Below are 56,355 nucleotides of genomic sequence, written 5' to 3'. Positions count from 1 at the left end.
TTTCCGGCGAGACCGCGAGACCGCGAGGCCGTGGCCTCAGCGGCTGGGGGTCGCCGGAGCGGTCTGTGCCGCGAGGCGTTCGAGATGGGTGGCGGCGGTGTGCTGGCCGCCGCCTGCCCGCAGAGTGCGCCCGATCGCGGCCGCGGCCGTGCGGTGTCCTTCGGCGTCGTCGAGCACGGTGGTCAGGGCCTCCGCGATGTGTGGTGCCCCGACTCGGCCGACGTGCAGCCGGATGCCCGCGCCGGCCGCCACCACCTGGGCGGCGACCACGGGCTGGTCGTCACGGATGGGCGCCAGGACCAGGGGCAGCCCGTGCCACAGCGATTCGGCGACGGTGTTGTGGCCGGAGTCGCTGATCACGGCCTTCGCCCGGCTGAGCAGATCCAGTCGAGGCACATGCGACCGGACCAGCATGCCCGCCGGAAGCCCGCCGAGCTGCCCGCCGGGATCGGCGAACACGCCCTGCACCCGGTCCTCGAGCCGGACCAGTGCCCGGACGGTCTCGGTGAGGAAGCGGCGGCCGGCATCGGTGTTCGCCGTGCCGAGCGACACGAACACCAGGGCACGGTCCGGGTCGAGGTCGTCCCAGGGGAAGTCGGGGTCCTCGGGCCGTTCGGCGATCACGGGGCCGACCAAGTGCACGCGTTCCCAAGGCAGTTCGGCGTCGCCGAGCAGCTCACGGCTGGTGAACGCGAGGATGCCGTACGGCGAGAAGCGCGGGTCGTGCGTGCTGCGGGGGTCGCCGATGCGCCCGCGCAGTTCGTCGAGCCGGTCCGTGAGCCAGGCCGACATCTCGGGCAACTCGGCCGGTGGGTCGACGAGTTCGGCGGACGTACTGGCCGAGGTCGCACAGGGGACGCCGAGTCGCTCGGCGACCAGCGCGCCGGCCAGTGCGTGCTGGTCGCTGACGACGAGATCCGGCGCGAAGGCGCGTACCGCCTGCTCCACACGGGGAGCCATAGACTCGGCGAGCGGCAGGTGGAACTGCTCCCACCGGAACCGGAACGCGGCGGGCCCGGTGAGCGTGGGCGGCCGTGAGGGACCGCCGCCCGCCCGCGGCGGACAGTCGTGGATCTCCGGGTCGGTGTCCGTGAGCGCGCGGATCTGCTCGGCGGGACCGCACCAGGCCACCTGGTGTCCGCGCCGTTCCAGTTCGGCGGCCACTCCGGCGAGCGGGTTGATGTGCTCGGCCGGCGGCGGTACGACGAGCAGGAAGCGGCTCACCGTACTGCTCCCGCCGCGGCCGGACATCCGCGGTGCACCCGCACGCCGAACGGGCGGCGGCCGGCGCACAATTCGGCCGTACGCGGGAGGATCAGATCTGTCCGTGATTCTGGGGACCCGTGTGAGGTATGCGCCCGCATGGGACTCTCCGAGGTGGGGGGTGGTGCGGTGGGGGGCGTGCGTGGCGTAGTCAACTGACGGCGGCGCACCCGGTCAACGGGTAACCCTGCGTAGCGAACGCCCATCCTCTACGCGCGTCATCCCATGCGGCCGACCCGACGCTCACAACTGCGAAATCGGACCCTCGTCACCCACGGATTACCGCCGTACCCGCCGGGGATGCGCCCCTGCGGAAGCGAACGCGTCAAGCGCCGGTGACGCGCCATCCCCGTCGAGCGACCGCGCGTGTGTCGCAAATCACAGCCATGCGCGGTGCGATGGGACGCCCACGCCGCCGCTGCTCTCCCCTCCGGACCGCCGCGGCGGCGGCCGTCACCAGGTGACCGGCAGTGACTCCGGACCACGGATCAGAGCATGGCGCCGCCACGGCACCTGCTCGGGCGGGACGGCGAGCCGCAGTCCCGGCAGCCGGTCGACGAGCACATCGACGACGAGGTCGATCTGCATACGGGCCAGCGGACCGCCGGTGCAGTAGTGCGTGCCGTGTCCGAACGCCACGTGGGCGGCGGGCTCTTCGCGGTCGAAGTCGATCCGGTCGGGCTCGGGGAACACATGCGGATCGCGGTTCGCGGACAGGTACGACACATAGACGGGGTCGCCCGCCCTGATGCGGACGCCGCACAGGTCGACGTCTTCGGTGGCGATGCGGGCGAGACCGACCGAATTGCGGTGCGGGATATAGCGCAGGAGCTCATCGACGGCGCGCGGCCGCACGGCCGGGTCCGCACGCAGCCGTTCGAGGAGCCCGGGTCGGGTGAGCAGCAGGAAGAACATCTGGCCGGTGTTGTTGGTGACCGCTTCGCCGCCGATCTGCAGCGGCCCGGCCACCCCGATCGCCTCGTCCTCGCCGAGGTCGCCGCGGTCCACCCCCGCTGCGAGCAGGGAGAGGATCTCGTCGTCCGCGCCCGGGCCCCCCGCACCGGCCGGTCCCGTACGGCCTCTGCGTGAGCCGATCTCCCGCTCGATCCAGCCGTACAGCTCGTCCTTGGCGCGTCCGGTGGCACGGGTGTCCCGCGAGGGGAACACGATCTGCTGGGTCAGGTCGTGCAGTCGCGGCCGGTCCGCCTCGGGCACGCCCATCAGGTCGCAGTGCACCTCGATGGGGAACGGCTCGAGCACCCTTGCCGTGAGGTCCGCGGGCGGGCCGTCCCGCAGCAGTCCGTCCACGAGTCCCTCGAGCACCGCCTGTGCCCGGTCGCGTCGCCGGGCGACGCCGCGGGCGGTGAAGGCAGGTGCGACGACGCGCCGCAGCCGATTGTGGTCGGGCGGATCGGCGAACGCGAGCGATCCTGGCTTCGGCTTGAAGTGCGGTGCCAGCCGGGTGACTTGCCGCTCGGTGACCGGGCGGCGGACGAAGCGCGGGTCGTTGGTCACCGCCCGCACGTCGTCGTACCGCGTCACCAGCCAGGCCCAGCCGTCGCCGTACGGAAGGGAGATCCGGGTGATCGGCCCCTCCCGCATCAGCTCGGCGAGCACCGGGTCGAAGTCGGTGCCGCCGATGTCGTCGGCCGGCCAGTGCCGCACCGGCGGTGCGGTGGTCAAGGGGTCGCGGGCTGCGGTGTCCTCGGTCACGCGTCCGTCTCCGTCCGGCGAGGTGCGGCAGCGGCGACTCGGTGCGCCGCCGGGTGCGGAGGGCCGGCGGGCCGGCTTCCTCCTCGTCCCACCGTCCGTCCGCTCGCGGGTGATCTCACACCGGAGTACTCCAGATGGGCCTCGATCGCACGGTGCTCCCCGGTCGGTGAGGGTCGCCCGGACTGCGCGGCGGACGGTCGCTGCCTAGCGTGAGCCCATGAACACCCCCACCGCGCGCACCGCCGCCGCCGAGGCGGTCGATCCGCGCAGCTGGAAGGCGCTCGGCGTCTGCCTGACGGCCGGCTTCATGACACTCCTCGACACCTCGATCGTGAATGTGGCGCTGCCGTCGGTCGAGCGCAGCCTGCACGCCACGGGCGCCGACCTGTCATGGGTGGTGTCGGGGTACGCACTCGGCTTCGGTCTGGCCCTGGTGCCCGGGGGCCGGCTGGGCGATCTGCACGGCCGGCGCACCATGTTCCTGATCGGCCTCTCGCTCTTCACGCTCGCCTCGGCAGCCTGTGGCCTGGCGCCCGGGGCGGGCTGGCTCGTGGTGTTCCGGCTGCTGCAGGGGGTCGCCGCCGGGATGGTCTCGCCCCAGGTGTCCGGACTGATCCAGCAGATGTTCCAAGGCCCCTTGCGGGCCCGGGCGTTCGGCATGCTCGGCAGCGTGGTCGCGGTGTCCACCGCGGCGGGCCCACTGGCCGGTGGGCTGATCATCGCGGCGGCCGGACCGGAGCACGGCTGGCGGTGGGTGTTCTTCGTCAATCTGCCCATCGGCATCGCCGCACTCGCCGCCGGACGCCGCCTGCTGCCCCGCGCGCTGCCCAGCGCGTCACGCCGGCCCGGATTCGATCCCGCGGGCCTGATCCTGCTCGGCACCGGAGTCGTCGCGGTCCTGCTGCCGCTGTTGCAGGAACAGCGTTGGACCGGCCGCGGCAAGTGGCTCCTGATCGGCGCGGGAGTGCTGCTGCTCGTCGCGTTCTGGCGCTGGGAGCGCCGGCAGGACGCGCGCGGCGCCACGCCGCTGGTCGCACCGGGACTGTTCGCCCTGCGTTCCTTCTCGCTCGGCGCGCTGCTCGGCCTGATCTACTTCGCGGGCTTCACCACCCTGTTCTTCGTGTACACCCTCTTCCTGCAGAACGGGCACGGCTACAGCGCGCTGCAGGCGGGACTCGCGGCCACTCCGGTCGCCGCCGGATCCGCGGTCGCCGCGGCCGTGGGGGGACGTCTGGTCGTACGGCACGGGCGGCGCCTCGTCGCCCGGGGGCTGGCCACCGTGGCGGTGGGCCTGGTGGGGACGATCGCCGTGGTGCAGTTGGTGCCCGGACGCTCGGTGGCCTGGGTCGCCGCCGTGCCGCTGCTGCTCGCCGGCGTCGGATCGGGTCTGGTGATCTCGCCGAACACCACGCTGACGCTCTCCAAGGTGCCGGTGGCTCTGGGCAGTTCGGCCAGCGGCGTCCTGCAGACGGGGCAGCGGATCGGCTCGGCGGCGGGCATCGCCGCGGTGGGTGCGGTGTTCTTCGCCCATGTCACCCACCACGACGACTGGGCGGGCGCCCTGCAACTCGGCCTGCTCACCTCCCTCACCCTCGTCCTGACCGCCCTGGCGGTCGCGGTGGTGGATGTTCGTAGTACGGATTCGGACTAGTTGGCTGGACCGAGTACAGCGGATGTTCGTGGGCCGCGAAGATCCGCCGGACACGGCCCGGGGCTTCTGACAGGCTTGGCGCATGGGCGACGCGTGGGCTCTGCAGTCCGGGTACGGCGTGCGGTTCGAGTGGGGTGCTGCGGGTGCGGCGCAGCTCGGCCGGGACGTCGACTGCACGGTCGTGGTGGACGTGTTGTTGTTCACCACCGCGGTGACGGTCGCGGCCGACCTCGGTACGCGGATCGTGCCGTGTCGATGGCGGGACGCCACTGCCGCGGAGTTCGCCGCCGGTCTCGGGGCCGAGTTGGCCGTGGGGCGTCGCGCAGTCACCACCGCCTCGCCGTGGTCGCTGTCGCCGGCGGCACTGCGCGAGGCGCCCGCCGTCCCGCTGTTGGTGCTCCCCTCCCCCAACGGATCCACGCTCGCGGCATCCGCCGGCACACCGGACGTGGTGGCCGGAGCGCTGCGCAACGCGTCGGCAGTCGCCGACTGGCTCGTGCGGCAGGGGTACGGCACGGTCGACCGCCCGGTGGCCGTCGTCGCGGCCGGTGAGCGCCGGCCGGACTCCGGCCTGCGTCCGGCCCTGGAGGATCTGCTCGGAGCGGGTGCGGTCATCCGCGGAATCCAGGAACGCCTCGACGCCGCCCTGTCGCCCGAGGCGACCTCTGCGGCCGCCGTCCACACGGCGACGGCGGACGTCGCCGGGACCGTGGCCGCGAGTTCCTCCGGCCGCCAGCTGATCACCGGCGGTTTCGCCGACGACGTCGCGGTGGCGACCGAGGCGGACGCGTCGCCGCACGTCCCGGTGTTGCGGGACGGGGTCTTCGTACCGGAGCGGTGATCGCCGGCGGGGCGGCGCTCATGCGGCGAACGCGGTCACCTTGAGGGTGTTCGCGAGGACCGCCCACAGCGGCCAGGCCAGCGCCTTGCCGGACTCCCTGCGCAGCCGGGTCGGCCGATCGCGCTCCGGGCTGTTCTGCCAGGCCCGCACGGTCAGCATGTGCAGACCGGCCTTGCGCGAGAAGGTGAACCGGATGTGCAGATTGCTGCCGAGCAGGTGCCCCGCGCGGGTCGCGATCTGCAGATGGTCCGCACCGACCAGCTCCACGGTCACCGGATTCCCGCCGAGCAGCTCGCAGTCGCGGCCCTCGTACATGTCGCCGCGGTACCGCCCGCTGACCGGGAACAGCCAGAAGTGGTCGGTCAGTTGGGACCGCACGGCGCGCGCGCTGGTGAAGGGGTGGAAGCCGAGTGTGAAGCTGTACTCGTAGAGCCGTACGGCCGCCGGGCAGTCGTCGAGACGGGTGACACAGGGATCGTCGGCCGGTGCGGGAGCGGCCGTCGTTCGCGCGCCACCGGCGGTCGCGTACGAGGCCGGGACGAGGGCGGACATCAGGGACGAGCCGAGCAGCAGGGCGCACAGCAGGCTCCACACCGACGCCCGGGCCCACCGCAGCGCGCGGCATGCACCCAGGTCCGGCCTGTCCGGTGAGCCGTGGTCCATCGACTCTCCCGGGGACGGCTGCGTCGACGGGTCGACGCTAGGTCACCTGGTGGGAGCTGTCCTGTTCGCGCACCGGGCACGGGCCGCGGGTGAGGCCGCCCGACCAGGCATCACGGCAGGTCGCACCGGGTGAGTGCATCGGCGACAGGTGCGTCGTTGCGACGGGCCCACCTGAGCCGTTGGCGTACCTCCCGCAGGTTCCGTGGGCGGTATCCGGGGCCGTCGCAGCAGCTCTTGTGGAAGGCCACGCCCGCGTGCAGCAGCACCGCCAGCGTGCGCCAAGCGGCGACGTCACGGCGCGGCGGGGCCTCGAAGGCGGACCCCGCGTGGATCAGCGGCCGCGTGCAGCGCGGACAGACCCGAGCCCGCCGAGGGTCGTGCCCCTGCTTGTACGAGACCCGGCAGTCGAGGCACACGTAGTGGGTTCTGGCGACGGCGGCGAACATGCGCCGAGGCTAGGGCGTTTCCGCCTCCTTGGACCACCGGATTTCGGTGACCAGAGGTGCCGTGGCCCGCTCTTGACGATCACGGCACGGGGAGGGTCGGATGGCCTGCCATGAGCTCAAGCAGGCGGCACACCGGTGACGGCGGCATCGACGAGGCACTCGTACGGCGTCTGGTGGCCGGGCAGTTCCCGCAGTGGTCGGCGCTCGACGTACGGCGGCAGCCGTCCGGCGGGACGGTGAACGCGATGTTCCGCCTCGGCCCGGAGCTGGTCGTACGGCTGCCCCTCGATTCCGGCGGTGCCGAGGACGTGACCCTGGAGCAGAACTGGCTGCCACGCCTGGCGCCACAGCTGCCGGTGCCCGTGCCCACGGTGCTCGGCCATGGCCGGCCCGTCGAAGGCTTCCCCTGGCCGTGGTCGGTGTACCGCTGGCTGCCGGGCGAGCTCCCGGATCCGGATGCGCTGAGCGAACCCGTGCTGCTCGCCGAGGACTTGGCGGGTTTCGTACGGGCGATGCGGGAGGTCGGACTGCCGGCGGCACCGGATGCCTATCGCGGCGGACCGCTCGCGACGCTCGACTCGGCGACCCGGGCGGCGATCGAGGCACTGCGCGAGATCCCCGAGGAGGGCATCGACTGCGATGCGGTGACCGCGGTCTGGGCGGACGCGCTGTCGGCCCCCGGCCATGACGGTCCGCCGGTCTGGCTGCACGCGGATCTGATGCCCGGCAATCTGCTGATCGCCGAGGGCCGCCTCGCCGCGGTGATCGACTTCGGCTGCATGGGGACGGGGGACCCCGCGTGCGACCTGTTCCCCGCGTGGAATCTGCTCCCTGCCGAGGGCCGGGAGGCCTTCCGTACGGCGCTCGGCGTGGACGCCGCGACCTGGCGGTGCGGCCGCGGCCGCACCCTGTCCCAGGCCCTGATCGCACTGCCGTACCACCGGAGCAGGAACGCCGCGATGGCCACGAACGCGCGCCATGTGATCCGGGAAGTACTGGCGGAGGCCTGAACCCGTCCCGGCGAAGCCGGACAGGGGACGCGGGCCGATCCGGTCAGGGGGCGCAGTCCGGGCACACGCCCCGATAGGTGAGCTCCACCTCGGACACCGTGAAGCCGAAGCGCTCCGACTCCGGCAGATCGGCCAGCGGATCGCCGGCCGGTCGTACGTCACGGATCGTGCCGCAGCCGGCGCACAGCAGGTGGTGGTGCGGGCGGTGCGCATTGGGGTCGTACCGCTTGGCGCGGCGGTCCGTCGACACCTCGAGGACCTCGCCGATGTTCACCAGTTCGCCCAGGGTGTTGTAGACCGTCGCCCGGGAGATCTCCGGCAGCCTCTGCACCGCTCGCGCATGCACCTCGTCCGCGGTCAGATGGACGTGGTCGCCGTCGAGGACCTCGGCCACCACACGCCGCTGAGCGGTCAGGCGCCAGCCACGCGTCCGCAGTCTCCCCAGGAGGTCACTCATACGGGGCACCGTAGCAGCGGTGCGGCCAACTTCGAGAACAAGTACGTGGCTGGAGTTCAGCTTGACTTGGATATTGTCCAAGGTAGGATCGGCATCGATCCAGCCAAGGGACAGACTGCGCGAACCAAGGGCGCGACCGGCCAGGAGCCGGGCCTTGAACGCACGCGGACGTACCACTCACCGAGGAGCGAGCTTTGCCCGAGAACAACCAGAAGCCGTTGACCACGGTCGCCGGCGCACCGGTTCCCGACAACCAGAACTCCGTGACCGCCGGTCCGCGCGGCCCGATGCTCCTGCAGGACGTCTGGTTCCTGGAGAAGCTCGCTCACTTCGACCGCGAGGTCATCCCCGAGCGACGGATGCACGCCAAGGGCTCCGGCGCCTTCGGCACCTTCACGGTGACGGGCGACATCACGCAGTACACCAGCGCGAAGATCTTCTCCGAGATCGGCAAGAAGACGGAGATGTTCGCCCGCTTCTCCACCGTCGCCGGTGAGCGCGGCGCGGCCGACGCCGAGCGCGACATCCGCGGCTTCGCCCTGAAGTTCTACACGGACGAGGGGAACTGGGACATCGTCGGGAACAACACCCCGGTGTTCTTCTTCCGCGACCCGCTGAAGTTCCCCGACCTGAACCACGCGGTGAAGCGCGACCCGCGCACCAACCTGCGCAACGCGGAGAACAACTGGGACTTCTGGACCAACCTGCCCGAGGCCCTGCACCAGGTCACGATCGTCATGTCGGACCGCGGCATCCCCGCCTCGTACCGGCACATGCACGGCTTCGGCTCGCACACGTACAGCTTCATCAATGCCGAGGGCGAGCGCTTCTGGGTCAAGTTCCACCACCGCACCCAGCAGGGCATCAAGAACCTGACCGACGCCGAGGCCGAGGCCCTGGTCGGCAAGGACCGCGAGTCGCACCAGCGTGACCTCTTCGACGCGATCGAGGCGGGCGACTTCCCGAAGTGGAAGCTGTACGTCCAGGTCATGCCGGAGGCGGACGCGGACAACTACCGCTTCCACCCCTTCGACCTCACCAAGGTCTGGTCGAAGAAGGACTACCCGCTGATCGAGGTCGGCGAGTGGGAGCTCAACCGCAACCCCGACAACTACTTCGCCGACGTGGAGCAGGCCGCCTTCACCCCGGCCAACGTGGTGCCGGGCATCAGCTACTCCCCCGACAAGATGCTGCAGGGCCGGCTCTTCTCCTACGGCGACGCCCAGCGCTACCGGCTCGGCGTGAACCACCACCAGATCCCGGTCAACGCCCCGAAGAACCCGGTGAACTCCTACCACCGCGACGGCGCCATGCGCATCGACGGCAACCAGGGCGCCACCCCGGGCATCGAGCCCAACTCGTACGGCCGCTGGCAGGAGCAGCCGGCCTACCGCGAGCCGGCCCAGGCCGTGGGTGCCGTCGCCGACCGGTTCAACTACCGCGAGGACGACGACAATTACTTCGAGCAGCCCCGCAACCTCTTCCGGCAGATGAGCCCGGAGCAGCAGCAGGTGCTCTTCGAGAACACGGCGCGCGCGATCGACGGCGCGTCCGAGGCCACCGTCGAGCGGCACATCGCCAACTGCACGCAGGCCGACCCGGCCTACGGCGAGGGCGTCCGCAAGGCGATCGAGGCCCTGGCGGCCGGCGAGCTCTGAGCCCGCCCGCCCAGGTGAGTGCGGGCCCGGCCCGCACACCGCATCCGGCGTGCGCACCGCATGTGCGCACGCCGGATGTCGGCACGGAACACGACCCTGGCCCTGTACGGGTATCTGTCCCTGTACGGGTACCGACCCCGGGCCCGCGGGACCCGTACGACCGCACGAAGCAGGAGGAGGCGCACATGAGCAGTGGTGGACTGACTCCTGAGCAGACGGACCGCGTGGTGGCCATCGCGATGGATCTGGCCCGCGAAGGAAGCACCGAGCAGCTGGTCGAGTTCGTCGAGCACGGGCTTCCGGTGGATGTCACGGACGAGGGTGCCAACAGCCTGCTGATGCTCGCCGCCTACCACGGTCATGCCGACACCGTGCGGGCGCTGCTGCGCCACGGCGCCGATCCGGATCTGCGCAATGCGCGCGATCAGTCCCCCATCGCCGGCGCCCTGTTCAAGGGCGCGGACGACGTGGTCGCCGTGCTCCGCGAGGCGGGCGCCGATCTCGACTCCGGAACGCCGACGGCACGGGCCGCGGCCACCCTGTTCGGCAGGGAGCATCTGCTGTCGGGCTGAACTCCCCGACTCGCCCCGGCCCACGGCTCGTACGTCGGTCAGGATCCGGTGCCGCTGAGGACGGGCGCTCGTCCGCTCACCGCGTCGGCGTCCACCGGGGCGGCGATCACCACTCGCTGCGGGCCCGCGCCGGGCACTCCGCAGGATGCGCCGGCGACCGGCTGCGGCGTCCGGCGGGCCAGGGTCTCGCGGTCCGCGACACCGACCCGGTAGGCGAACCAGATAATCCGGCCCATCGGAGTCGCACAGCGGCCACAGCTGTCGCTGAGCTCCGCGATGCGGCTCAGGCAGTCGTCCGCCGCGGGGCGGCCGCGGGAGGCGGCATCGGTGCCGTCGGAGACCGCCGCGATCAGGTACTCGCCGTTCCAGGACATCTCGATGGCGGTCGCGCCGCCCATGTCGCCTGCCTGTGCCCTGCGTTCGGCGATCGTGTGCAGCAGGACGGTGATGCATCGGTCGACGGGGCGGGCGAGGTTCTCCAGCCGCCAGTGGCGCAGATGGGCCGTCAGGATCCGGGCGACCTGCCCGACCCGTTCCGGCGTCACCTGTACATCGAGGTGGTACTGGCAGGGTGCTGCGTGGTTCATCGTGCTTGCTCCTCACCGCGGGACGTGCGCTCCGCCCCCGGCCGGAGCTCTGCACACGGAGCGTGAGCAGATATGTCTCGTATGTCACCATCAGGGTCGGGGCATTGGGCCATCCGTGCAACACGGGCCGTAAACCGCTGGTCCGCGCCGTTCAACAGGACGGATCGTGACCCCGCCCGCACCATGAGTGAGGGAGCCGGGCCGGCGCACCGGACTCGACCGGTCTCCCGCGTGCAGGCCCCAGAGCCCGCCCGCCGGGCTCGCCGGCACGGCCGACGGGAAGGGACACGGTTCGATGCGGCTACGGGAAGCCACCCACGAATTGACACGTCAACTCGAGCAGTACCGCACCTGGGAGCTGAGATTCCTCGCATCCCCCGTGGACTCCGCGATCCGCGCCCAGTTCGAGCGCACGGCACGGGAGTTGTGCGCACTGACCGGTGCACGCTGCGGCCGGGAGGCCGTGCTGGCGGCCGAGCGCTATCTGCGCGCCACCGCCGATGGGCGCTCCGCCCGCCATCCAGGGGCCTGAGGCCTCCGGTCGCGTCCCCTGTGCGGCGTCACCGCCCCGCGCCCCCGCACAATGGTCGGATCACCCGCACACCGACGGAGGCACGATGGGCAGCACGGTCCCCGCGTACGAACTCCTCGACGGCACTTCCGCGCCGGCGGTCGGCCTGGGCACGTACCCGATGGACGACGACCAGGCGCAGCAGGCGGTCACCGAGGCGCTGCGCCTCGGCTATCGGCTGATCGACACCGCCGCCAACTACCGCAACGAGACCGGTACAGGACGCGGCATCGCGGAGAGCGGCGTGCCGCGTTCGGAGGTCGTCGTGACGACGAAGCTCCCCGGCCGCCACCACGGCCACGAGGAGACGCTCGCCTCCTTCGAGGAGTCGCGCCGGCGGCTCGGCCTGGAGCAGGTCGATCTGTATCTGATCCACTGGCCGCTGCCGCGGATCGACCGCTACGTGGACTCGTGGAAGGCGATGATCGAGCTGCGCGAGCGCGGGCTCGTGCGCTCGATCGGGGTCTCCAACTTCACTCCGGCGCACATCGAACGCCTTGAGCGGGAGACCGGTGTGCTGCCGGTGGTGAACCAGATCGAACTTCATCCGGCCTTTCCGCAGGACGAGTTGCGGGCCTTCCACGCGGACAAGGGCATTCTCACGGAGAGCTGGAGCCCGCTGGGGCGGCGCAGCCCGCTCCTGGACGACCCGGCGATCGGCGAGATCGCGCGGTCGCACGGAGTGACGCCCGGTCAGGTCGTACTGCGCTGGCATCTCCAGCTGGGCGCGCTGCCCATCCCCAAGTCGGGCGACCCGCAGCGGCAGGCGGAGAACCTGGACGTGTTCGGCTTCGAGCTCACCGAGGTCGAGCTCGCTGCGGTCGCCGATCGCCCGCACCGGCGGCAGGGCGGGGATCCGGACACCCACGAGGAGTTCTGAGCGGCGACGGGCACCTCAGACCGGGCCACCGGGCGCCGACGACCGTCATCCGTCCGTCGAACCGCCTTGCTGCGCACGGTACTTGGCGACCGCGTCCCGGGTCTCCTCGGCGACGAGTTCGGCGTTGATCTGCGCACCCGCGACGGCGCCCTGCGCGGCGGCGGTGCCCACCTGCGCGGAGAGGTCCGTGACGTTGCCGGCCACCCACACGCCCGGCACGTCGGTACGGCCCACGGTGTCGGCGGGGAGGTGCTGCCCCATGCCGGACGGGTGGTCCACCGGCTGCAGACCGAGGTCCGCGAGGAAGCCGGCCCGGGCCACCATGCGCGGCGCGACCGCGACGGCGTCCCGGCCGACGGCCCGGCCGCCGACCAGCCGCACCGCGAGCGAGCTGCTGCCGATGACCTCCAGCGGCTCGATCGCGGTCACCGGGCCGGGCACGACGCGGATGCCGCGCGCCGCGAGCTGTTCCGCCTGCTCCGCGTCCGGTGCGGGGCCGGTGTGCGTGAAGTAGGTGATGTCCTCACTCCATTGGCGCAGCAGCAGCGCCTGGTGCACGGACATCGGGCCGGTGGCCAGCACGCCGACGGCCCGGTCGCGCACCTCCCAGCCGTGGCAGTACGGGCAGTGCAGCACATCGCCGCCCCACCGCTCGCGCAGCCCCGGCACGTCCGGGAGTTCGTCGACCAGACCGGCCGTGACGAGGAGCCGCCGGGCGGCCACGGACGATCCGTCGGCGAGGGTGACGAGGAATCCCGCATCCTGCCGCCGCACGGCCGTGACCTCCCCGGTCACCACGCGTCCGCCGTAGCTGCCGACCTCCGCTCGGCCGCGCTCCAGCAGCCCGCCCGGCGCCATGCCCTCCCGGGCGAGGAGTCCGTGCACACCGTCGGCCGGGGCGTTGCGGGGCCGGCCCGCATCGACCACCAGGACGGAGCGGCGGGCCCGCGCCAGCATGAGGGCACCGCTCAGCCCTGCCGCTCCCCCACCGATCACCACTACGTCGTAACTGCTGTCCGTCTCCCGGGTCACCATGACCACCTCCGCGACCGAGCATGCGTACGGTATGGCGTGATCCGCAAGCTGGCTTGCGAGAACGGCAAACCCGTCCGTCGGCATCGTCGCCAGTCGGCATCCTGGAGGCGGCGCCCCGGGGAGGAGGGGGGCGTGGCCGTCAGACGGCCTGCCAGAGGGACGGGGTGGTCGGCGGTTCCCAGCCCGGCGCGGCGGTGTGCCCTTGCAGACAGCGGAAGTCCCGTCCGTCGTAGGTCACTTCGCCCCCGGACGCATAGGTCGTGCCGGACGCCCAGGTCCCGACCGGCGGGTCGGGGTTGCCCGGGTCGACCTCTTCGGGCAGCACGAAGTCGAAGCTGCCCTGCCGGCCGGAGCCGTCGTCCCGCACGGTCATGAGCAGGGCGGGGTCGAAGAGGGCGTCGGTCTCGTTGCGCGGCTCGCCCGGGAAGTACAGCTGCGTGGTGAGGATGCGGCCGCCGGGGGCCTGCGCCTTCACATGGATGTGGCGGGTACGTCCCGGATAGAGCCCGGGCACGATCGTGGTGAGGGCGAACGCTCCGGTGGAATCGGTGAACTGGTGGCCGCGGAAGGCGTATCCGGCCATGTCGTAGGCGCCGTTGTCGTCGGCCTGCCAGAAGTCGAGCAGCACTCCCGGGAACGGCGTGCAGCTGCGGCTGAACACATAGCCCGAGACGGTCAGCGGGACACCCGGCGTTCCCGGGGTCACCAGGCTGGTGCGCAGCGGTGAGTTCGGTTTGAAGTAGGGGCCCTCCATCTGCTCGGGGGTGGGATCGTCACCGTCGTCGCAGGCGGGTGTGGGCGCGAGCGGGGCACCGGTGGCGGCGAGGTCACGGGCGAGTGCCGGTCCGGCACCGGCCAGCAGCGGGACTGTCCCGGCCACCAGGGCGGCCTTGAGGACGGTCTTGCGGCTGATCGGCCTGCGGCGGCCGGATCCTGCGGGCGGGGGCGTGGTCATGGGTGACTCCTCGGAACGTTGCTCTACAGGGGCGAACGGGCCTTTCCCGAAGGAGAGTCGGGGCCGGTGCGGCGCGGGAGGCGGGTGCCGGGTCCGGCGTACCGGATCGGCGACGAACGTATCGGCGCGGGTGCGGCAGGCACAGCTTCCGGCGGACCCCCTTGTCCGGCGTTATGGCCGTGCCGTCGGGTGTTGTGGGGTGTTGTGGCGGCGTCGTCCGGTGTCCTGGCCGCCGGTGTCACCGCCCGGGAGCGGCACGGTCGCCGCAGTTGGACACGGTGTTGCCGCGCTTCGGAACGCGCTGGTAGGAAGGGCGCATGACCGCACTGGGAGTCGTGTTCCGCCCGCAGCTGCCCCCTGAACGACTGCGCGAGATGGCCCTCGCGGCCGACCGCGCCGGTCTGGACGAACTCTGGCTCTGGGAGGACTGCTTCCTGGAGAGCGGCATCGCCACCGCCTCGGCCGCACTGGCCTGGACCGAGCGACTGCGGGTCGGAGTCGGCCTGCTGCCGGCGCCGCTGCGCAATGTCGCGCTGACCTCCATGGAGGCGGCCACGCTGCACCGGCTCTTCCCCGGCCGGGTGCTGCTCGGCGTGGGGCACGGCGTGCAGGACTGGATGGCCCAGGTCGGCGCGCGGGTCGACTCCCCGGTGACGCTGCTGCGCGAATATCTGGAGGCCATGCGTGCCCTTCTCGCGGGCGAGCGGGTCACCAGCCGTGGCCGGTACGTCGAGCTGGACCAAGTCGCCCTGGACTGGCCGCCGTTGACACCCCCTCCGGTGCTGGCCGGCGCGATCGGCCCGCGGTCCCTGCGGCTGACCGGGGAGAGCGCGGACGGCACGGTGGTGGACGCGCGGGTCGCTCCCGAGGGGCTGCGCAAGGCGTGTGCACTGGTCGAGGAGGGCCGGCGCACGGCCGGCCGTACTGCGGCGCCGCATCCGGTGACGGTGTACGTGCATGCGGCGACCGGCCCCGGCGCGGCCGCTCGGGTGGCTGCCGAGATCCGCCGAGAAGGCCACGACCCGTCCGCCGGACTCGGCGCAGTGGGATCGGCTGCGGAGATCGCCGAGGCCGTGCTGGCGCTGGCCGACGCGGGTGCGGACACCGTGGTCCTGCAGCCGACGGCGGACGAGCCGGACCCCGAAGGGTTCGTACGGTTCGCGGGCGAACAGGTCCGGCCGCTGGTGTCCGGCTGACGCCTCGCAGCGACCTGACCGATGCGCCTTCCGTCTGGAGGAAAACCCCCAGCGGGAACTGAGGAAAACCGCATTACGCAGCGGGCCTTCGCCCGCCTAACGTGCAGGTCATGAGTACAGCTTCTTCGGACCGGCGTCCTCATCGGAGCCGGCAGTGATCACGGCACGCGTCTCCGGTGTGCCGGCGGTGCTGCGGATGCCGCTGCGCAGGAGGTCCTGGCGCGAGGCGATCCACTGCCTGCTCGGCGCGCCGCTCGGGATCGGCGGCGCCGTGCTGCTGCTCGTCCTCCTGGCGCTGGGGCTCGGCTTCGCTCTGTCGCTGCTCGGGGCGGTGCTCGGGCTGCTCCTGCTGGCGCTCGCCACGGCGCTCGCCCGCGGGCTGGGCGCGGTGCACCGCGCCTTGGCCGGCCGTCTGCTCGGCATATGGATCGCGCCCGCACCCGCGTGCCCCGCACAGCCGGGCCTCGGTGTGCTGGGCCGGCTCGATGCACGGATCAGGGACGGCCCCGCCTGGCGACAGGTCGGCTACGTCGTGGCCAAGCTGCCCCTCGCGGTGTGCGGGATGTACGCGGTGCTGTTCTGGGTGGTCGGTGTGTTCAACTTGGCGGCGCCCGTGCGCTGGGCCGTTCCGTGGCTGCGGGGTGACGACAGCGGGCTCATGCTGCTGACTCCGCTGCCGTTCGGCGGGAGTCCCGTGGTGCACAGCTTCGCCGGCACGTTGTTCGGCGTGCCGCTCGGTGCGGGGGTGCTGCTCGTCGCGCCGTGGCTGACCCGGGCGGTGGCCCGCGCGGACGTCCGCCTGATGCAGGCGCTGCTCGGGCCGGGCGCCCTTGCCGAGCGGGTACGGGACCTGGAGGAGACACGCGCGCTCGCGGTGGACGACTCGGCGGCCCTGTTGCGCCGTCTCGAGCGGGATCTGCACGACGGCGCGCAGGTCCGCCTGGTCACCCTGGCCCTGAGTCTCGACATGATCAGGGGCAAGCTCTCCGAGGAGCGGCCGCCCGATCCGCAGGCGGTGCTGCGACTGGTCGACGGCGCCCGGGAGAACGCGACGGCCGCCCTGGCCGAGCTGCGTGATCTGTCCCGCGGTCTCCATCCGCCGGTACTGGACGACGGTCTGGCCGACGCGCTCGCGTCGCTGACGGAGCGCAGTTCGGTGCCGGTCGAGCTCACGGTGGACGTCGGCGAGCGGCCGTCGCCCGCGATCGAGACGATTGCGTACTTCTGCGTGGCGGAACTGCTCACCAATGTGATCAAGCACAGCGGCGCGGCCCGGGCCACGGTGTCCGCGGAGCGCCGGGCGGACGGGACGCTGCGGCTGCGGGTGACCGACGACGGACGGGGCGGTGCGCGGTCCCGGCCGGAAGGCGGTCTCGACGGGTTGCGGCAGCGGGTGCGTACGGTCGACGGCACTCTCGACGTCACAAGTCCGGAGGGCGGGCCCACGGTGGTGTCGGTGGACCTGCCGCCGCACGCATGACCGCCGGGGTACGTGGCGCGGAGGTCTCGTGTGCGGCCCGTGAGAGCATGCCGCCATGCGTGTCGTGATCGCCGAGGACGCAGCCGTGCTGCGGGAGTTGCTGTTCCAGATGCTCGACGACCGCGGGTACGAGGTGTGCGCCGCGGTGGGCGATCCGGACGCGTTGCGGGCCGCCGTCACGCGGCACCGGCCCGATGCGGCAGTGGTCGACATCCGGATGCCGCCCACGCACACGGACGAGGGGCTGCGGGCCGCGATCGACATCCGGCGCGAACTGCCGGACACCGGCGTCCTGTTGTTCTCCCAGTACGTCGAGACCAAGTACGTCACCCGACTGTTGGCCGACGGGTCGGCGGGGGTCGGCTATCTGCTGAAGGAGCGGGTGGCGAACATCGCGGAGTTCACTTCCGCACTCGACCGGGTCGCCGACGGCGGCACGGCCCTCGATCCGGAGGTGGTGACTCGGCTCGCCGCCGCGGGGCGCAAGGCCGCCGAGATGGACACGCTGACGGCACGCGAGCGGGATGTGCTGTCCAGGATGGCGGAGGGCCGGTCGAACGCGGCGATCGCGGACGCCCTGCACGTCTCGGCGGGCACGGTGGAGAAGCATGTGGCGGCGGTCTTCGGCAAGTTGGGCCTGCCGGCCTCCGATGACGACAATCGGCGGGTGCTCGCGGTGCTGAAGTTCCTGCGCGATTAGGACGTAGCCGCCAGGCCCGGTGGGGTGCTCGCGGAGTCCGGTGCGTGCTCTCGCTGTGCGGGCTCCCCCGGTGGGGGTCCGCGGGGCGTGCCGGGCGCGCCGCGAGTGTCGTGCAGGACTGTGCGGACAGCACAGCTACGTCTGCCCGGGCTCTCGCGCCCGGCAACGTCGGCGGCCGGGCTCAGCCCCGCCGCCCCGAGTCGTCCCGCCACACCAGCGTGTACCGCCAGAACAGCCGCCCGCGCACACGCACTCCGGGCAGTACGAGCTCCGCCTCGTGGGCGATCTCGGCCAGGGTCATGGTGGGCGGCCGGACCGGCGCGGTCATGGCGGCGGGGCGCGGGACCTGGCGTCCGCCGTTCTTGACCAGGGCCATCAGTACGTTCAAGGGCACCGACACCACCTCCCGCAGACGGTCGCGCCGGGTCGCAGACCGAGCCAGGCCGACCACAACGAGCGTGCCGCCCGGCGCGAGTTCGGCGCGGAATCGTTCCAGGGATTCGGTGAACGGGAGGTGGTGCAGGGCCGCCACGCAGGTGATGACGTCATAGGGACCGGGAGGCAGGGCGTCGGGTGCCGCACCGACGGTGTAGGTCACGGGGGCCGTGGGCGGGGTGAGCGCGCGGCCCCGGGCCACGGTGGCCGCATCGGCGTCGAGCGCGTCGACGGAGCGGGCGCGTCCGGCCAGGGCGCGCGCCAGGTCCCCCGTGCCGCAGCCGACGTCGAGCGCGCGGCCGAACCGTCGGGGCAGGGTCCGCAGGATCCACCGGTGGTAGTGCGCGTTGTGATCCCAGGGCCGGGCGGCGTGGAACGTGTCGAGTGCCTCGGCGATTCGGCCGGGCGGCTTGGTCATGGGTCCGAGTCCATCACACGGCTGCGATGCGGCTGTCAGCCGCCCTCGGAGCGCGCGACCGTCGCCCCGGGCGCGGAGCGGCTCCGTACGCACGGCCGCGGGGTCAGCGCAGGACGATGACATTGCCCGTGATCAGGGCCGCGTCGTCGGACGCCAGGTGGACGATGGTCCGGGCCACGTCCGCAGGCTCGGCGACATGGAAATGCGTCGAGCTCGCCTCGACGAACCGCCGTACCTCGTCCGTGACCCAACCGGTGTCGGTGACCGGCGGATGGACGACATTGGCGGTGATGCCGAGCGGTGCGAGCTCCACGGCGGCGGACAGGGTGTAATCGGTCTGCGCCGCCTTGGCCGCGCCGTAGGACACCTCGCCCGGGAAACCGAGGTCTCCGCCGGAGGTGAGGCCGATGATCCGTCCCCAATGGGCGCCCCGTTCCCGGTGCCGGCGAGCCAGTTCGGCGATGAGCAAGGCCGGTGCCCGTGCATCCACCGCGAACTGCTGCGCCCAGGTGTCGGGTGTGACGGGGCGCAGGACGCGGTCGAAGCGGTCGACCGGGTCGGGTGTGAAGGTGTCCTGGACCCAGCCCGATGCGTTGTTGACCAGGATGTCGACGGGACCGAGGTGCTGCTCGGCGTGGTCGAACAGAGCCCCGGCGGTGGCAAGTTCGGCCAGATCGGCCTCCAGGGCCACGGCCTGGCCGCCCTCCGCCCGGATGGCAGCGACCACGTGGTCGAGGCCGGCGGCCCGCTGCTCGTCGTAGATGTTCCGGGGCTCGGCGCCGTCGCCGGGCCGCAGCGGGAGTCCGGTGCACAGGACCGCCGTGCCGCGGGCGGCGAGCGCTCGCGCAGTCGCCGCCCCGATCCCTTGATTCGCCCCGGTCACGATCGCCACGTGCCCGGTGCCTGCTGTCTCGCGCATGCCGGCATTCCTACCAAGCCTGGCCGGGGCACGCGAAGCGATTTCGCCCGCTCACCCCTACTGGTGACCGGGCAGCCGGAACTCCCAGAGGACCATCAGCGGAACGCCGGCCGTCGCCGCGCGCGCCGCCTCGGGGGCCGGCGCGGCCGGCGACCAGGGCCAGGCGTCCCACGGGCCGGGGCTCCGGTCACCCCGGGTGCATCGGGTTCCGGTTCCGCCGTCTCCGGTACGGGCTCCTCGCAGCGCCGTACCTCGCGTCCCGCGGCGAGTGCGGCCCGTACGTGGTCCCCGATGCGGTGCCGGTACGACTCCACCCGGCCCGGTGTGCCGTCCGCACGGCGGACCGTGGGGACGGCACCCCGCGCCACCACCTCGGGATGAATGTCCGCAATCGCGACCGACCCTCCAGGCCGCAGCACGCGGGCCATCTACTTCAGTGCCGGCTCCAGTCGTGGGACAGGGGTGAGGGCGAGTGAGCAGGACACCAGATCGACGCAGGAGTCGGCGACGGGAAGGGCCTGCACGGCGCCCGGCCTGAAGGTGCCGCGCGGCACTCCCCGACGGGCGAGGGCGAGCATCTCGGGCGAGCTGTCCACGCCCGCGCCCTGCAGGGACGGCTCGTCGAGCAGCTGCCGGATCTCGTCGACCCGGGCGCGGGTGAAGGCACGGTCGTGCTTGCCGGTGAACGCGCGCATCAGGGCGGCACCTTGCAGACCGAGCGCATAGGCCAGGGGGTCCTCGTAGGTCGTCGTCACGCGGCCACGCCAGGGAGGCCGGAGTGGCGCGGGTCAACGGTTCTGTGCGGGTACTGCCCCGGCAGGCACCGGACTGCGGCGGCTGTCCATCTCCGTGCGCCCGGGCGGCCGTTCGGCGGAATGTCTCCGACCGCCCCCGGACACGCCGTAGCGTCGTTCGGGTGCCCGCGCCGGGCCCTGCGGCGTACGGGCACGGCGGGGGCGCATCGAACGGGGGCCCCACGTCACCGACGTTCAGGGTGATCGGGGGAAGAATCGCGCCATGCGAACGTCACAGCACAGGTTCACGGCCGAGGACGGTTCCACGGCCGAGAACGCACGCAAGCCCAGGCTCAGGTTCCCGCGCCTGCTGGCCACCGTGGGCGCGGCCGCGCTCGTGGTGCCCGCGCTGACCGGAGCGCATGCCACCGCCGGAGCCGCGGAAGCAGCGGCCGCCGAGGCGAAGCCCAACGAGGACCCGGGCTTCCTGCAGGTCTACGACGCCAATGTGGAGAATCTGCCGACCTCCACCGAGACATCGCCACCCCTGTGTGCGGGTGACTGGCACGACCTCATGTACTACATGCGCACCCAGGAGTTGAAGCCGGACGTCTATCTGGTCCAGCAGCTCAGCAACAAGGCGCAGTTGGACCGTCTCCTCGACCGTATGGAGACCCACTTCGGCGAGAAGTTCGCCGGGGTGCTCGCGGAGAACGCGCCGGTCCCCTCCAAGGAGAGCGCCGGAGGCGACTGCTGGAACTACAAGAAGCGCCAGACCAACGCGGTGATCTGGCGCACCGACCGGCTGGAACTCCTCAAGTCGGCCTCCCCGGACAACCGGTGGCAGGCCCAGAACTGGAACGGCAGCGAGTGCGTCAACAACGACCAGGCACGCACCAAGGGCGTCAAGGCGCTGCTGCGCGACAAGGTCTCCGGCAGGACGGTGACCGCCGCGTCCTTCCACTGGCCGACGGTCAACAAGGGCGGCAGCAAGTGCACCGTCTCCAACATCGGTGAGCTGTCGAACGAGCTCACCGAGGACGAGTACGACACCGATCCGACGCACGGCGCCACCGATCTGTACGTGGCGGGCGGCGACACCAACTCGCACGAGCAGGCCGGCGGGGACTGGCACCCCTGGTACGCGGCGGCGAACGCGGACATCGGCGGCAAGTACGGCTTCCGCGATGCCGTGTACGCGGACTGTGCCACGCAGGACGACCCCGAGGCCTGCCGTGCGGACCGGTGGACGCTGATCACCCGGTCGCACCGCCGGGTCGACTACATCCTGGGCCGCAAGCCGGGCGGTGCGCTGCCCCGGATGACCGATGTGGTCGTGCCGACGTTCGACGAGGGCGACCGGGCGGACGAGGAGTTGTCGGACGACGGCGACCGCAACGACCTCGACTACTCCGACCACCGTGCGGTGGGAGCGCGCGTGCACTACTGACGCAGCGGTGGCCGCACCCCGTGGAGTCTCAGCGGTGTGCGGCCGCGCGCTCGATCTCGCGGACGAGATGGTCGGCGAACGGGCGCAGCTCGTCGCGCAGCCCCGACCAGTCCTCACGGGCCTCGCCCAGGTAGACCTCCCGGGCGTGGGCGAGCACGGCGCGATGGCGTACGGGCAGGCGCGGGAGCACCCATCCGGCCGCGGCGTCCTTGGAGTCGATGGTGCCGGTCGTCAGGGTGGCGCGGATGCGCGCGAGGGTCAGGACGACGTTGCGGGTGTCCTCCTCGAGTTCGGCGAGGAGGTCCGGTACTGCTGCGATCATCGCCCGCGTGAGGTCCTCGGGCGGTACGGGATCGAGGATGTCGGCGGGCCGCGGACCGTGCAGGGGCCGGTCGCCGAGCAGGACGATGGTGATCAACGGGGCGAGATCGGGGCTCGGTTCGCGGACGGGCAGCTCGCCCCGTTCGTAGTGCTCGCGCAGCCACTCCCCGTACTGGAAGTCGCAGACGGGCGGGTGGCGCCAGGGTCGTACGTCGGATTCGACGACCACGGTGAGCTCGACGGGGCGCGCGGCATCCGGTCCTCCGGGGCCGGACACGGTGAGCAACTCGTCGACCAGGGTGCGGCGTTCCGCCGGCAGGAGAGGGCGGCCGGTCACCGCGAACACATCGAGGTCACTGGTCGGCCTGAGTCCGCGGAGCACGGCGGAGCCGTGCAGGTACACGCCTCGCAGGTCGGCGCCGAAGACCCTTCGCACGAGACGCAGCACGCGCTGCGTCTGCTGCTCGGTACGGGTTGCGCGGTCCACGTTCCCTCTGCTTCCTCGCGGTGGCACGGCGTGGCCGTGGGCGGGTGGTAAGCCGCTCCGGCGTTTGAGGACAAAACCCGTTCAGGGCCAATCTTTCAGCCCGTCCGGCGATTGAGGACAAGGCCGTCCAGGCCAAAATCCAGCCCGTCCGGCGTTTGAGGACGAGGCCGTCCAGGCCAAAATCCAGCCCGTCCGGCGTTTGAGGACGAGGCCGCCAGGCCGATGCCTGGAACCGCAACGGCCCTGAACGGGCCTTGTCCTCAAACGCCGGGCAGGCTGGCTGGTTCCGGCCGGGCTCAAAGATGACCTCTACCCCTGAACCGCGTGATCCCTCACGCCCCGCACCGCGTGAACCACCAGCCACGCGAACTGCTCGCCCGCCCGCTCGATCCGCCCCGGCAACGTGTCGGTGAGCGCGTCACCCGATCCGCCCCAGTCCTCCGATGCCGCGAAGACCGCCGTCGGCGCGACCACGGCCCGTAGATACGTGAACAGCGGCCGCAGAGCGTGCTCCAGGACCAGCGAGTGCCGGGCGGTGCCACCGGTGGCACCGATCAGGACGGGCTTGCCGGTCAGCGCATCCGGCTCGATCAGGTCGAAGAACGACTTGAACAGCCCGCTGTACGAGGCCGCGAAGACCGGCGTCACCGCGATCACACCGTCGGCCGAGGTGACCGCCTCCAGCGCCTCATCGAGCACCGGCGGCGGGAAACCGGCCACCAGGTGGTGCGCGATCGGGACGGCGAGTTCGCGCAGCTCGACGACCTGCACGTCGACGTCACGCCCCTGGCCGGCCAGCGCGCTCTGCGCGGCCTCGGCCAGCCGGTCGGCGAGCAGTCTGGTGGACGAAGGTGCACGCAGCCCCGCCGACACCGCGACCAGCCGGATCGGCGGCTGCGGCGCTGCCGCGACCTCGGGCACGGGCGCCTGGACGACTGTCGTCATGATGCGACCTCCTCCTTGACGGGCTCGGCGCGTACGCCGGCGAACGCGGGGTGCAGCGGCGCGGTCTCGGGCACACCGGCCGGCCGCAGTCGGGCGAACTCCTTGCGCAGTACGGGCACGACCTCCTCGCCGAGGATGTCGAGCTGCTCGAGGACCGTCTTCAGCGGCAGTCCCGCGTGGTCCATCAGGAACAGCTGGCGCTGGTAGTCGCCGACCGCGTCACGGAAGCCGAGCGTGCGCTCGATCACCTGCTGCGGCGATCCCACGGTGAGCGGGGTCTGGGTGGTGAAGTCCTCGAGCGACGGGCCGTGGCCGTACACCGGGGCGTTGTCGAAGTACGGGCGGAACTCGCGTACCGCGTCCTGCGAGTTCTTCCGCATGAAGACCTGCCCGCCGAGTCCGACGATGGCCTGCTCGGGGGTGCCGTGGCCGTGCTGGGCGTACTTGGTGCGGTACAGCTCGACCATCTTCTTGGTGTGGGACATCGGCCAGAAGATGTTGTTGTGGAAGAAGCCGTCGCCGTAGTACGCCGCCTGCTCCGCGATCTCCGGGGAGCGGATGGAGCCGTGCCAGACGAACGGCGGCACGCCGTCGAGCGGCCGCGGGGTCGAGGTGAAGGACTGGAGCGGGGTGCGGTGCTTGCCCGCCCAGTTCACGACGTCCTCGCGCCACAGCTTGTAGAGCAGTGCGTAGTTCTCGACCGCGAGCTCGATGCCCTGCCGGATGTCCTTGCCGAACCACGGGTAGACCGGGCCGGTGTTGCCGCGGCCCATCATCAGGTCGACGCGGCCGTCGGCCAGGTGCTGCAGATAGGCGTAGTCCTCGGCGATCTTCACCGGGTCGTTGGTGGTGATCAGGGTGGTCGAGGTGGACAGGATCAGGTTCTCCGTCCGGGCCGCGATGTGCCCGAGCAGCGTGGTCGGCGACGACGGCACGAACGGCGGGTTGTGGTGCTCACCGGTCGCGAACACGTCCAGGCCGACCTCCTCGGCCTTCTGTGCGATGGCCACGGTGGCCTTGATCCGCTCGTGCTCGCTCGGCGTGCGGCCGGTGGTCGGGTCGGTGGTGACATCACCGACGGTGAAGATGCCGAACTGCATGGAGCTCACCTCTCGGGTCTCGGGTTGAGTCGCGGGTCGAGATCTTCAACCCTGGATAGTTGAAGGTTGAATCACACCCTTCAACGGCATGTCCCGTCGACCTATTCCTGACCCGCTGAGTACGGACTGACCTGGCGTTTCTTGCTACGAATGCCACGATCCGCCACGTGCTGGGTGCGACGGCCGAGCGCGAGCTCAGGCCGGCGCACCCAGGGGCGGAACATCGTTCAGGGCCGCACGCTGCATCCGCAGCGCATCCACGGATTCGGCGAGCAGCTCGTAGACCGTGGTGTCGTCGCGGGTGGCGAATCTGACCAGCAGCCCGCGCGCCAGCTGCTCGCCCGCCGCGTCCTGCCCCGGGCGGTCGTCCCGCCAGGCCCGCAGTTCACCGGGTGCGTCCGGTACGTCGTCGGCCACCGGCACCAGGGCACGCTCCGGCCAACGACACCGCTCCGGCACCGGGTCGAGCCGCTCCGCCATCCAGGTCGCCCGCTCCCGCATCCACCACAGCGCGAGGGAGAGCGAAGGGGCCCGGTAGGAGCCGAGCGGGACACCGACCCACCGCCCGTCACACATGCCGTACGCGGTGACCTGGCACAGGAACTCCTGGTGCACGGCCACCCCCTCGTGCCGCTCGACACGGAACGGGCGAACGGCAGCGCATGCGGCCCGGTCGGGCGTGCACGGCCCTTCGCCGGCGGCCATTGTCATCGAGCGGCGCTGACCGAGGCATATGCATCGCTGGATATGGCCGACACCCGACCCTGGTCACCGGGCGCACGCGAGCGGTACCGGGGCGTGATCGGGAAGTCCGTCGCCGTACGCCGCACCGGCATCCTGCAGCGGGACCCCGACCGCCGCTGACCAGCCGTTCCGCGGCACGGTCGGCCTCTGCCCCACGCGGATCGCGTGCATCACGGATCCGGGCGGAATCCACGGCTCCAGAGGCCGCTCCCGCCCCGGCCGTCTCGCACGGGGTTTGGCCGGGTCCCATCGCCCGCCTGCCTGCCTCAGGACGCGAAGCCGGTGTCAGGACGCGAGGCCGGCCTCACGAGGTGAAGTCGAGCGCCGTCCCGTAGAGCCGGTCCACCTTCAGGCGGATCACCACGCGGCGCTCCGCGATCTGCTGCTCCCAGAACTCCGTCGGGTCGTCGGGCCTGGCGTCCACGGGCAGCAGCGCGAGCAGCTCCCGTCCGACCTCGTCGCCCGGCTCCGTGGTCACGGCCGAGACCTCCGCCTCGCCCTCGGCGACCGCGAACGTCCAGACGTCGGGGCCCTGGACGTGGATCGCCGCGTTCCCGTCCCGGGCCAGCTGCTTGGGCTTGGCGCGGTCCGCGGTCGTCGAGACGCGCACCGTCCGTGTGGCCGCGTCCCAGCGGTACACCACCGTGGCGAGATGCGGCCGGCCGTTGCGCTTCTGCGTGGCGAGGATGCCGAACTGCTGCTCGGCGAGGAGCGCGGAGAGTTCGCCGTCGGTGAGGGCGCGCGGGCCCGGGGTGTTGGTCATGCCCTGCCAACCACCCTGCCCCACAGGGAAATTCCGGCATCCGGTCGCCGGTGACGGCGCAGCGAGCGGCATACGGAGCCCTCCCGGACCTGTTCCGGCCGATGGTCCGCACGGTACGTTTCGATCTTGTGAGGTCAGGGCGGCGTCACCGCGGTGCGGAAGGGGCGGTTTGCCGATGAGCGAGGCGTTCGGCGGCTACCAGAACGAGATCTACTTCGAGGGCCTCGGCGGCGTCGTACCGAAGTACCCGATGACCGCTGCCGAACTGGCGTCGCGGGCCGAGGCGGCGATGCCGCCGTCGGTCTGGTCCTACGTGGCGGGCGGCGCCGGTGACGAGCGCACCCAGGACGCGAATGCGCGGGCCTTCGACGGGTGGGGCCTGGTGCCCCGGATGTTCGTCGGCGCCGTCGAACGCGACCTGTCCGTCGACCTGTTCGGGATGCACCTGCCCTCGCCGTTGTTCATGGCGCCCGTGGGCGTCCTCGGCATCTGCGCCCAGGACGGTCACGGCGATCTGGCGACGGCGCGGGCCGCGGCACGCACCGGTGCCCCCATGGTCGCCTCGACCCTGTCGGTGGATCCGCTGGAGCAGGTGGCCCCGGAACTCGGTGACACACCGGGCTTCTTCCAGCTGTACACACCGACGGACCGCGACCTGGCCGCGAGCCTGGTCCGCCGGGCCGAGGCGGCCGGATTCCGGGGCATCGTGGTCACCCTCGACACCTGGATCACCGGCTGGCGCCCGCGGGACCTGGCGACCTCCAACTTCCCGCAGCTGCGCGGCCATTGCCTGGCCAACTACTTCTCGGACCCGGTGTTCCGTGGCCTGCTCGACGCGCCCGTGGAGGAGGACCCGGGAGCCGCGATCCTGCGCTGGGTGAGCGTCTTCGGCAATCCCCTCACCTGGGACGATCTGCCGTGGCTGCGGTCCCTCACGGAGCTGCCGCTGATCGTCAAGGGGCTGCAGCACCCGGACGACGTCCGCCGCGCCAAGGACGGCGGCGTGGACGGCATCTACTGCTCCAACCACGGCGGACGGCAGGCCAACGGCGGTCTGCCGGCGCTGGACGCGCTCCCCGCGGTGGTCGACGCCGCCGGCGAACTGCCCGTGCTCTTCGACTCGGGTGTCCGCAGCGGTGCCGATGTGGTCAAGGCGCTCGCGCTGGGCGCGACTGCCGTCGGCGTGGGGCGGCCGTATGTGCACGGGCTCGCGCTCGGCGGTACGGACGGAGTGGTCCACGTCCTGCGGACGCTGCTCGCCGAGGCCGATCTGATCATGGCCGTGGACGGATATCCGACGCTCGGCGATCTCACCCCGGACGCCCTGCGGCGCGTACTGCGGTAGCGGCGGCAACGGCGGGCGGCAGCCGGCGAGTTCGTCAGCCGCCGAGGAGGGATCCGGTGATCCAGCGCTGCACGGCCGCGTTGACGCGGGCGTCCAGCCGGGACAGCGCCTCGATGGCCTCCAGATCGCCGGGCAGCGGTGCGATTCCGGCCGCGGTGAGCACCGCATGCAGCTCGAGCCGCCTGCGGTCCTGCGGGCTGATCCGGACCTCGAGCCGCTGCGCGGGGTCAGGCACGGTCAGCGGCAGCGTGGACGCGTATGCGGGGGTGGACATGGCGACTCCTGATGCGGACGGTGGTACGTGCGCTGAATGGCGGTACGTGCGCTGAGAGGCACCGCCGTCCCGCGCCGGTTGCGCAGCGGCGCTCGGACCACTCGAATGCCGCAGTCCGCCGTTGACACCCCAGCCATCCGGCCATCCGGCCACCCACCGCTGGGCGGTCGGCGTCGCGCCCGGTATCGGACGTACGATTCGCATCGGACTCAAGATCGAGGAGGAAGCCGTGCTGAACGACGTCGATCTGGGGCATCTGCGCCGCGCTGTCGAGCTTGCCGCCGAGGCGCTCGAGGCGGGCGACGAACCGTTCGGATCGGTCCTGGTGGCCGGGGACGGCACCGTACTGGCAGAGGACCGCAACCGGGTCGGCTCCGGTGATCACACCCGGCACCCCGAGTTCGAACTGGCCCGCTGGTCGGCGGGCCGGCTCGGCCCGGAGGAGCGCGCGGCCGCGACCGTGTACACCTCCACCGAGCACTGTCCGATGTGCGCGACGGCGCACGGCTGGGTGGGTCTGGGCCGGATCGTCTACGCCAGCTCCTCGGAGCAGCTGGGCGGTTGGCTGGCGGAGCTCGGTGTGCCGGCGCCGCCGGTGCGTACGCTTCCGATCCGTGACCTGGTACCCGGACTGCCCGTCGAGGGCCCGGTCCCGGAACTGGCCGCCGAGGTACGGACGTTGCACCGGCGCCTGCACGGCCGTACCGACTGAGCGCCGCGCGGCCGGCTCAGCTCGCGCCGGGTGAGGGCTCGGGCAGCGGCTCCCCCGTCTCGAGGAGCGTCTTCAGGCCGGACAGCAGGGACGGCCAGCCTTCGTCGATCATGCCGCGCACCGTGCTGCCCGGCTCGAAGCCGTCGTGCACGACGGTCAACTTGACCATGCCGTCGTGCGGTTCCAGGTCGAAGGACACCTTCGAGCGCGGCTCGTCCCTGATGGCCGCCAGAGTCCCCTCGTCCACCCCTGCCGCCTCCGCCCACTCGGGTGTGAAGGTGTGCCAGGTGTAGGCGAGGCGGCGAAACGGGTCGGACTCCAGCACGATCTGCGCCGGGTCCTCGATCGATGCACCGGCCTGCCGCCAGGCCATGGCGGCCCCGGGAGTCCAGTCCGTGGCGAATTCGAGGCCCCAGTAGCGTCGGGTGAACGCCGGGTCGGTGAGCGCCTGCCAGAGGCGCTCCGGCGTGGTCCTGATGTAGGTGGTGTAGACGAACGCGCTGCTGTCCATGGGAGTGCCCTCCTCCAATGCTCGTTTCAGATCGGCGAGTGTCTCGGCCCGGCCGCGGTCGTAGCGGCTGATCCAGCGCTCGGCGACGGCGTTGATCGGCTCGGCGTCGAGATAGTGCAGCTTCTCTCTGCCCCGCCGGACGACGGTGACCAGGCGGGCGGCCTCCAGGACCGCCAGATGCTTGCTGACGGACTGGCGCGCCATGTCCAGGCCGGCGCACAACTCGCGCAGGCTCTGGCCGTTGCGGGCGTTCAGACTGTCCAGGAGTCTGCGCCGGGCCGGATCGGCCAGTGCCTTGAAGATCGCATCCATGCGGTCGCCCTCACGATCTGCGACGTGCAGCCTGCCGGCTGCATAAAAACGATAGGCAGCCAGCAGGCTGCACGTCAAGCGCGAGCCTCAGGGGGACGCGCGGCGCCGGCGGTCAGGCCGCGAGGTCCCGCAGGAAGCGTCGGCCGGGACGGCCGTCGAGCGTCAGATCGCCCGCGGGCCGGAATCCGGTGCGGGCGAGCACCGCGAGCGAGCCGTCGTTGTCCAGCGTCGTCTGCGCGTGCAGTTCGCGCAGGCCGTAGTCCGTGCGGGCCAGCTCGCAGGCGGTGCGGACGGCGGCGGTGGCCAGACCGCGGCCGGCCGCCCGCTGCGCGATGCGATAGCCGAGTTCGGCCGCACCGTCCGTCACATCGACGAGATTGAGCCGGCCGACGACGGACTTGTCCTCGTCGACCAGGACGTGGAAGTGGCAGACGCCCGCGTCCTGTTCGGCGAGCAGCGCCCGCAGGCGGTCGTCGAACTCCGCGAAGAACGCGTCACCCCGGTCGGGGACGGAGGCGGCGAAATAGGCCCGGTTCTCACGTTCGAAGGCGAGCAGTTCCCGGGCGTGCTCGAGACGCAGACGCTGCAGTTCAGGCATCCCGTGACGCTACGTCACCCCGTGGGTGACCGCGAGGAGTTTTCATCGAAGCCCGTACGCGGAGTACCGCGCTCGAGGCCCTGCTCCAGCCTCCGTCCCCGTACTCGCGTCAGACGGGCCGGATCGTGGACAGTTGGGCGAGCAGGAGCAGCAGTTTGTACGCGTCGGCGAAGGTCTGCGCGGTGAACGCGACGGTCCGTCCCCCGGTACGGGACTCCACGCCCGGCACCAGGGTCGCCAGGTCGATCGTGGTGGGACTCGCCAGGTCCACCTCGACCCGGAGCGGTCCGGGCAGCACGAACGGCGCGACCTCGGCGCGCCGGGACACTGCCCGGGCAGCGGCCGAACGCAGAAGCTCGCGGGCCTCTTCGGGGTGCAGGGCGACGGCCGCGGTCCGGCCGAGCGCCTCTTTCACCGCCACCGCGGTCCCGTCCGGCACCAGCTCCGAGAACTCGCGGCAGGCCGCGTCGTCGCCGGCGAGCAGGACCACGGGGGCGGCGAACTCCCCGGCCATGGCCGCATTGAGGCCGATCTCGCCGAGCGGCCGGCCGTCGATCCGTACGTCGAGCAGTTCGCCGTTCATGGTGTGTGCGAGGACGGCCGCACCGCTCCCGGCTCGCGCGTGGTAGCCGACGCACAGGACGGCGTCCGTCTCGCGGTCCAGGCTGCCGAGCATGCCGAGCGGCCGGGGCTTTCCGCGAACCAGCCGGGCTCGCCGGTCGAGGTCCTCGGGCAGCAGATTGCGGAACGGGCCGTGGGAGTCGGCGACCAGGACCTCGGCCGAGGGATCGGCATCGAGGACGCCGGCGACCGCGGCGTTGGCCTCGGCGGTCATCACCGCCCGTGCGCGCTGGTAGTCGTAGCCGTCCGGACGGGTCTCGGTGCCGTGCACCACGGCCGAGATTCCTTCCATGTCCACGGAGATGAGCACCTTCATGACTGCGGGAGTCTACGCGCGGCGGCCGTCGACCGGTCGCCCCCGCCTCCGGGTCGCCCTCCCCCGCCGTCGTACGGGCATCGGCCGCCGTGCGGGCGTCAGTCGAAGGCGTCCGTGACGCAGTCCGCGTGGCAGCCGCCGGCCTCGTAGCGCCGGCGCAGCGCCTCCGCGGCCACCTGGCGCGGTACGTCCGGCAGACCGAAGTGCTCGGCGAGTACACGGCGCACTTCCTCCACCCGCACGACGGCCGGCTCGCCGGGCCCTGCCGCCCGTCGCGCCCGGCTGATCGCGAGATCCGCCGCCTGTCGCAACCGGCGCTGCCGCAGCCGGATCTCGTGGCTCCAGGCACGGCCCGGAGCGAAGGGCTGCCGGATCCTGCCGCGCCACAGCAGTCCCGCACAGATGAACGCGCCTCCGATCACCACCACGACGAGCATGCCGATGACATCACCACCGATTCCCGCCGCCACGGCCCACGCCCCCACGGCATCCCTCCCCACCCTGTTCCCGGCCCGGGGAGTATGGCAGTTCGAAAGCCCTCCCTCGAACACCTCAAACACCCCGAGCACGCCGCAGCAGGGGCGCCACGCCGCCGTCCGACCGCCTGAGTGGCGGAAGCGTCAACTCCACTCCGACTCAAGGCAGTTGAGTGCCCATCAAACCCGGATGCAGACCCGAGCAGAGAGTGCTGTGCAGGGGAGCTGCACCGACTGGCCGAGGGCATATGACCACGGCACCACCGGATCGGGTATTGCCAAATCCCTTACGGGGCATCGCCTGCTGTGCAACAGTCATAAGCGGTCCTTCCATCAGCCCTGGTCGTGCCGCGCCAGTATCGGAGTACGTGATGCCGTCCCCCCTCTTCGCGGACCGCCCCGCCGCCCAGCCGCCCGAGCGCGGCACGGTCGACGCACTCATCACACAGACGCGCCGCCTGCGCACCGAGGTCGACGCGGTGCGCCGTGACACCGGCCAGGACGAGACCGACCCGCAGGGCCGCTGGTATCGCGCTCTGTGCGAGCTCGCCCTGCACCAACTCGACGACATCGACGGCCACTTCGGCCAGCTGCGGCACGGCGCTCCGGCCCGCGAGGAAGCCTCAAAGGACCCCGGCCGGACCGACGGCCTCGTCCCCGGACCGGCCGCGCCGCAGGAGTCCCTGCTGAGCCGGGTCGGCAGCGCGGAGTGGAACCTCCTCACCGACGAGGTCACCTGGTCCGCGGAGCTCTACGACATACTGGGCCGCGCTCCCGGAAGCCCCGCACTGTCCCTCGACGAACTGCCCTCGGTGGTCTGCGCCGAGGACCAGGCACAGCTCACCGCCATGGTGACGGACTGTCTGATCGAAGGCAGGCCCATCGACGGCGAGTTCCGCATCGCGCGACCCGACGGCGGCACCCGGACCGTACACATGATGGGCGAGCCGGTACTCGACGCGGGCGGCGGCACCGCGTCGATGTGGGCCGTGCTGCGGGACGTCAGCGAACTGCGCCGCACCCAGCTCGCGGTACGCGAGTCACAGGAGTCGCTCCAGCGCCGGCAGCACACCGCACACGCGGAGCACCGGCTCGCGGTCGAGCTGCAGGAAGCCGTACTGCCGCCGTGGCAGAGCCCCCTGCAGGTCCCGGTCGACACCTCGGGCGCCCTCGACCTCGCGGCGCACTACCTCCCTTCGGCGAGCGCGACCCTGATCGGTGGCGACTGGTACGACGCCCTCGAACTGCCGGACGGCGAGACGCTGTTGAGCGTCGGCGATCTGACCGGCCACGGAGTGTCCGTCACCTCCGGAATGGCCATGGTGCTCGGCGCGCTGCGCGGCATGGCGTTCTCCGGAGTGCGCCCGGGTCCGCTGCTCGGCTGGCTGAACCAGATGCTCGACACATCCGCCCAGCCGGCCCTGGGCAGCGCCGTGTGCTGCCGGTACCACCCGGGCAGGCGCACCTTGTCCTGGGCGCAGGCCGGGCACCCCGCCCCGATGGTGTTCCGGGACGGGGTGGGCCGTGAGCTGACGCCGCCCGCGGGCGTGCTGCTCGGCGCCGCCTCCGGCAGCAGCTACGAGCAGGCCGAGGAGCAACTCGAGCCGGGCGACCTCGTGTTGCTGCACACCGACGGCCTGGCTCCACGCCATCTCGACGACGGCGGGATCGGCCGGCTCCTCGACCTGGCGCCTCGTTTCGCCGAGGCCGGCAGCGCGCAGGACTGCGTACGTGCCGTGGTGGAGGAGTTCGGAGACAGCGAGCGGGCGGACGACGCCTGCGTACTGGTCGCCAGGGTCAGCTCTTAGGGAAGGCAGCGGGAGCCGGGCGTCAGGCCCGGGCGGCGCTGCCTCCCTTCGCCTTCGACTTCCCCTTGGGCAGCGCGAGTTGGATCTCCTCGCGCAGCTCCTGGATCTTCGGGAAGTCGGCGTACTGCCCGGTCAGGCGGTACATCTCGCGGAGCCGGTCCCAGGTGCGGTGCGAGGAGGTCTCCCCCATCGACACCAGCGCCAGTCGTGCGTACCGGTCGGCCTGCTCGGGGTCGTCGGAGATGAAGCAGGCCGAGGCGAGTGAGATGTAGTCGAAGATCTGTGAGCGCTGGCGTCCCTTCTGCCGCAGCTCGATGGCCTCCTTGGCGTGCCGCTGCGCGATCGCCGCGGCGGACGGGTCGTGGTCGGCGAGCGTGCGATACGCCAGGGCCTGCATGCCGTGCAGATCCGCCTCGTCGAACATCTGCATCCAGCTGGGCGGCGGGACGTCACCGCGGTCGGAGACGAAGAGTTCCTCGGCCTTGCCGAGGGTGCGCCGCATCGCCTGGCCGCGGCCCATGGACGCCTGCGCCCAGGCCTCGATGGTGTGCAGCATGGCCTGGGTCCGGGGCAACACCTCGTCGCCGGAGCCGGACTTGGCCAGTTTCATCAGGTCGAGTGCGTCGTCGGGCTTGCCGAGATGCACCATCTGGCGTGCCGCGCGGGACAGGGCCTCGCCGGCCCGCGGGCGGTCGCCGCCCTCGCGCGCCGCGTGTGCGGCGATGACGAAGTACTTCTGGGCGGTGGGCTCGAGGCCGACGTCGTGCGACATCCAGCCGGCGAGTACGGCGAGATTGGCGGCGACGCCCCACAGGCGCCGCTGGAGGTGTTCGGGGTGGTGGTAGGCGAGCATGCCGCCCACCTCGTTGAGCTGGCCCACCACTGCCTTGCGCTGCAGCCCGCCACCGCGGGCCGCGTCCCAGGCGCGGAACACCTCGACCGAACGCTCCAGTTCCTCGATCTCCTGCGACCCGATGGGGGCGGCCTCGTAGCGGTCGAACCCGGCGGGGTCGGCGTGCAGGGGGTCGTTGATGCGGGGAGCGTCGGAGGTGAGGGCCGGATCGGTGTGCAGCCAGTCGTGCATGGCGCCGCTGAGGGCGGATCCTGCGGCAAGCGCGGCACCCGCGCCCACCAAACCGCGTCGGTTGAGCATGAGGTCCATTCCCGTGAATTCGGTGAGGACCGCAGCAGTCCGCTCGGGCGCCCACGGCAGCCGGTCGGGGTTGTCGAGCTCCCCGCCGCCATGCCTTCTCCCCGTGCGCCCGTGCCGGACCAGACCAAGGTCCTCGATGGTCACGACACGGCCGAGACGCTCGGTGAACAACGCTGCCAGCACCCGCGGTACGGGATCGCGCGGGATCTCTCCCATGTCGATCCAGCGCCGCACCCGCGAGGTGTCGGTCGCCAGCTGCGGGTGGCCCATGGCCGCCGCCTGCCGGTTGACCAGCCTGGCGAGTTCGCCCTTGGACCAGCCGGCCAGGCCGAACAGGTCCTGCAGGCGGGTGTTGGGTTCGTTGCTCACGTCAAGCCCCCAGGTTCTCGGCTGACTTGAATGTAGCCCGCTGTCAGATGCTGAGCGACTATTCGCCAGGGTTCGCCAGGGTGCGCTACGTGGAGGGCCATGCGAGACACGGTGTCAGGTAGGAGTGCGCCTTCCCGGCCCGGCGGATACCCGGGGACTCCCCAGGGTGTCCGGATTCTCCGCCGGGCGGGACGGCGCAAGGCAACTCGTCGGCGCACGAAGGGATCTGTATCACCCATGTACACAGCATCGTCCTCCGTGTCCGCACCGCCCCGGCCGTTCCACCCGCGACAGGGCGGCGGTCCCTACCTCGATTCGGCCCGAGCCGCGGCGCCCGCACGCCAGGTGTCCCCGGCGGCGGCCGGCCGCACCAAACGCATGCCGGGGGCGGGGGCGCAAACCCTCAGCGGGAGAATCGACCTCTCCGGCCCGCAGGGCGCCCAACTGCGCACCGCCATCGCCTCGGTGCACCGCATCTGCCCCGAGTTCACTCCCGTGCAGGTGCTGCGGCGCAGCGGACGCTCGGTGCTGATCGTCGGCACGACAGGTCGTACGACGGCGGTGGCCAAGTGTTTACTCGATCACTCCCCGGTGTGGTCGGAGCGGAGCGGGCACGAAATAGCCGCCTACCGCGCGTTCGTCCGGCACCGGCCGCCGGTGCGGGCGCCGCGGCTGATCGCGGCGGACCCGGACAACGGCACGCTGGTGATCGAGCGGATGCCGGGCCGGGTGGCGGCTCTGCAGCGCCACCCCACCGAGGCCCCGCCGCGCGCCGATCTGCAGACCGCGCTCGGTGCCATCCGCCGGCTGAACGCCTGGCGCCCGCCGGCCGGTACGTTCGGCGCTCCCCTGGACTATGCCGCCCGTATCGCCCGATACCACGAGCTGGGCCTCCTTACCGACCGTGATCTGGGCGATCTGCAGAAGCTTCTGCACGGCATCGCCCATGCCTCCGGGCCGGGCGGGACGGGCGAGTTCTGCCACGGCGACGCCCTCCTTTCCAACATGCTCCTCTCCCCCGCGGGCGGCGCGGTGCTCGTCGACTGGGAGCACGCCGGCTGGTACCTGCCCGGGTACGACCTGGCGACGCTGTGGTCGGTCCTCGGGGACGCGCCGGGGGCACGCCGGGACATCAGCAAGCTCGCGCAGTCCAGGGGGCAGGCGGCGCGCGATGCGTTCCTGGTCAATCTGATGCTGGTCCTGACCCGCGAGATCAGGACCTATGAGACGGCGGTGCAGCGCACGATGCGTGACACGGCCCCGGCGGCACCGGGTTCGGCCCACCCGGGTGCTGCGCCGTCCGGCGAGGAGCAGCGCCTGTTGTTGCGGCGGCTGCACGACGACTGCGGGTTGGCCCGACGGGCCGTGCGGGCCGCGGTCGGCACTCGCTGACGGGGAGCGACGGCCCGCGAAGCGCCCGGGGGTCTCGTCCCTTCCGTCGGGGATGGGGACGAGGATGGGGCGCCTCGCGGGCCCGTCGTCTGTCCGTACGGCGGTCGCCGGCTACGAGGTGGTGAACTGCACGGTGTCCACGTCGTAGGCGTTGTCCTCGGGTGAGGTGAAGACCGCGTACAGCTTGTGGCTGCCGTCCAGTGCTTCGACCGGCACCGCGGGTGTCTCCTCGTAGGCGTCCCAGTCCCCGGTGTTGGGTACGGGGGTGGTGGCGAGGAGCTTGCCGTCGGGTGCGTCGGCGCGCAGTTCGATCGCGCCCACGCCGTTGGGTGACGAGAGCCGGTACTGGACCGATTCGACGCCCTCGACGCTCATCGGCTCGAAGGCGATCCAGTCGCCGTCGCTGATGTCGCCGATGCGTTTGCCGTTCTCGGCTCCTTCCTGGGAGACGATGCGGGTGCCGGACTGGTCGTCGTGGTACTCGGCCTGCTTGTGCTTGGGCTGCAGCACCGCGCGCCCGTATCCGGTGAGTTCGCCGGTTCCGTCGGCTCCCTTGTCGGTGTACTTGGCGTTGAGGACGTACGTCAGGTCGGCGCCCTCCGGGTGACCGCCGAGGTCACCGGTGTCGACGGTGCCCTCACAGCCGGGGATGTCGGTCGTGGGGTGCTCGTGGTCGTCGTGCCCGAGCGCCGGGTTCACGGTGACCTTGGAGCAGTCGATCTCGCCGTCCTCGGGGTCGGTGACGGTGACCTTGTACGGGATCTTGTCGCCGAACTCGATGAGCTTGCCGTTGACCGGAGTCTCGATCTTCACGGTGGGCGCGGTGTTGCCTGCCGTGATCGGGATGTTGGCGTATCCGGACTTGCCGCTGGCGTCGGTGACCTTGAGCTGGGCGTTGAAGTCGCCCTTCTCGGTGTAGGTGTGGCTCGGGTTCGCCTCCGTGGAGTCGTAGGTGCCGTCGCCGTCGAAGTCCCATTCGAGGGTGACCGGATCGCCGTCCGGGTCCTCACTGCCTTCGCTGGAGAAGTCGACCTCCAGGGGTACGGGACCGTTGGTGGCGGAGGCCTTGGCCTTGGCGACGGGGATGCGCTGGCCCTGGGCGTAGTCGATGCGGTAGAGCCCGGAGTCGTTGTTGCCGCCGCCGAACTCGCTGCCCCATTCCAGGACGTAGAGCGAGCCGTCCGGTCCGAAGGTCATGTCCATGGGTTTGACGAAGTCCGCCGTCGACATGAAGTCGTTGATCTTCAGGAGCTTTTCGTCCTGGTCGAAGCGGATCTCCTTGACCTCGTTGCGGGCCCACTCGTAGAAGAAGCTCGCGCCGTCGTAGTACTCGGGGAACTTGGTCTCGGAGGGGTTGTCCTTGTCGTAGCGGTAGACGGGGCCGCTCATCGGCGCGGAGCCGCCGCTGCCCATCTCCGGGAACTCCTTCGACTCGTCGTAGCCGTACCAGATCTCGGGCTGCTGCAGCGGGGGCAGTTCTTCGAGACCGGTGTTGTTGGGCGAGGGGTTGGTGGGCTTGTCGCAGTCGAACTTGTCGCCGACCTCGCCGGTGTCGGGATCGTAAGGGGCGTAGGCCTGGTTGTTGCCGTGGCAGAAGGGCCAGCCGAAGTTGCCGGGCTTCTTGATGACGTTGTACTCGACCAGGCCCTCGGGGCCGCGTTCGGTCTCGGGTGCGCCGCGGTCGGGTCCGTAGTCGGAGACGTGGACGTATCCGGTCTTCTGGTCGACGGTGAAGCGGAAGGGGTTGCGGAAGCCCATGGCGTAGATCTCAGCGCGGGTTTTGTCGGTGCCCTCCTCGAAGAGGTTGCCCTCCGGGACCGTGTAGCCGCCGTCGTCCTGGGGCTTGATGCGCAGGATCTTGCCGCGCAGGTCGTTGGTGTTGCCCGCGGTACGGGCGGCGTCCAGCATCTCCTTGCCCTCGCGCCAGTCGATGGGGGCGTAGCCCTGCCAGTCGGGGTCGAGGTTCGGCGGGGTGTCGTCGCCGGTGGACAGGTAGAGGGTGCCGTCTGGGCCGAACTCGACTGCGCCGCCGGTGTGTCCTGGTTCGGGGAAGGTGCGGTCCCGGTAGGCGGGTACGTCGATCAGCTTCTTCTCGCTGTCGAGGTCGAGTTTGTCGTCCTTCAGGGTGAAGCGGGAGAGGCGGTTGATGTCCTCCTCGCTGCCGGCGGGGGCGTAGTAGAGATAGATCCAGTTGTTCTCGGTGAACTTCGGATCGAGCTCCATGCCGACCAGACCGTCCTCGCCGCCGGTGTAGACGTCGAGCTTGCCCGCGGTGGTGGTGGAGTGGGACTTCGGGTCGAAGACCTGTACCTCGCCGGCGCGTTGGGCGTAGTAGACCTTGCCGTCCTGGGCGACGTCGAGCTCCATGGGGTCGGCGGTGTTGTCGTCGAGTGCGACCTTCTCGTAGCCGCCCCAGACCGTGCCTCCGCAATCACCCGGTTCGTTGCCCGCGGCCCATTTGACGCCGCCCACCACATGGTCGCGGAAGGCCTCTTCGGTGTAGGCGGCCTTGTCGTGGCCCATGGCGGTGGCCCAGACCTTGCCGCCCTGGGTGCTGCGGCACCAGGAGATGGGGTGGTCGGCGCCCATCGCGTCGTCGCCCGGGTCGTAGGTGGTCTCGTCGGCGCTGACCAGGACGTGCACGTCGCCACGGGGGTTGGCGTCGAAGTTGTACCACTCCTCGGCGCGCTCCCAGCGTTCGGGCAGGCCCTTGGTGGAGGGGTGGACGCGGTCGGCGACCTTGGCGGTGCCCTGCAGCACGCCCGGGGAGTGGGTGGGCATGTGGACGCCGCCGTTGATGGTGTCGTCCCACCAGGGGAACTCCTCCTCGACGCCCATGTCGAGGGTGTTGTGGATGGCGACGATGCCCTTGCCGCTCTCGACGTAGGACTGCATCGCGTCGCGCTGCTCCTGGGTGTCCCACACCATCCCGGAGTTCTGCAGCATCACGATGACGTCGAAGTCCTTGAGTTTCTCCTCGGAGAACACCGAGGAGTCGTCGGTCTCGACCACCTCGAAGTCGTTCTCGGCGGCCTCCTCCTTGAACATCTCGATGCCGTCCGGGATGGAGTCGTGGACGTAGCCGACGGCCTTGGTGAAGAGCAGGGCGCGGAAGCCGGGTGCCTGCTGTCCCGCGTCCCAGTCGGCTGCGGTGGCCGGTACGGCTCCGGCGGCGATCATGAACAGCGCCGCAAGCACGGCGACGATGGCTCTTCGCGGGCCACCGGCCGGTATGTCACGAGCATGACAGCTCATGATGATCCTCTCTGGTCGGGTGACGGACGTGCGGGTGCCGGAAGTTCGGGGTGCCGGAAGTCATGGCGTCGCCGGGTCGCCGGGTCGCCGAGGAGCCGTCAGACCTCCTCGAGTACGCGGCGCAGGAAGCCGAGGCCTTCGGTGGCGATGGCGTCCTGGGTCTCGGCCAGTGGGCGCCATACGGAGGCGGCCACGGCGATGGTGTCGTTGTGCGCGGTGAACGACTCGATGCACAGCGGGCCTTGGTGGCCGGATTGCCGCAGTGCGCGCAGGAATCCGGTCCAGTCGAGGTGGTCGGCGCCGGGCGTGCCGCGGTCGTTGGCGCACACCTGCACATGGGCGATGCGCCCCGCCGCGGCACGTACCGCATCGGGCAGGGAGCGTTCCTCGATGTTCTGGTGGTACGTGTCCAGCGCGACGCCGATGCCGTCGGCGGGCAGCGGTGCGATGGCCTCGGCGGTCTGCGTCACGGTGTTGAAGACGCTGGTCTCGTACCGGTTGAGCGGCTCGACCCCGATGCGTACGCCGGCCTGCCTGGCGTGGTCGACGACCGGCGTGATGTGAGTGCGCCATTCGTCGACCGTCGCGGCGCGTTCGATCTCGTCCATCCGCCAGGTGCGTCCGACGCCCGCGTACACCGGGCCCGCGACGACGGGGGCGCCGACCGCCTGGGCCGAGTCGATGCAGCGGCGCAGATAGTCCTGGGTGCGCCGTACGGTGGCGGGGTCGGTGCGGACGAGGTCGCGGCCGGGCGCGAGGACGGCGATGACGGCGGCGGCGTCGAGTCCGGTGGCGTCCAGGAGCTTGACGGTCTCCTCGGGTTCCCAGTCCGTGGGCCCCTCCAGCGGGAGTTCCACGCAGTCGAAGCCCCAGCCGGCCAGGCGCGGCAGTGTTTCGGCGAGCGCGGCACCGGCGACGGGTGAGTGCCAGATCCAGGGGTTGGCGCCGATGGCCGTGTGCTGCCGGGTCACTTCTTGCCTCCCCACGCCTCGGGGAATCCCGGCATCTTGTCGCAGCCGCACATGGCGTAGTGCAGCGGCGGCATGCCGTCCTCGAGGTAGGTGTCGAGGGTGTCCTGGGTGACGGTGGGCTGCGGGAGCTTCCACTCCTTGGGGACCTGCTTGCCGTCCAGGATCCGCAGTGCGGCGATCACCGGGGTGCGCCACTGGAAGGTCGGGTAGGCGGGAGCGATGGCGGTGAGCTTCTTGTCCTTCCAGGCCTCGAGGAAGTCCTGCTGGTCCTCGCCGGTGATGGGCGGTACGTCGACGCCGGCGTCCTCGAATGCCTCGACGGCCGCGACGGCGGTGGCTCCGGAGTCCATCCAGACGCCGTCGATCTGTCCGTGCCGGGAGATGGCGTCGGCGACGATCGACTTGGCCTTGGACGTGTCGCCGTCGGTGAACTTGACGTCCACCACGTCGAGTTCGCTCTTGTCGAAGGCGACCTTCGCGGCCGACCAGCGGTTCTCCAGTACGTCCACGCCGGGCGAGATGCGCAGGGCGAGGATCTTGCCCTTGGGTTTGACCTTGTCGACGAGGAAGTCGGCGGCGACGGCCCCGTAGGCGTATCCGCCGATGGGGTTGACGAAGGTGACCGCGCAGTCCGTCTCGACACCGCGGTCGAAGACGATGACGGGCACCTTCCCGCAGGCCTCCTTGACCGCGGGGGTCAGGGTCGCGGTGGTGTTGGGCGAGACGATCAGGGCATCGCAGCCCTTGCCGGTGAGCTCCTGGATGTCGGAGATCTGCTTGTCGTCCTTGCCCTGCGCGTCGAGCTCGGTGAACTTGGTGATCTCCTTGTGCTGTTTCACCTCGGCCTTCATGGTCTTGAGGCCGACCTGGCGCCAGGGGTTGAATACGCCGGCGTTGGAGAAGCAGAGGTGGGTGCCGCCCGAGCCCTTCTTCTTGTACTCGGCGGTGTCCGTCATCTCGGGTTCGAGCATCTGCTCCCAGGGCTTGGCGTCCGGTCCCTCGGGTTCGGTGTCCATGAGCTTCATCTGCCGGTCGTACTCGGCCTGTTCGAAGAACTTGGAGTCCTTGCCGTCGGACGTGTCCGCGCTCTTCGAGGCGCCGGCCGGCGAGTCGGGCGGCGCGTCGCTGGAACAGGAGGCGAGCAGCGCCCCCGCGCACAGGGCGGCGGCCGGCACGAGCAGACGTCTGCGGTTCATGAGGGGGTTCCTCCCGGTGAAGAGTGACGGCGGCGGCGCAGCCGGGAGAAGTCGGCGGCTCCGAGTCCGACGGCGGCGATGACGATGAAGCCCTGGACGGTGGACTCCAGGGCGCCGGAGACGCCCTGCAGATTGAGCAGGGTGAACAGGGCCTGCAGGCTGAACGCCCCGGCCATGGCGGCGACCACGGATCCGCGTCCGCCGCCGAGCACCACGCCGCCGAGCACGACGGCGGTGATGGCCTCGAACTCAAGGCCGCGGCCCGCCTGGGCGGAGACTCCGGAGAAGCCGCCGACCAGGACGGCGGCGAGGGCTGCGGCGACGCCGGACAGCACGAAGGCGATGATGCGGACGCGGTGCACGCGTACGCCGGCGAGGGCGGCGGTGCGTTCGCTGTCGCCGGTGGCGATCAGGGTGCGGCCGAAGTCGGAGCGCATCAGCCAGAATGCGAGGCCTCCGGCGGCCAGGCAGGCGAGTACGGCCCAGGGCAGCCAGCCGAAGGCGGTGCCGCGGCCGAGCGCGCGGAAGCCCTCGGGCAGCGAGCCGTGCGGGGAGCCGCCCGTCCAGTAGAAGACGGCGCCCTCCAGGATCAGCATCATGCCGAGGGTGGTGATGAACGAGGGGACTCTCAGGGCCGTACTGATCAGGCCATTGACCAGCCCGACGACGGCGCCGCCGAGCAGCAGCGCCAGGGTGACGACCAGCCAGGCGGCTTCCGGGAACGAGCCGTACAGCTCGGCGGCGACGACCACCCCGGCGGTGACGATCGCACCCACGGACAGGTCGAACTCGCCGCTGACGATGACCAGATACTGGCCGGCGGCGAGGATCACCAGGGGTGCGGCGCGTTTGACGAAGGCGAGGAAGCGGTCGGGTTCGTAGAAGCCGGGGTCGGTGAGGGCCAGGGCGAGGAGCAGGACGACGAGCAGGCCGTAGACGGGGGCGCCGGTGCCGAGTGCGGCGGCGATCCGCCGGTGCGGGGCGGGCTGGTTGGCTGTTGTGGCGTCGGCGGTCGTGGTCATGCGGACCTCCTGCTGCCGCGCCGGGCGTAGAGCGCGACCGCCGCGATAATGACGACGCCGCGGACGACGTTCTTGAAGAAGGGGTCGACGGACAGCTGGTTGAAGACGCTGTCGAGCACGGCGAGCACCAGGACGCCGCCGAGGGTGCCGGCCACTCCTCCGCGTCCGCCGGCGAGGACGGTGCCGCCGAGGACGACGGCGGCGATCGACTCGAGGTCGTAGCGTGCCTCGGTGCCCGCCCAGGGTGCGCCGGCGCCGAGCCGGGAGGCGAGGAACAGGGCGGCGGCTCCGACGCAGAGCGAGCACAGCACGTGGGCGAGGACCACGGTGCGGCGGGTGCGTACGCCGGAGAGCCGGGCGGCGTGTTCGTCGCCGCCGGTGGCGTACATGTGGTGGCCGAGGCGGGTGTGCTTCAGCAGCACCCACAGGGCGAGGGCGACGGCGACGAGCAGGAACACCGAGACGGGCACCGGCCCGATGCGGTCGTAGCCGAGTCGCTGGAAGGAGGCGGGGACCTTGCCCGCGGGCCCGGTGTAGTTGTCCTCGATCCAGCCGCGCAGGATGAATCCGGTGCCGAGGGTGGCGATGAACGCGTTCACCTTGAGGCCGGTGACGACCAGGCCGTTGGCGAGTCCGACGGCGGCGGACAGGGCGAGCACCATGAGGATCGCGCCGAAGACGCTGCCGCTCTCCATGGTCTCGGCTGCCACCAGGGTGCCGAGTCCGATCAGGTACGCGACGGACAGATCGAGTGATCCGGTGAGGATGACGGCGGTCTGTCCCACGGCGACGAGTCCGAGCGCGACGCAGTTGGACAGGATGACAACGATGTTGGCGCGGCTGAAGAAGGTGCCGCCGTCCAGGGTGACCACGAGCCAGCCGAGCAGGGTGACGGCGAGGGCGGCGAGCCACACTCCGACGGCCGGGTCGGTGAGCCGGGAGGCGCGGACCGCGGAGTGCTTGACGGGGGGCTGCGGTGGGGCGAGTGCGGTGTCGGTCATACGGCGTCCTCCCGCCGGTCGCCGCCGGTGGCCAGGCGCATGATGTCCTCCTCGTCGGCGCCCGCGGGGAGTTCACCCGCGAGACGCCCGTCGGCCATGACCAGGATCCGGTCGCTCATGCCGATGAGTTCGGGCAGTTCGGACGACACGATCAGGACGGCGAGGCCGTCGCGGGCGAGTTCGCGTACGAGGGTGTGGATGGCGGACTTGGCGCCGACGTCGACGCCCCTGGTGGGTTCGTCGAAGAGCAGTACGCGGGGTCCCGCGGCGAGCCATTTGGCGATGACGACCTTCTGCTGGTTGCCTCCGGAGAGATAGCGGGCTTGCTGGTCCTCGCCGCGGGACTGCAGGGTGACGCGTTCGAGCAGGCCGGTGAGGGCGCGGCCCGCGGGTGGCCGGCCGCGGGCGTGGACGGCGCGGGTGACGAGCAGGGCGTTGTCGCGGATGGACTGGCGCAGGGCGAGGCCCTCGGCCTTGCGGTCCTCGGTGACCAGGGCGATGCCGGCCCGGATGGCCTGCCGGGGGCTGCCGGGCCGCAGGGTGCGTCCGGCGACGGTCATGGTGCCTTCGGTGAAGGGTGCGGCCCCGAACAGGGCGCGGGCGAGTGAGGTGCGGCCGGATCCCTGCAGCCCTGCGATGCCGGTGACCTCGCCGGCCCGGAGGTCCAGATCGATGCCGTTGATGCGGGTGTTGCCCGCGCCGCGGACGGTGAGGGCGGCGTCGCCGATCTCCTCGGGGCGGGCGCGCGGCGGGTAGTAGGTGCCGAGTTCACGGCCGACCATGGCGCGCACCACCTGGTCGGTGTCGGTCTCGGCGGTGGGCACGGTGGTGATGTGCCGGCCGTCCTTGAGGACGGTGATGCGGCGGGAGAGGTCGAAGACCTCGCGCAGGCGGTGCGAGATGTAGAGGATGCCGAGTCCGCGGTCGGTGAGCCGATGGACCAGGTCGTGCAGCAGCGAGACCTCGTGGTCGGCGAGCGGTGCGGTGGGTTCGTCCATCACCAGGACGCGTACGTCCGAGGCGCCCGGGTCCTTCGGGGAGGCACGGCCCACCAGGGCCTTGACGATCTCGACGGTCTGCTGGCGGGCCACGGACAGGTCGTGGACGTAGGTGCGCGGGGTGATGCCGTGTTCGCCGAGTTCGGTGAGGAGTTGGGCGGTGCGCTCCTCCATGGCGCGGCGGTCGACGCGGCCGCGGCGTACCGGTTCGCGGCCGAGGAAGACGTTCTCGGCGACGGTGCGGTGCGGGAGCAGGGCGAACTCCTGGTGGATGATGCCGATTCCGGCGGCCTGGGCCTGCGACGGATGGCTGAAGGAGTGCTCGGTCCCGTCGATCCGGATGGTGCCGGAGTCCGGGGTGTGCTCACCTGCGAGGACCTTCATCAGGGTGGACTTGCCCGCACCGTTCTCCCCCACCAGCGCGTGCACCTCGCCCGCCTCGAGGTCGAGGGACACATCGCTGAGGACTCGTACTCCCAGGAAGCTCTTGGACACATTGCGCATCGTCAGCAAGGCCGGCATGCGTGCGGCTCCTTCGGCAGCGGTCTGCCGAGCAATGTGCTGCCCCGGCTTTGGCCTGTCAAGGGTTCAAGCGGCAGTCCGTACAACGCAATTGACCCTGAGTTATGTCGACGGGCGAACAGCATCGGCCTTGTGAGCAGCGGAAGTGATCCCTACAGTGGCCCGCATGTCTGCCGCGCCCGAGTACGCGCCCTCCGGCCCCTTCTCGCCGGGCGAGGTGCTGGCCCTGATCGGTTCGGGGGCGGCCGCCACCCGGGCCGACATAGCCCGTCTGACCGGTCTGGCCCGTTCCACGGTGTCCCAGCGCGTGGATGCTCTGATCGCCCACGGTTTCGTCGACGAGGACAATGCGGACGGCGGGTCGACGGGCGGCCGTCCGCCGCGCCGGCTGCAGTTGCGGACCCGTGAGCATGCGGTGGCGGGCGTGGACCTCGGTGCCTCGCACTGCCGGGTCGCGCTGATGGACATCGGCGGCGAACTGGTCGCGGTGCGCGAGGATCCGCTGTCGATCGCGGACGGTCCGGCGTCGGTGCTCGGCCATGTGGAGCGCACGCTGCACGAGTTGCTCGGCGAGGCGGGCCGCGACCCGGGCACCCTCAAGTCGATCGGGGTGGGTGTGCCGGGGCCGGTCGAGTTCTCCACCGGCCGTCCGGTGGATCCGCCGATCATGCCGGGCTGGCACCAGTACCCCATTCCGGAGTTCTTCGCGGACCGTCTCGGGGCGCGCGCCCTGGTGGACAACGACGTGAATGTGATGGCGCTCGCCGAGCAGCGCCGCGCCTTCCCGGAGACGGGCTATCTGCTGTACATCAAGGTCGGTACGGGCATCGGCTGCGGCATCGTGGCGGACGGCCGGCTGCACCGGGGCGCGCAGGGCAGCGCCGGCGACATCGGGCACATCCGGGTGGGCGACGAGGAACAGCCGTGCCGCTGCGGCAATGTGGGCTGTCTGGAGTCGGTGGCGTCGGGCCAGGCGATCGCCGCCCGGCTGTCCGGGCTCGGTCTGGACGCGGCCTCGGGGCAGGACGTCGTCCGCCTGGTGAAGTCCGGGAACCGGGACGCGGTGCGCATGGTGCGCGAGGCGGGGCGGGCCGTCGGCGAGGTGCTCGCGGGCCTGGTGAACTTCTTCAATCCGGACACGGTGGTCCTCGGCGGCGCGCTCGCCGCGGTGCACGACCAGCTGCTCGCGGGGGTGCGGGAGGCGGTATACCGGCGCTCGCATCCGCTCGCCACGCATGTGCTGCGGATCGAGCCGAGCCGTACGGGACAGAACGCGGCGGCGCTCGGTGCGGGCATCCTCGCGATCGAACACGCGCTGTCCCCCGAACAGGTGGACCGGGTCCTGGCCGGTTCCGCGCCCTGATCGCGCGGCGGGGATCGGGGGCGGGGCGTTCTGCCTGTTCAGCGGCCCCCATTGGTCCATTCCACTGACGCGTCGCAGGCGGCGCGGGTGCGCGGCAGAAAGCCGCACGCACACCGGCTGACATGGGAAATCCCCTGTTCCTGGGCATGATTGACGGATCGTCGGAGAGCCGGTACCACTGACCCACGTTCGGCCCCGCACGCCCCATCGCGCTCGACCGCCCCAGGAGGCTGCCTTGCCAGGATCCGACCTCGACCCGTCCACCCCCACTTCCAGACGGCTCCGGCGGACGCTGGTCGCGGTGGCGTCCGGAGCGCTGTTGCTGCCGCTGATGGCCGCGGCGCCGTCGGCGCCGGCCGACGACGCGGAGTCCGGCGGCCGGCTGCAGGACGCATTCGCGCGTGCCGCCGCGGAGTACGAGGTGCCGCAGAGCGTGCTGCTCGGTGTGTCGTATCTGCAGTCGCGCTGGGACACGCACGAGGGTGCGGCGAGCGTGAGCGGCGGCTACGGGCCGATGCATCTGACGGATGCGAGCACCGCGCTCGCCGAGTCGGCCGGGCACCACGCGGAGGGCGCCGAGGACCCGCGCGGTGACGGCTCGCGGTCCGTGAAGGAGGTCGAGCACGCGGCGCCGCCGGCACCGTCCGAGCTGCCGGCCCGGCTCAAGACCCTGCTGAAGGCCGCCGAGTTGACCGGTCTGCCGGCCGAGCGGCTGCGTGACGATGCCGCGGCGAACATCCGCGGTGGCGCCGCCCTGCTCGCGGACGCGCAGCGCCGCGCGGGCGGCGGGACGAGCGAGGATCCGGCGGACTGGTACGGGGCGGTGGCCCGCTTCTCCGGAGCGGACGACCGTGCCACGGCGGCCACGTACGCCAACGAGGTGTTCGCCGTGATCCGCGACGGCGAGCAGCGGACCACGGACGAGGGCCAGCGGGTCGCGGTGCCCGCAGAGCCGGGCCTCGCGCCGGACGCCGACCAGCTGAAGGGCCTCGGTCTGCGCCGCGCGGCCGCCGGTCCTGCGGACTGCCCGCGCACCGTGTCCTGCGAGTGGATCCCGGCGCCGTACGAGGAGTTCGGCGACGACGACTACGGCAACCACGACAAGGCGGACCGGCCGAAGGACCAGTCCGTGGACTACATCGTGGTGCACGACACCGAGGGCAGCTGGGACACCACTCTGAAGCTGGTGCAGGACCCGGAGTACGTCTCCTGGCAGTACACCCTGCGTTCCACCGACGGGCACATCGCTCAGCACGTGAACAACAAGGACGTCGCCTGGCACGCGGGCAACTGGTACGTGAACGCCAAGTCGATCGGCCTGGAGCACGAGGGTTTCCTCACCGACCCGGACGCCTGGTACACGGAGGCCATGTACCGCAGTTCGGCCCGCCTGGTGAAGCACCTCTCGAAGAAGTACGACGTGCCGCTGGACCGGCAGCACATCCTCGGCCACGACACGGTGCCCGGCACGACCACCGAGACCATTCCGGGCATGCACACCGACCCGGGCCCGTACTGGGACTGGCAGCACTACTTCACCCTGCTCGGCAAGCCCTTCCACCGCACGGCCGGTCCGGACGGCGGACTGGTGACCGTGCTTCCGGAGTACGACAAGCACCGGCCGAAGTACACCGGCTGCGACAAGGCGGGCGAGGACTGCGCCGCGCACGGATCCAGCGCGGTGCGGTTGCACACCGAGCCGAGCGGCGACGCCCCGCTGGTCAAGGACATCGGCCTGCGGCCGGGCGGCGAGGACTCCACGATCGATGTGAACGACCTGGGCTCGCGGGTCTCGACCGGGCAGAAGTACGCGGTCGCCGACCGCAAGGGCGACTGGACGGCCATCTGGTACCTGGGCCAGAAGGCCTGGTTCCACAACCCGCACAAGCAGCCGACCGCGGTGGACGCGAGCGGCCTGGTGATCACCCCGAAGAAGGGCCGCGCGGACGTCCCGGTCTACGGCCGCGCCTACCCGGAGAAGGAGGCGTACCCGAAGGGCATCGAGCCTCAAGAGGTCTCGCCGCTGCCGTACAAACTGCTCGCCGGCCAGAAGTACGCGGCGGGCAAGCGGGTGCCCGGTGAGTACTACTACTCGCCGGTCTTCGACACCAAGGGCCACCAGGTGGTGCGCGGCAAGGACACGTACTACGAGATCCAGTTCGGGCACCGGGTGGCGTTCGTGCGGGCCGCGGACGTGACGGTGCGGCCGGCTTCCGCCGGGTAGCCGCCGGCGCCCCGGCCTTCGGGCCCGGACCTGCGTGGGGGCAGGCCCGGGCCCGTGGTCGTGTCCGTAAAGTCCTGTGCGGTGCTCGCGGTGTCCGGTGCGTGCTCTCGGCGTGCCGGCCGGAAGCCCTCGTACTGGACGTACTTGGGCTTTCGGCCGGTGCGGCGAGAGTGCGTGCCGGGCGCCGCGAGTGCCGTGCAGGACTTTACGGACACGACCATCGTCGTGACCTGGGGTTTCGTGGTTCGAGGGGCGGCGCGGAGATTTCCCGGAAGAATTTTCCGCGGGCCTGTCGATCGGGCGGTGTCCCGTTCGTCGTCATCATGTACGGCAGCCCGCCGTACGACCGCAGGACAGCCGAACAGGAGCGAGACCATGAAGTACATGATGCTGATCAACGGAGTTCCGGGCGACGACGGCAATGCGGAGGGCTGCACCCCCGCCGACTGGATGGCCTACGACAAGGATGTGCGGGACGCCGGGATCCTGGTGTCCGGCGAGTCCCTCGCGGACCTGGTGACGGCGACCACGGTGAAGGTCGACGGCGAGGGCCGGCGGACCGTGACGGACGGGCCGTTCGCCGAGAGCCGTGAGGTGGTCGGCGGGTTCTATGTCATCGACGTGCCGGACCTGGACGCCGCCCTCGACTGGGCGGCCCGGTGCCCGGGAGCGCGCGGCAGCGGCTCGGTCGTGGTGCGGCCGGTCGCGGACTTCGGGGCCTGACCGTGCCGGGGTCGGAGCCCGCCGCACGGGAGGCCGGGGCCTGGGTGGAGTCCGTGTTCCGCGAGGAGCGCGGCCGCCTCCTGGCCTCCCTGGTGGCGCGCTTCGGCGACCTGGACCTGGCCGAGGAGGTGACCTCGGAGGCCGTCGAGGCGGCGCTGGTGCATTGGCCGGTCGAGGGCGTGCCGTCCAGGCCCGGCGCCTGGCTGCTGACCACCGCGCGCCGCAAGGCCGTGGACCGGCTGCGCCGCGACCGGACCTACGCAGCCCGGCTCGCGGAGCTGCAGGTGGAGGCGGAACGGGCGGATCCGGTGCCCGCCGCCGACACGGCCGGTGAGCTGCCGGACGACCGGCTCCAGCTGTTCTTCACCTGTGCGCATCCCGCGCTCGCGGCGGAGGACCGCACCGCCCTGATGCTGCGCTGTCTGGCCGGACTCGGCACTCCGGAGGTGGCGCGGGCCTTTCTGGTGCCGGTGGCGACGATGGCGCAGCGGATCGTCCGGGCCAAGAAGAAGATCCGGGAGGCGCGGATACCGTTCCGGGTGCCCGGGGCCGACGAGCTGCCGGAGCGGCTGCCCGGGGTGCTGCAGGCGGTGTACTCCGTGTTCAACGAGGGCTATGTGGCCAGTTCGGGGCCGGAGTTGCAGCGGCTCGATCTGGCGGAGGAGGCGATCCGGCTGGCCCGGATCCTGCGCCGGCTGATGCCCGCCGAGCGTGAGGTGGCCGGCCTGCTCGCGCTGATGTTGCTGGTGCACGCGCGGCGGGATGCGCGCACGGGGCCGGACGGAGCATTGGTTCTTCTGGACGACCAGGACCGCGGCCGCTGGGACCGGCCGATGATCGAGGAGGGTTCGGCGCTGGTGGTGACGGCGCTCAGCGGAGGTGCACCCGGTCCGTACGGGGTGCAGGCGGCGATCGCGGCGCTGCACGACGAGGCGTCCGACGTGGCGGGCACCGACTGGCCGCAGATCGTGGCCCTGTACGAGGTGCTCGGCGCGCTCGCCCCTTCGCCGGTGGTGGAGCTGAACCGGGCGGTCGCGGTGGCGATGCGGGACGGTCCGGCCGCGGGGCTCGCCCTGCTGGACGCCCTGGCGGACGCACCGCAGCTGCGCGGCCATCACCCGTACCAGGCGGCGCGGGGCGAGCTGCTCGAGCGCCTGGGCCGGCCGGCCGAGGCACTCACGGCGTACGGCCAATCCCTCGAACTGGCAGGCACCGAGCCGGAGCGCGAGCAACTGCGGCGGCGGATCGCGCGGTTGAGTCCGGGGCGGGACGCATAGCGGACTGCTGTGCGGGCAGGAGGGGTGTACGGGTGCCCGGGGGCCTGCTTGGGACGGCCGGCCCCCGGGACCGTTCTTCTCGCAGGGTTACGCGAAGGTGTACGTCTCCCCCGCCCTCGCCTTGAAGGTGTGCTCGCCGCCGTCGAACAGGGCGGCGTGCACGGTCAGTTCGCGGGTGCGGCCGGCGTGCACGGCCACCCGGGTGGGCTTTCCCGCGGCCCAGGTGATGTCCACCTCGGCGCCTCCTCTGGCCCGTAGTCCGGTCACCGAGCCGTCCGGCCAGGCGGCGGGCAGCGCGGGCAGGATGTCGATCACGTCGTGCTGGCTCTGCAGCAGCATCTCCACGATTCCCGAGGTGGCGCCGAAGTTGCCGTCGATCTGGAACGGCGGATGGGTGTCCCAGAGGTTGGGCAGCGTGGAATTCTTCAGCTGCTCGGCGAGCATCGTGTGCGCGTGGTCGCCGTCCCGCAGCCGCGCCCAGAAGTTGATCTTCCAGGCCTTGGACCAGCCGGTGCCGCCGTCGCCGCGGGCGGTCAGCGACACCCGGGCGGCCTCGGCCCATTTGCTGCCGGGTTCGATCTGCCGGCCGGGGTGCAGGGCGTAGAGGTGGGAGACGTGCCGGTGGTCGTTCTCCGGATCGTCGAGGTCCTCCTTCCACTCCTGCAGCTGGCCCCAGGACCCGATACGCAGGCCGGGGTCCAACTTCCCTAGCGTGTCTTCGAGTTCGCGCCGGAAGGCCGCGCTGTCACCGAGGGTGCGGGCGGCTTCCAGGGTGTTGGTCAGCAGGTCGTGGACGATCTGCTGGGACATCGAGGCACCGGCCGTGAAGTCGCCCTGCTCGGGCGAGTAGCTGGGTGAGACGACCAGGGTGCCGTCGCGCGGATCGGTGTACAGGGTGTCGAGCCAGAAGCGGGCCGCCTCCTTCATCACCGGGTACGCGGTGGAGCGGAGGTAGTCGGTCGAGCCACCGAAGCGGTAGTGCTCGTACAGCTCCTGGGTGAGCCAGCCCGCGGCCTCCGGGAACCAGAAGGCGGTGGCCCAGTCGTGCACGCCGGTGAATCCGTAGGGGTTGGTCTGGTTGTGCACGAGCCAGCCGCCGGCGCCGAACATCTCCTGTGCCGTGCGCTTGCCGGGGGCGACGAGCGCTCGGGTGAACTCCTGGTAGGGCGCGGTGGTTTCGGCGAGGTTGGCGGCCTGGGCGGGCCAGTAGTTCATCTGCAGATTGATGTTGACGTGGTAGTCGGCCGACCAGGGCGGATCGTCGACGTGGTTCCAGACGCCCTGCAGATTGGCCGGCAGCGAGCCCGGCCGGGACGAGGCGATGAGGAGGTAGCGGCCGTACTGGAAGAACAGCGCCTCGAGCGCCTTGTCCTCGGCGCTCGCTCCTCCGCCGTATCCCGCGAGCAGCCGGTCGGTGGGTACGTCGGTGGGGGTGCGCTGACCGATGTCGAGGACGACGCGGCCGAACAGGGCGCGGTGGTCGTCGAGATGGCGGGTGCGTACGGCCTCGAAACCGCGGGCGGCCGCGGTGTCGACGTCCTCCGTCACCTGCGCGTGCGGATCCGCGCCGCGGTAGTCGGGGTACGTGTCGGCGTAGTCGGTGCCGGCGGCGAGGACGAACCAGGCACTGTCGGCGCCGGCCACCGTCAGGGTGCCGTCGCCGCCGGCGGTGACCGTGCCCCCCTCGGTTTCGAGGCGCAGCTGGGCCTCGAAACGCAGTCCGTTGTCCTCGAGGGCGCCGCGGACGACGAGACGCCCGTCGGCCGCTTCGGCGGTGGAGTCGCCCCGCGGCGAGGTGTGGCGCAAGGTGAAGGCGACCTGGCCCGGGCTGTCCGCGGAGATCCGGCCGACGAGGGCCCGGTCGGGGTACGAGGCGAAGAACTCCCGCCGGTGGCCCACACCGTCCTGCGTGTACGTCACGGTGGACAGGGCGTCCGCGAAGGCGAGTTCGCGCCGGTACGAGCCCGAGTCGGCCTGTGCCCCGGGGAAGTCGAGGTACAGATCGCCGAAGGTCTGATAGGCGCCGAAGCCGTGCTCGGGCTGGCCGAGGCGCTCGGCGACCTCCTCCGGGTCGAGGCGGCCCTTCTCGTCGAGGTCGCTGCGTACGGAGGCGAGGGCGTCGGGGCGCGGTTCGGTCCAGTTTCCGTGGTCGTAGCCGGGAGAGCCGGGTCCGCCCGTCCAGAGGGTCTTCTCGTTGAACTGCAGGCGCTCCGATGTGACCGTGCCGAAGATCATCGCTCCCAATGCGCCGTTGCCGACGGGCAGCGCCTCGCGCTCCCAGTCCTCGGCGGGCGCTGCGTACCAGAGCGTTAATTGGTCTGATGAATCTCTGCGGCCGGGAGCCGCATACGCTGATCCGGAGAAGGGGATTCCGCCGACAGCGAGCACACCAGCGCCGCCGAGGGCAGACTTCATGGTTGTTCTTCGGGAGATCCGGGACATGACGCAGGACGGTAGAGGTCCGACCACTGCTCGACAAGAGGGTACGCACGACGAGACCCGCGCCGGACAGTTCCGGCGCGGGTCTCCGTGCGGTTCGGGGGTGGTGTCAGCCCTGCTGGAACAGCTCGGCCGGGAGCGGCTTGAGGAGGGCGTAGAGGTCGTCCGTGATGGGGCGGTCCCAGGCGGCGATGGTCACCAGGACCTTGTCGCTGCGGTCGAACTGGACGCAGGAGATACGGCTCTCGGAGAGCTTGATGCGCTTGACGATGAGGAGGTTGTCGCCCTGCATCACCGGGACGTCCTCGGTCTCGACGACCTCGATCTCCTCGTCGTTCTCCAGCGCGAGGAGGAGCTGGGCGACCTCGAAGGGCACCTCTTTGTCCTCGATCTCACGGGCCGGTGAGCCCTCCGGCAGATTCCCGATGATCATCGCGGGGCCGCGGCCGCCGAACAGGTCGTACCGCAGGAACACTCCCTGGCAGCTGCCGTCCGGCGCGGGCAGCAGACCGGCGCCGAGATTGCCGGGCCAGTCACCGGGGTCCATGGCCAGGACGTCGAAGTCCGGTCCGGCGGGAGTGGCGGAGCTGCGGCGGCGGAGGAAGGACATGCGGCAATGGTACGTGCCGCGCGGCACATCTCCGGCCCCGGGTGCGGGGCGTCGGCGGCCTCCGCGGGCGCTCGGCGCACACATCCGGTGCCGGGCGGCACACCGTCAGTCGCGTCGGGCGGCGAGGTGGTGGGTCAGGCAGGCGGAGGCCGCGAGCAGCACCGCGGAGACGGCCGCCATTCCGGCGGCGGGGGCGAGCAGGGCGGCGGCGTCGGAGGTCTCGGACATCAGGTGGAACAGCCGGTTGACGGGTGGCAGGCCTTGGACGAAGAGCAGCCCCAGAACCAGGGCGAGTGCGGTGGCGAGCGCATAGCCCTGGCGGCGGAAGACCAGCCGCGAGCAGAGCAGCCCGATCGCGGTGCCGGCGAGCGCACAGGTCAGCTGCGCCTCCGCGCCGAGCAGCAGATCAGCGGCTCCCACCTGGTACGAGCCGATCCACAGCGGGAAGAGCAGGCCCACGACAGCCAGGGCGCCGGCGGCGAGCAGCGCGGTGCCGACCGTGGCGGCCAGTACCCGTGCGCCGCGCCCGGCGCTGAGCACCACGACGGCGCGCTGGGTCGGGTCGTCGAGCCCGGCCAGCGCCGAGGTGAGCCAGGTCTGGCTGACGAACAGGGCGCCGGCCGAGGCGGCGTACGCGGGCGGCAGGGAGCCGGACCCATTGACCGTGAGGATGCCGATGAGGCCGGCGAAGAGCAGGACCGGGGCGAGATAGCGCTGGCTGTGGAGCAGGGTCGCGAAGGAGTAGCGGATGAGGGCGGTCATCGGCGGCCGCCTTCGCGGCGGCTCGGCGGGGCAGGCGCCCGGGAGGCTCCGGCGGGCCGGTCCGTGCGGCGCTCCGGGGCCGCCGTCGTGGCCGGCGGCGAAGGCGGTCCAGGCGCCGGAGCCGTTGTCGCGGGCGCCGTCCTGCGGGTCACGGACAGCGCCGACCACCCGTCCCGGAGCGCGGCGAGCAGTACGGCATCGGCCTCCGCGCATACCACGGCGAGCACCAGGTCTGCTCCGTGGTCGGTGACCGTCAGGACTCCGGGGCTCCGGGACCACGGCGGGGGCGGCGGGACCCGCGACGAGTCGCCGGACGCGGGCAACTCGCTCGGGGCGCCGGGCCGTTGCAGTACCAGCTCCGTCACCTGCCGCTGCTCGCGCGGCGATTCGTGGCCGTAGGGATGCAGCCGCCCGCCGGCGACGAGATGGGCGCGGCCGGCCACGGCGGTACGGGCCGACTCGCCGTGGCCGGTGAACACCACCGAGCCGCCCGCTGCGGCCACCTCCGCCATGACCTCGGCAAGGACGCCGTGGGCCGAGGTGTCGAGGCCCGACCAGGGTTCGTCGAGGACGAGCAACTCCGGCTGGACCAGGAGCGCTTGGGACAGGGCGACCTTCTGTGCGTTGCCCTTGGAGAGGGTGCGCAGCTCGGCGTGCGGCCCGCCGGCGACCGCGAGCCGGTCGATCAGGACCCGCGCGCGGCGGCGGGCGTCCGGGGTCGTGAGCCCGCGGATGCGGCCGAGGTGTGTCAAGTACCCGAGGGCGGTGAGGCGTTCGGGCGGGCGGAAGCGGTCCGGGACGTATCCGACGACGGCCGGGCGGCCGGTGACGGTGCCACGGGACGGCCTGCTGAGACCCGCGAGCAGCCGCAGCAGGGTGGACTTCCCGGAGCCGTTGCGCCCGTGGAAGGCCACGATCTCCCCGGCCGGTACGTGCACGGTGACGTCCTCGAGCACCCAGGGGCCCCGCCCGTACCGCTTGCCGACCGACTGTGTCTGCACGCTCTCCGCCCTCTTCCGCCGGACCCGTCGGGCGTCACGCCCGGGAGTCCGTCCGGCCGATCCCCGCGGATCAGGTGAGGTCGAACCGCCCGCTGCGTGCGCCGCGTACGAAAGCATGCCATTCCGCGGGCGAGAAGATCAGCGACGGGCTGTGCGGGCGGCCGCCGTTGCGCATGGCGATGAAGCCTTCGACGAACGCGATCTGTACGTCCCCCAGACCCTGGCTGCCGGACTGCCAGTCGGCGTTGGTCAGATCGAGCTCCGGCTTGTCCCAGCCTGCGAACGGTTGCTGCTCAGTGGTGCTTTCGGCCACGGCCGTACTCCTCCCGCATCGTCGTCCGCGGCCAGCCTAGCCACCGCCGCCGGTGCCGGACAGGCCGCGAACGAAGGCGGCGTGCGGACGACACTGCCTCATCCCGCGGGCTGCTCGGCTCCGACCAGCCACATCGAGAAGAACTGCGAGCCGCCTCCGTAGGCGTGGCCGAGCGCCCTGCGGGCCCCGTCCACCTGGTGTTCGCCCGCCTGTCCGCGTACCTGCAGGGCCGCCTCGGCGAAGCGGATCATGCCGGAGGCGCCGATGGGGTTGGTGGACAGGACGCCTCCGGAGGGGTTGACGGGCAGGTCGCCGTCGAGTTCGGTCACCCCGGACTCGGTGAGCTTCCAGCCCTCGCCCTCCTCGGCGAAGCCGAGATTCTCCAGCCACATCGGTTCGTACCAGGAGAACGGCACGTACATCTCCACGGCGTCGATCTCCGCGCGCGGATCGGTGATGCCGGCCTGCGCGTACACGTCGGCCGCGCAGTCGCGGCCGGCCTGCGGGGAGACGAAGTCCTTGCCGGCGAAGAGGGTCGGCTCGCTGCGCATCGCCCCGCCGTGCACCCAGGCGGGCGGCTCGGGCGAACGGTCCGCGCCGGCCCGGTCGGTGAGGATCATGGCGCAGGCGCCGTCCGAGGAGGGGCAGGTCTCGGAGTAGCGGATCGGGTCCCACAGCATCGGTGAGGACTGGACCTGCTCCAGGGTGAGGTCGTGCTCGTGGAGGTGGGCGTACGGGTTCTTGAGCGCGTTGCGCCGGTCCTTGAAGGCGACGAGGGAGCCGATCGCGTCGGGGGC

Annotated in this window: 53 protein-coding genes (1 of these 53 cut by a window edge); 19 read left to right on the top strand and 34 right to left on the bottom strand. The window is 71.5% G+C overall.

The annotated features are described in order from the left end of the window. Positions 1–36: 36 nt before the first annotated feature. Both DY218_RS33805 and DY218_RS33800 read right to left on the bottom strand, forming a co-directional pair. Positions 37–1,224: a glycosyltransferase gene (locus tag DY218_RS33805; RefSeq protein WP_128560013.1), complete on the bottom strand. Its 1,188-nt coding sequence runs from the start codon at positions 1,222–1,224 to the stop codon at positions 37–39. 492 nt (positions 1,225–1,716) lie between these two features. Beyond that, the gene (locus DY218_RS33800; RefSeq protein WP_128560012.1) at positions 1,717–2,976 is read right to left on the bottom strand and encodes a cytochrome P450; all 1,260 of its coding nucleotides are present in this window, start codon (positions 2,974–2,976) and stop codon (positions 1,717–1,719) included. Positions 2,977–3,193: 217 nt separating this feature from the next. Here DY218_RS33800 and DY218_RS33795 point away from each other — a divergent pair, with 217 nt between their 5' ends. Beyond that, positions 3,194–4,627 (top strand): MFS transporter, encoded by a 1,434-nt coding sequence (locus tag DY218_RS33795; RefSeq protein ID WP_128560011.1) that lies wholly within the window; start codon positions 3,194–3,196, stop codon positions 4,625–4,627. Positions 4,628–4,709: 82 nt separating this feature from the next. After that, the gene (locus DY218_RS33790) at positions 4,710–5,468 is read left to right on the top strand and encodes a 2-phosphosulfolactate phosphatase (protein WP_128560010.1); all 759 of its coding nucleotides are present in this window, start codon (positions 4,710–4,712) and stop codon (positions 5,466–5,468) included. A gap of 18 nt (positions 5,469–5,486) precedes the next feature. Here DY218_RS33790 and DY218_RS34700 read toward each other — a convergent pair whose 3' ends face one another. Together DY218_RS34700 and DY218_RS33780 are read right to left on the bottom strand one after the other, a co-directional pair. Next, a complete protein-coding gene (locus DY218_RS34700) occupies positions 5,487–6,131 on the bottom strand; it encodes a hypothetical protein (protein ID WP_199566938.1) in 645 nt (214 codons plus the stop codon). A 110-nt stretch (positions 6,132–6,241) separates the two neighbouring features. Beyond that, on the bottom strand, positions 6,242–6,577 hold the full coding sequence (locus DY218_RS33780; protein WP_128560009.1) for a deoxyxylulose-5-phosphate synthase: 336 nt from the start codon (positions 6,575–6,577) through the stop codon (positions 6,242–6,244). A gap of 110 nt (positions 6,578–6,687) precedes the next feature. Between DY218_RS33780 and DY218_RS33775 the strand changes: the two genes are divergently transcribed. After that, positions 6,688–7,587, top strand: a complete 900-nt coding sequence (locus DY218_RS33775) for an aminoglycoside phosphotransferase family protein (protein WP_128560008.1) — start codon at positions 6,688–6,690, stop codon at positions 7,585–7,587. 43 nt (positions 7,588–7,630) lie between these two features. Here DY218_RS33775 and DY218_RS33770 read toward each other — a convergent pair whose 3' ends face one another. Beyond that, a complete protein-coding gene (locus tag DY218_RS33770; RefSeq protein WP_128560007.1) occupies positions 7,631–8,044 on the bottom strand; it encodes a Fur family transcriptional regulator in 414 nt (137 codons plus the stop codon). A gap of 194 nt (positions 8,045–8,238) precedes the next feature. On the opposite strand from DY218_RS33770, the gene DY218_RS33765 reads away from it, so the two are divergent. Continuing rightward, positions 8,239–9,702, top strand: coding sequence for a catalase (locus tag DY218_RS33765; RefSeq protein WP_128560006.1), 1,464 nt, complete (start codon positions 8,239–8,241; stop codon positions 9,700–9,702). A gap of 185 nt (positions 9,703–9,887) precedes the next feature. Next, positions 9,888–10,274 (top strand): ankyrin repeat domain-containing protein, encoded by a 387-nt coding sequence (locus DY218_RS33760; protein WP_128560005.1) that lies wholly within the window; start codon positions 9,888–9,890, stop codon positions 10,272–10,274. Positions 10,275–10,312: 38 nt separating this feature from the next. On the opposite strand, the gene DY218_RS33755 is transcribed toward DY218_RS33760, so the two are convergent. Next, the gene (locus DY218_RS33755; RefSeq protein ID WP_128560004.1) at positions 10,313–10,861 is read right to left on the bottom strand and encodes a pep a2; all 549 of its coding nucleotides are present in this window, start codon (positions 10,859–10,861) and stop codon (positions 10,313–10,315) included. Positions 10,862–11,156: 295 nt separating this feature from the next. Between DY218_RS33755 and DY218_RS33750 the strand changes: the two genes are divergently transcribed. After that, a complete protein-coding gene (locus tag DY218_RS33750; RefSeq protein WP_128560003.1) occupies positions 11,157–11,393 on the top strand; it encodes a DUF5133 domain-containing protein in 237 nt (78 codons plus the stop codon). Positions 11,394–11,478: 85 nt separating this feature from the next. Next, entirely contained in the window at positions 11,479–12,312 is an 834-nt protein-coding gene (locus DY218_RS33745; RefSeq protein ID WP_128560002.1) for an aldo/keto reductase, read from the top strand. A 45-nt stretch (positions 12,313–12,357) separates the two neighbouring features. Here DY218_RS33745 and DY218_RS33740 read toward each other — a convergent pair whose 3' ends face one another. After that, entirely contained in the window at positions 12,358–13,347 is a 990-nt protein-coding gene (locus tag DY218_RS33740; protein ID WP_199566937.1) for an NAD(P)/FAD-dependent oxidoreductase, read from the bottom strand. A 139-nt stretch (positions 13,348–13,486) separates the two neighbouring features. Continuing rightward, positions 13,487–14,302 carry a dioxygenase family protein gene (locus DY218_RS33735; protein ID WP_128560001.1) on the bottom strand — a complete coding sequence of 272 codons (816 nt, stop codon included), beginning with the start codon at positions 14,300–14,302 and terminating at the stop codon, positions 13,487–13,489. A gap of 317 nt (positions 14,303–14,619) precedes the next feature. On the opposite strand from DY218_RS33735, the gene DY218_RS33730 reads away from it, so the two are divergent. From DY218_RS33730 to DY218_RS33720, 3 genes are all read left to right on the top strand, one after another. Continuing rightward, the gene (locus DY218_RS33730) at positions 14,620–15,498 is read left to right on the top strand and encodes an LLM class flavin-dependent oxidoreductase (RefSeq protein WP_128560000.1); all 879 of its coding nucleotides are present in this window, start codon (positions 14,620–14,622) and stop codon (positions 15,496–15,498) included. A 154-nt stretch (positions 15,499–15,652) separates the two neighbouring features. Then, positions 15,653–16,978 carry a sensor histidine kinase gene (locus DY218_RS33725; protein ID WP_233522038.1) on the top strand — a complete coding sequence of 442 codons (1,326 nt, stop codon included), beginning with the start codon at positions 15,653–15,655 and terminating at the stop codon, positions 16,976–16,978. 55 nt (positions 16,979–17,033) lie between these two features. Continuing rightward, positions 17,034–17,678, top strand: coding sequence for a response regulator transcription factor (locus DY218_RS33720; RefSeq protein ID WP_128559999.1), 645 nt, complete (start codon positions 17,034–17,036; stop codon positions 17,676–17,678). 181 nt (positions 17,679–17,859) lie between these two features. Here DY218_RS33720 and DY218_RS33715 read toward each other — a convergent pair whose 3' ends face one another. The 3 genes from DY218_RS33715 to DY218_RS35550 all read right to left on the bottom strand — a co-directional run bounded on the left by DY218_RS33715 (position 17,860) and on the right by DY218_RS35550 (position 20,205). Continuing rightward, positions 17,860–18,531, bottom strand: coding sequence for a class I SAM-dependent methyltransferase (locus DY218_RS33715; protein ID WP_128559998.1), 672 nt, complete (start codon positions 18,529–18,531; stop codon positions 17,860–17,862). Between the two features lie 103 nt (positions 18,532–18,634). Continuing rightward, on the bottom strand, positions 18,635–19,450 hold the full coding sequence (locus DY218_RS33710; protein ID WP_128559997.1) for an SDR family NAD(P)-dependent oxidoreductase: 816 nt from the start codon (positions 19,448–19,450) through the stop codon (positions 18,635–18,637). 428 nt (positions 19,451–19,878) lie between these two features. Continuing rightward, positions 19,879–20,205, bottom strand: a complete 327-nt coding sequence (locus DY218_RS35550; RefSeq protein ID WP_233522037.1) for a class I SAM-dependent methyltransferase — start codon at positions 20,203–20,205, stop codon at positions 19,879–19,881. Positions 20,206–20,467: 262 nt separating this feature from the next. Between DY218_RS35550 and DY218_RS33700 the strand changes: the two genes are divergently transcribed. Then, entirely contained in the window at positions 20,468–21,634 is a 1,167-nt protein-coding gene (locus tag DY218_RS33700) for a hypothetical protein (RefSeq protein WP_128559996.1), read from the top strand. A gap of 28 nt (positions 21,635–21,662) precedes the next feature. Here the strand turns inward: DY218_RS33700 and DY218_RS33695 are convergent, their stop codons facing one another. The 5 genes from DY218_RS33695 to DY218_RS33675 all read right to left on the bottom strand — a co-directional run bounded on the left by DY218_RS33695 (position 21,663) and on the right by DY218_RS33675 (position 25,994). After that, positions 21,663–22,442, bottom strand: coding sequence for an aminoglycoside adenylyltransferase family protein (locus DY218_RS33695; RefSeq protein ID WP_128559995.1), 780 nt, complete (start codon positions 22,440–22,442; stop codon positions 21,663–21,665). A 309-nt stretch (positions 22,443–22,751) separates the two neighbouring features. Continuing rightward, a complete protein-coding gene (locus tag DY218_RS33690; RefSeq protein ID WP_128559994.1) occupies positions 22,752–23,387 on the bottom strand; it encodes an FMN reductase in 636 nt (211 codons plus the stop codon). Further along, a complete protein-coding gene (locus DY218_RS33685; protein WP_128559993.1) occupies positions 23,384–24,487 on the bottom strand; it encodes an LLM class flavin-dependent oxidoreductase in 1,104 nt (367 codons plus the stop codon). The genes DY218_RS33690 and DY218_RS33685 overlap by 4 nt, the downstream gene beginning before the upstream one ends. Positions 24,488–24,682: 195 nt before the next feature. Further along, positions 24,683–25,102 carry a hypothetical protein gene (locus tag DY218_RS33680; protein WP_128559992.1) on the bottom strand — a complete coding sequence of 140 codons (420 nt, stop codon included), beginning with the start codon at positions 25,100–25,102 and terminating at the stop codon, positions 24,683–24,685. 433 nt (positions 25,103–25,535) lie between these two features. Further along, the gene (locus DY218_RS33675; protein ID WP_128559991.1) at positions 25,536–25,994 is read right to left on the bottom strand and encodes a TIGR03618 family F420-dependent PPOX class oxidoreductase; all 459 of its coding nucleotides are present in this window, start codon (positions 25,992–25,994) and stop codon (positions 25,536–25,538) included. Between the two features lie 175 nt (positions 25,995–26,169). Here DY218_RS33675 and DY218_RS33670 point away from each other — a divergent pair, with 175 nt between their 5' ends. Beyond that, positions 26,170–27,339, top strand: coding sequence for an alpha-hydroxy-acid oxidizing protein (locus tag DY218_RS33670; RefSeq protein WP_128559990.1), 1,170 nt, complete (start codon positions 26,170–26,172; stop codon positions 27,337–27,339). A 34-nt stretch (positions 27,340–27,373) separates the two neighbouring features. Here DY218_RS33670 and DY218_RS33665 read toward each other — a convergent pair whose 3' ends face one another. Continuing rightward, positions 27,374–27,613, bottom strand: coding sequence for a hypothetical protein (locus tag DY218_RS33665; protein WP_128559989.1), 240 nt, complete (start codon positions 27,611–27,613; stop codon positions 27,374–27,376). A gap of 232 nt (positions 27,614–27,845) precedes the next feature. Here DY218_RS33665 and DY218_RS33660 point away from each other — a divergent pair, with 232 nt between their 5' ends. Continuing rightward, a complete protein-coding gene (locus DY218_RS33660) occupies positions 27,846–28,325 on the top strand; it encodes a nucleoside deaminase (protein WP_407703721.1) in 480 nt (159 codons plus the stop codon). A 16-nt stretch (positions 28,326–28,341) separates the two neighbouring features. Here the strand turns inward: DY218_RS33660 and DY218_RS33655 are convergent, their stop codons facing one another. The 4 genes from DY218_RS33655 to DY218_RS33640 form a co-directional block, all read right to left on the bottom strand. Continuing rightward, positions 28,342–29,148, bottom strand: coding sequence for an ArsR/SmtB family transcription factor (locus DY218_RS33655; RefSeq protein ID WP_128559988.1), 807 nt, complete (start codon positions 29,146–29,148; stop codon positions 28,342–28,344). Positions 29,149–29,260: 112 nt separating this feature from the next. Then, complete coding sequence (locus DY218_RS33650) at positions 29,261–29,746, bottom strand: GNAT family N-acetyltransferase (protein WP_128559987.1); 486 nt, start codon at positions 29,744–29,746, stop codon at positions 29,261–29,263. Positions 29,747–29,855: 109 nt separating this feature from the next. Continuing rightward, positions 29,856–30,683 carry a M55 family metallopeptidase gene (locus DY218_RS33645; protein ID WP_128559986.1) on the bottom strand — a complete coding sequence of 276 codons (828 nt, stop codon included), beginning with the start codon at positions 30,681–30,683 and terminating at the stop codon, positions 29,856–29,858. A 98-nt stretch (positions 30,684–30,781) separates the two neighbouring features. Next, positions 30,782–31,168: a hypothetical protein gene (locus DY218_RS33640; protein WP_233522036.1), complete on the bottom strand. Its 387-nt coding sequence runs from the start codon at positions 31,166–31,168 to the stop codon at positions 30,782–30,784. A gap of 362 nt (positions 31,169–31,530) precedes the next feature. Between DY218_RS33640 and DY218_RS33635 the strand changes: the two genes are divergently transcribed. Beyond that, positions 31,531–32,967, top strand: a complete 1,437-nt coding sequence (locus DY218_RS33635) for a PP2C family protein-serine/threonine phosphatase (protein ID WP_128559985.1) — start codon at positions 31,531–31,533, stop codon at positions 32,965–32,967. Between the two features lie 22 nt (positions 32,968–32,989). On the opposite strand, the gene DY218_RS33630 is transcribed toward DY218_RS33635, so the two are convergent. Further along, on the bottom strand, positions 32,990–34,489 hold the full coding sequence (locus DY218_RS33630; RefSeq protein WP_128559984.1) for a DNA-binding protein NsdB: 1,500 nt from the start codon (positions 34,487–34,489) through the stop codon (positions 32,990–32,992). A 237-nt stretch (positions 34,490–34,726) separates the two neighbouring features. Here DY218_RS33630 and DY218_RS33625 point away from each other — a divergent pair, with 237 nt between their 5' ends. Then, entirely contained in the window at positions 34,727–35,881 is a 1,155-nt protein-coding gene (locus DY218_RS33625) for an aminoglycoside phosphotransferase family protein (RefSeq protein WP_128559983.1), read from the top strand. 111 nt (positions 35,882–35,992) lie between these two features. Here the strand turns inward: DY218_RS33625 and DY218_RS33620 are convergent, their stop codons facing one another. The 6 genes from DY218_RS33620 to DY218_RS33595 all read right to left on the bottom strand — a co-directional run bounded on the left by DY218_RS33620 (position 35,993) and on the right by DY218_RS33595 (position 44,837). Next, positions 35,993–39,136, bottom strand: coding sequence for a ThuA domain-containing protein (locus tag DY218_RS33620; RefSeq protein WP_128559982.1), 3,144 nt, complete (start codon positions 39,134–39,136; stop codon positions 35,993–35,995). Between the two features lie 98 nt (positions 39,137–39,234). Continuing rightward, entirely contained in the window at positions 39,235–40,107 is an 873-nt protein-coding gene (locus DY218_RS33615; RefSeq protein WP_128559981.1) for a sugar phosphate isomerase/epimerase family protein, read from the bottom strand. Then, a complete protein-coding gene (locus DY218_RS33610) occupies positions 40,104–41,303 on the bottom strand; it encodes an ABC transporter substrate-binding protein (RefSeq protein WP_128559980.1) in 1,200 nt (399 codons plus the stop codon). The genes DY218_RS33615 and DY218_RS33610 overlap by 4 nt, the downstream gene beginning before the upstream one ends. Then, positions 41,300–42,325, bottom strand: a complete 1,026-nt coding sequence (locus tag DY218_RS33605; protein ID WP_128559979.1) for an ABC transporter permease — start codon at positions 42,323–42,325, stop codon at positions 41,300–41,302. Before DY218_RS33605 ends, DY218_RS33610 begins: the two co-directional genes overlap by 4 nt. Beyond that, positions 42,322–43,326, bottom strand: a complete 1,005-nt coding sequence (locus tag DY218_RS33600) for an ABC transporter permease (RefSeq protein WP_128559978.1) — start codon at positions 43,324–43,326, stop codon at positions 42,322–42,324. The genes DY218_RS33605 and DY218_RS33600 overlap by 4 nt, the downstream gene beginning before the upstream one ends. Beyond that, entirely contained in the window at positions 43,323–44,837 is a 1,515-nt protein-coding gene (locus DY218_RS33595) for a sugar ABC transporter ATP-binding protein (protein ID WP_128560063.1), read from the bottom strand. Before DY218_RS33595 ends, DY218_RS33600 begins: the two co-directional genes overlap by 4 nt. A 175-nt stretch (positions 44,838–45,012) precedes the next feature. Here DY218_RS33595 and DY218_RS33590 point away from each other — a divergent pair, with 175 nt between their 5' ends. The 4 genes from DY218_RS33590 (at position 45,013) to DY218_RS33570 (ending at position 50,433) form a co-directional block, all read left to right on the top strand. Beyond that, positions 45,013–46,209, top strand: a complete 1,197-nt coding sequence (locus DY218_RS33590; protein ID WP_128559977.1) for an ROK family transcriptional regulator — start codon at positions 45,013–45,015, stop codon at positions 46,207–46,209. Between the two features lie 292 nt (positions 46,210–46,501). Next, entirely contained in the window at positions 46,502–48,433 is a 1,932-nt protein-coding gene (locus DY218_RS33585) for an N-acetylmuramoyl-L-alanine amidase (RefSeq protein WP_128560062.1), read from the top strand. A 375-nt stretch (positions 48,434–48,808) separates the two neighbouring features. Continuing rightward, positions 48,809–49,156 (top strand): YciI family protein, encoded by a 348-nt coding sequence (locus tag DY218_RS33575; protein WP_128559976.1) that lies wholly within the window; start codon positions 48,809–48,811, stop codon positions 49,154–49,156. Between the two features lie 44 nt (positions 49,157–49,200). Then, positions 49,201–50,433 (top strand): RNA polymerase sigma factor, encoded by a 1,233-nt coding sequence (locus DY218_RS33570; protein ID WP_233522035.1) that lies wholly within the window; start codon positions 49,201–49,203, stop codon positions 50,431–50,433. An 87-nt stretch (positions 50,434–50,520) separates the two neighbouring features. Here DY218_RS33570 and DY218_RS33565 read toward each other — a convergent pair whose 3' ends face one another. The 6 genes from DY218_RS33565 to DY218_RS33540 all read right to left on the bottom strand — a co-directional run. Further along, the gene (locus DY218_RS33565) at positions 50,521–52,848 is read right to left on the bottom strand and encodes a glycoside hydrolase family 95 protein (protein ID WP_128559975.1); all 2,328 of its coding nucleotides are present in this window, start codon (positions 52,846–52,848) and stop codon (positions 50,521–50,523) included. Between the two features lie 133 nt (positions 52,849–52,981). Further along, the gene (locus tag DY218_RS33560) at positions 52,982–53,482 is read right to left on the bottom strand and encodes a hypothetical protein (RefSeq protein WP_128559974.1); all 501 of its coding nucleotides are present in this window, start codon (positions 53,480–53,482) and stop codon (positions 52,982–52,984) included. Between the two features lie 105 nt (positions 53,483–53,587). Further along, positions 53,588–54,244 (bottom strand): hypothetical protein, encoded by a 657-nt coding sequence (locus DY218_RS33555; RefSeq protein ID WP_128559973.1) that lies wholly within the window; start codon positions 54,242–54,244, stop codon positions 53,588–53,590. Next, positions 54,241–55,245 carry an ATP-binding cassette domain-containing protein gene (locus tag DY218_RS33550; protein ID WP_128559972.1) on the bottom strand — a complete coding sequence of 335 codons (1,005 nt, stop codon included), beginning with the start codon at positions 55,243–55,245 and terminating at the stop codon, positions 54,241–54,243. Before DY218_RS33550 ends, DY218_RS33555 begins: the two co-directional genes overlap by 4 nt. A 70-nt stretch (positions 55,246–55,315) precedes the next feature. Continuing rightward, complete coding sequence (locus tag DY218_RS33545; RefSeq protein ID WP_128559971.1) at positions 55,316–55,558, bottom strand: DUF397 domain-containing protein; 243 nt, start codon at positions 55,556–55,558, stop codon at positions 55,316–55,318. A gap of 98 nt (positions 55,559–55,656) precedes the next feature. Then, positions 55,657–56,355, bottom strand: partial view of a thiolase domain-containing protein gene (locus DY218_RS33540; RefSeq protein WP_128559970.1) — the 3' portion only. It continues 477 nt past the right edge of the window; the window shows 699 of its 1,176 coding nt (coding positions 478–1,176); its start codon lies beyond the right edge, outside the window; its stop codon occupies positions 55,657–55,659.

Origin of the sequence: Streptomyces triticagri (assembly GCF_003429565.1) — a bacterium.
GTDB classification, from domain to species: Bacteria; Actinomycetota; Actinomycetes; order Streptomycetales; family Streptomycetaceae; genus Streptomyces; species Streptomyces triticagri.
The sequence above is the reverse complement of the archived record's forward strand: the minus strand, read 5'-3'. Positions and strand labels throughout refer to the sequence as shown.

Bases quoted from the DNA above. Each gene is read 5' to 3' on its own strand.
- DY218_RS33735 (WP_128560001.1), bottom strand. From the start codon at position 14,302: ATGACCACGCCCCCGCCCGCAGGATCCGGCCGCCGCAGGCCGATCAGC.
- DY218_RS33555 (WP_128559973.1), bottom strand. From the start codon at position 54,244: ATGACCGCCCTCATCCGCTACTCCTTCGCGACCCTGCTCCACAGCCAG.
- DY218_RS33655 (WP_128559988.1), bottom strand. From the start codon at position 29,148: ATGGATGCGATCTTCAAGGCACTGGCCGATCCGGCCCGGCGCAGACTC.
- DY218_RS33730 (WP_128560000.1), top strand. From the start codon at position 14,620: ATGACCGCACTGGGAGTCGTGTTCCGCCCGCAGCTGCCCCCTGAACGA.
- DY218_RS33745 (WP_128560002.1), top strand. From the start codon at position 11,479: ATGGGCAGCACGGTCCCCGCGTACGAACTCCTCGACGGCACTTCCGCG.
- DY218_RS33690 (WP_128559994.1), bottom strand. From the start codon at position 23,387: ATGACGACAGTCGTCCAGGCGCCCGTGCCCGAGGTCGCGGCAGCGCCG.
- DY218_RS33710 (WP_128559997.1), bottom strand. From the start codon at position 19,450: ATGCGCGAGACAGCAGGCACCGGGCACGTGGCGATCGTGACCGGGGCG.
- DY218_RS33645 (WP_128559986.1), bottom strand. From the start codon at position 30,683: ATGAAGGTGCTCATCTCCGTGGACATGGAAGGAATCTCGGCCGTGGTG.
- DY218_RS33780 (WP_128560009.1), bottom strand. From the start codon at position 6,577: ATGTTCGCCGCCGTCGCCAGAACCCACTACGTGTGCCTCGACTGCCGG.
- DY218_RS33685 (WP_128559993.1), bottom strand. From the start codon at position 24,487: ATGCAGTTCGGCATCTTCACCGTCGGTGATGTCACCACCGACCCGACC.
- DY218_RS33575 (WP_128559976.1), top strand. From the start codon at position 48,809: ATGAAGTACATGATGCTGATCAACGGAGTTCCGGGCGACGACGGCAAT.
- DY218_RS33620 (WP_128559982.1), bottom strand. From the start codon at position 39,136: ATGAGCTGTCATGCTCGTGACATACCGGCCGGTGGCCCGCGAAGAGCC.
- DY218_RS34700 (WP_199566938.1), bottom strand. From the start codon at position 6,131: ATGGACCACGGCTCACCGGACAGGCCGGACCTGGGTGCATGCCGCGCG.
- DY218_RS33610 (WP_128559980.1), bottom strand. From the start codon at position 41,303: ATGAACCGCAGACGTCTGCTCGTGCCGGCCGCCGCCCTGTGCGCGGGG.
- DY218_RS33670 (WP_128559990.1), top strand. From the start codon at position 26,170: ATGAGCGAGGCGTTCGGCGGCTACCAGAACGAGATCTACTTCGAGGGC.
- DY218_RS33740 (WP_199566937.1), bottom strand. From the start codon at position 13,347: ATGGTGACCCGGGAGACGGACAGCAGTTACGACGTAGTGGTGATCGGT.
- DY218_RS33675 (WP_128559991.1), bottom strand. From the start codon at position 25,994: ATGACCAACACCCCGGGCCCGCGCGCCCTCACCGACGGCGAACTCTCC.
- DY218_RS33650 (WP_128559987.1), bottom strand. From the start codon at position 29,746: ATGCCTGAACTGCAGCGTCTGCGTCTCGAGCACGCCCGGGAACTGCTC.
- DY218_RS33665 (WP_128559989.1), bottom strand. From the start codon at position 27,613: ATGTCCACCCCCGCATACGCGTCCACGCTGCCGCTGACCGTGCCTGAC.
- DY218_RS33750 (WP_128560003.1), top strand. From the start codon at position 11,157: ATGCGGCTACGGGAAGCCACCCACGAATTGACACGTCAACTCGAGCAG.
- DY218_RS33790 (WP_128560010.1), top strand. From the start codon at position 4,710: ATGGGCGACGCGTGGGCTCTGCAGTCCGGGTACGGCGTGCGGTTCGAG.
- DY218_RS33590 (WP_128559977.1), top strand. From the start codon at position 45,013: ATGTCTGCCGCGCCCGAGTACGCGCCCTCCGGCCCCTTCTCGCCGGGC.
- DY218_RS33770 (WP_128560007.1), bottom strand. From the start codon at position 8,044: ATGAGTGACCTCCTGGGGAGACTGCGGACGCGTGGCTGGCGCCTGACC.
- DY218_RS33565 (WP_128559975.1), bottom strand. From the start codon at position 52,848: ATGAAGTCTGCCCTCGGCGGCGCTGGTGTGCTCGCTGTCGGCGGAATC.
- DY218_RS33775 (WP_128560008.1), top strand. From the start codon at position 6,688: ATGAGCTCAAGCAGGCGGCACACCGGTGACGGCGGCATCGACGAGGCA.
- DY218_RS33700 (WP_128559996.1), top strand. From the start codon at position 20,468: ATGCGAACGTCACAGCACAGGTTCACGGCCGAGGACGGTTCCACGGCC.
- DY218_RS33715 (WP_128559998.1), bottom strand. From the start codon at position 18,531: ATGACCAAGCCGCCCGGCCGAATCGCCGAGGCACTCGACACGTTCCAC.
- DY218_RS33755 (WP_128560004.1), bottom strand. From the start codon at position 10,861: ATGAACCACGCAGCACCCTGCCAGTACCACCTCGATGTACAGGTGACG.
- DY218_RS33605 (WP_128559979.1), bottom strand. From the start codon at position 42,325: ATGACCACGACCGCCGACGCCACAACAGCCAACCAGCCCGCCCCGCAC.
- DY218_RS33720 (WP_128559999.1), top strand. From the start codon at position 17,034: ATGCGTGTCGTGATCGCCGAGGACGCAGCCGTGCTGCGGGAGTTGCTG.
- DY218_RS33760 (WP_128560005.1), top strand. From the start codon at position 9,888: ATGAGCAGTGGTGGACTGACTCCTGAGCAGACGGACCGCGTGGTGGCC.
- DY218_RS33600 (WP_128559978.1), bottom strand. From the start codon at position 43,326: ATGACCGACACCGCACTCGCCCCACCGCAGCCCCCCGTCAAGCACTCC.
- DY218_RS33795 (WP_128560011.1), top strand. From the start codon at position 3,194: ATGAACACCCCCACCGCGCGCACCGCCGCCGCCGAGGCGGTCGATCCG.
- DY218_RS33635 (WP_128559985.1), top strand. From the start codon at position 31,531: ATGCCGTCCCCCCTCTTCGCGGACCGCCCCGCCGCCCAGCCGCCCGAG.
- DY218_RS33560 (WP_128559974.1), bottom strand. From the start codon at position 53,482: ATGTCCTTCCTCCGCCGCCGCAGCTCCGCCACTCCCGCCGGACCGGAC.
- DY218_RS33625 (WP_128559983.1), top strand. From the start codon at position 34,727: ATGTACACAGCATCGTCCTCCGTGTCCGCACCGCCCCGGCCGTTCCAC.